38 protein-coding genes (2 of these 38 only partly in view) are annotated in these 57,671 nt (G+C 37.7%); 20 read left to right on the forward strand and 18 right to left on the reverse strand.

Annotated elements, in window-relative coordinates:
• The 5 genes from A3EM_RS0116515 to A3EM_RS0116540 form a co-directional block, all read right to left on the reverse strand.
• Positions 1-766: the start of a RagB/SusD family nutrient uptake outer membrane protein gene (locus A3EM_RS0116515; RefSeq protein ID WP_169513373.1), read on the reverse strand. 929 nt of this gene lie to the left of the window's left edge; 766 of the gene's 1,695 nt are visible here — the first part of the coding sequence; its start codon is at positions 764-766; its stop codon lies off the left edge, out of view.
• 22 nt (positions 767-788) lie between these two features.
• Positions 789-4,049, reverse strand: a complete 3,261-nt coding sequence (locus tag A3EM_RS0116520) for a SusC/RagA family TonB-linked outer membrane protein (protein WP_083925249.1) — start codon at positions 4,047-4,049, stop codon at positions 789-791.
• 195 nt (positions 4,050-4,244) lie between these two features.
• Positions 4,245-5,276: a FecR family protein gene (locus A3EM_RS0116525; RefSeq protein ID WP_020529341.1), complete on the reverse strand. Its 1,032-nt coding sequence runs from the start codon at positions 5,274-5,276 to the stop codon at positions 4,245-4,247.
• 70 nt (positions 5,277-5,346) lie between these two features.
• Positions 5,347-5,982 carry an RNA polymerase sigma factor gene (locus A3EM_RS42650; protein WP_020529342.1) on the reverse strand — a complete coding sequence of 212 codons (636 nt, stop codon included), beginning with the start codon at positions 5,980-5,982 and terminating at the stop codon, positions 5,347-5,349.
• 361 nt (positions 5,983-6,343) lie between these two features.
• Positions 6,344-7,297, reverse strand: a complete 954-nt coding sequence (locus A3EM_RS0116540) for a glycoside hydrolase family 43 protein (protein ID WP_020529344.1) — start codon at positions 7,295-7,297, stop codon at positions 6,344-6,346.
• Positions 7,298-7,773: 476 nt separating this feature from the next.
• Here A3EM_RS0116540 and A3EM_RS0116550 point away from each other — a divergent pair, with 476 nt between their 5' ends.
• The gene (locus A3EM_RS0116550; RefSeq protein WP_020529346.1) at positions 7,774-9,027 is read left to right on the forward strand and encodes a T9SS type A sorting domain-containing protein; all 1,254 of its coding nucleotides are present in this window, start codon (positions 7,774-7,776) and stop codon (positions 9,025-9,027) included.
• A 174-nt stretch (positions 9,028-9,201) separates the two neighbouring features.
• On the opposite strand, the gene A3EM_RS42655 is transcribed toward A3EM_RS0116550, so the two are convergent.
• Entirely contained in the window at positions 9,202-10,650 is a 1,449-nt protein-coding gene (locus A3EM_RS42655) for a sulfatase-like hydrolase/transferase (RefSeq protein ID WP_020529348.1), read from the reverse strand.
• A gap of 32 nt (positions 10,651-10,682) precedes the next feature.
• A complete protein-coding gene (locus A3EM_RS0116565; protein WP_020529349.1) occupies positions 10,683-11,168 on the reverse strand; it encodes a hypothetical protein in 486 nt (161 codons plus the stop codon).
• A gap of 252 nt (positions 11,169-11,420) precedes the next feature.
• Between A3EM_RS0116565 and A3EM_RS0116570 the strand changes: the two genes are divergently transcribed.
• The 4 genes from A3EM_RS0116570 to A3EM_RS0116585 all read left to right on the forward strand — a co-directional run bounded on the left by A3EM_RS0116570 (position 11,421) and on the right by A3EM_RS0116585 (position 16,614).
• A complete protein-coding gene (locus A3EM_RS0116570; RefSeq protein WP_020529350.1) occupies positions 11,421-12,056 on the forward strand; it encodes a hypothetical protein in 636 nt (211 codons plus the stop codon).
• Between the two features lie 136 nt (positions 12,057-12,192).
• Positions 12,193-14,532, forward strand: a complete 2,340-nt coding sequence (locus A3EM_RS0116575) for a tetratricopeptide repeat protein (protein ID WP_020529351.1) — start codon at positions 12,193-12,195, stop codon at positions 14,530-14,532.
• Between the two features lie 379 nt (positions 14,533-14,911).
• Complete coding sequence (locus A3EM_RS0116580; RefSeq protein ID WP_044238795.1) at positions 14,912-15,892, forward strand: NAD(P)-dependent alcohol dehydrogenase; 981 nt, start codon at positions 14,912-14,914, stop codon at positions 15,890-15,892.
• A 20-nt stretch (positions 15,893-15,912) separates the two neighbouring features.
• Complete coding sequence (locus tag A3EM_RS0116585) at positions 15,913-16,614, forward strand: DUF4386 domain-containing protein (RefSeq protein ID WP_020529353.1); 702 nt, start codon at positions 15,913-15,915, stop codon at positions 16,612-16,614.
• A gap of 141 nt (positions 16,615-16,755) precedes the next feature.
• Here A3EM_RS0116585 and A3EM_RS0116590 read toward each other — a convergent pair whose 3' ends face one another.
• The 8 genes from A3EM_RS0116590 to A3EM_RS0116635 all read right to left on the reverse strand — a co-directional run bounded on the left by A3EM_RS0116590 (position 16,756) and on the right by A3EM_RS0116635 (position 27,818).
• Positions 16,756-17,610, reverse strand: coding sequence for a phosphodiester glycosidase family protein (locus tag A3EM_RS0116590; RefSeq protein WP_020529354.1), 855 nt, complete (start codon positions 17,608-17,610; stop codon positions 16,756-16,758).
• A gap of 402 nt (positions 17,611-18,012) precedes the next feature.
• The gene (locus A3EM_RS0116600; RefSeq protein ID WP_020529356.1) at positions 18,013-18,204 is read right to left on the reverse strand and encodes a hypothetical protein; all 192 of its coding nucleotides are present in this window, start codon (positions 18,202-18,204) and stop codon (positions 18,013-18,015) included.
• On the reverse strand, positions 18,201-19,595 hold the full coding sequence (locus A3EM_RS0116605) for a radical SAM protein (RefSeq protein WP_020529357.1): 1,395 nt from the start codon (positions 19,593-19,595) through the stop codon (positions 18,201-18,203). Before A3EM_RS0116605 ends, A3EM_RS0116600 begins: the two co-directional genes overlap by 4 nt.
• Positions 19,585-20,328, reverse strand: a complete 744-nt coding sequence (locus tag A3EM_RS0116610; protein ID WP_020529358.1) for a prolipoprotein diacylglyceryl transferase — start codon at positions 20,326-20,328, stop codon at positions 19,585-19,587. The genes A3EM_RS0116605 and A3EM_RS0116610 overlap by 11 nt, the downstream gene beginning before the upstream one ends.
• 43 nt (positions 20,329-20,371) lie before the next feature.
• Complete coding sequence (locus A3EM_RS0116615) at positions 20,372-21,202, reverse strand: alpha/beta hydrolase (RefSeq protein ID WP_020529359.1); 831 nt, start codon at positions 21,200-21,202, stop codon at positions 20,372-20,374.
• A gap of 26 nt (positions 21,203-21,228) precedes the next feature.
• Entirely contained in the window at positions 21,229-24,924 is a 3,696-nt protein-coding gene (locus A3EM_RS42660) for a ThuA domain-containing protein (RefSeq protein ID WP_020529360.1), read from the reverse strand.
• Between the two features lie 169 nt (positions 24,925-25,093).
• Complete coding sequence (rocD, locus tag A3EM_RS0116625; protein ID WP_020529361.1) at positions 25,094-26,332, reverse strand: ornithine--oxo-acid transaminase; 1,239 nt, start codon at positions 26,330-26,332, stop codon at positions 25,094-25,096.
• 112 nt (positions 26,333-26,444) lie between these two features.
• Positions 26,445-27,818: a cystathionine beta-synthase gene (locus tag A3EM_RS0116635; RefSeq protein ID WP_026210349.1), complete on the reverse strand. Its 1,374-nt coding sequence runs from the start codon at positions 27,816-27,818 to the stop codon at positions 26,445-26,447.
• Positions 27,819-28,085: 267 nt separating this feature from the next.
• Between A3EM_RS0116635 and A3EM_RS45890 the strand changes: the two genes are divergently transcribed.
• Together A3EM_RS45890 and A3EM_RS0116645 are read left to right on the forward strand one after the other, a co-directional pair.
• Positions 28,086-28,547 carry a hypothetical protein gene (locus A3EM_RS45890; protein ID WP_020529364.1) on the forward strand — a complete coding sequence of 154 codons (462 nt, stop codon included), beginning with the start codon at positions 28,086-28,088 and terminating at the stop codon, positions 28,545-28,547.
• A gap of 65 nt (positions 28,548-28,612) precedes the next feature.
• Positions 28,613-29,020, forward strand: coding sequence for a DUF4332 domain-containing protein (locus tag A3EM_RS0116645; protein WP_020529365.1), 408 nt, complete (start codon positions 28,613-28,615; stop codon positions 29,018-29,020).
• Positions 29,021-29,144: 124 nt separating this feature from the next.
• On the opposite strand, the gene A3EM_RS0116650 is transcribed toward A3EM_RS0116645, so the two are convergent.
• Positions 29,145-31,988: a T9SS type A sorting domain-containing protein gene (locus tag A3EM_RS0116650; protein ID WP_020529366.1), complete on the reverse strand. Its 2,844-nt coding sequence runs from the start codon at positions 31,986-31,988 to the stop codon at positions 29,145-29,147.
• A 251-nt stretch (positions 31,989-32,239) separates the two neighbouring features.
• Between A3EM_RS0116650 and A3EM_RS0116655 the strand changes: the two genes are divergently transcribed.
• The 11 genes from A3EM_RS0116655 (at position 32,240) to A3EM_RS0116710 (ending at position 50,228) form a co-directional block, all read left to right on the forward strand.
• The gene (locus tag A3EM_RS0116655; protein ID WP_020529367.1) at positions 32,240-35,626 is read left to right on the forward strand and encodes a DUF7619 domain-containing protein; all 3,387 of its coding nucleotides are present in this window, start codon (positions 32,240-32,242) and stop codon (positions 35,624-35,626) included.
• A gap of 144 nt (positions 35,627-35,770) precedes the next feature.
• Positions 35,771-36,682 carry a gliding motility-associated ABC transporter ATP-binding subunit GldA gene (gldA, locus tag A3EM_RS0116660; protein ID WP_020529368.1) on the forward strand — a complete coding sequence of 304 codons (912 nt, stop codon included), beginning with the start codon at positions 35,771-35,773 and terminating at the stop codon, positions 36,680-36,682.
• Between the two features lie 300 nt (positions 36,683-36,982).
• The gene (locus tag A3EM_RS42670) at positions 36,983-37,690 is read left to right on the forward strand and encodes an RNA polymerase sigma factor (protein WP_157637928.1); all 708 of its coding nucleotides are present in this window, start codon (positions 36,983-36,985) and stop codon (positions 37,688-37,690) included.
• Positions 37,691-37,749: 59 nt separating this feature from the next.
• Positions 37,750-38,817, forward strand: coding sequence for a FecR family protein (locus A3EM_RS0116675; RefSeq protein ID WP_020529371.1), 1,068 nt, complete (start codon positions 37,750-37,752; stop codon positions 38,815-38,817).
• Between the two features lie 433 nt (positions 38,818-39,250).
• Positions 39,251-42,691 (forward strand): SusC/RagA family TonB-linked outer membrane protein, encoded by a 3,441-nt coding sequence (locus A3EM_RS0116680; RefSeq protein ID WP_157637929.1) that lies wholly within the window; start codon positions 39,251-39,253, stop codon positions 42,689-42,691.
• Positions 42,692-42,726: 35 nt separating this feature from the next.
• A complete protein-coding gene (locus A3EM_RS0116685; RefSeq protein ID WP_020529373.1) occupies positions 42,727-44,265 on the forward strand; it encodes a SusD/RagB family nutrient-binding outer membrane lipoprotein in 1,539 nt (512 codons plus the stop codon).
• A gap of 185 nt (positions 44,266-44,450) precedes the next feature.
• Entirely contained in the window at positions 44,451-45,224 is a 774-nt protein-coding gene (locus A3EM_RS0116690) for an HpcH/HpaI aldolase family protein (protein ID WP_020529374.1), read from the forward strand.
• Between the two features lie 65 nt (positions 45,225-45,289).
• Positions 45,290-46,738, forward strand: a complete 1,449-nt coding sequence (locus A3EM_RS0116695) for a GntP family permease (RefSeq protein ID WP_425402066.1) — start codon at positions 45,290-45,292, stop codon at positions 46,736-46,738.
• A 39-nt stretch (positions 46,739-46,777) separates the two neighbouring features.
• Complete coding sequence (locus tag A3EM_RS0116700) at positions 46,778-47,944, forward strand: mannonate dehydratase (protein WP_020529376.1); 1,167 nt, start codon at positions 46,778-46,780, stop codon at positions 47,942-47,944.
• A 61-nt stretch (positions 47,945-48,005) separates the two neighbouring features.
• A complete protein-coding gene (locus A3EM_RS0116705) occupies positions 48,006-48,881 on the forward strand; it encodes an NAD(P)-dependent oxidoreductase (protein WP_020529377.1) in 876 nt (291 codons plus the stop codon).
• A 54-nt stretch (positions 48,882-48,935) separates the two neighbouring features.
• Entirely contained in the window at positions 48,936-50,228 is a 1,293-nt protein-coding gene (locus tag A3EM_RS0116710) for an enolase C-terminal domain-like protein (RefSeq protein ID WP_020529378.1), read from the forward strand.
• A gap of 124 nt (positions 50,229-50,352) precedes the next feature.
• Here the strand turns inward: A3EM_RS0116710 and A3EM_RS0116715 are convergent, their stop codons facing one another.
• Complete coding sequence (locus tag A3EM_RS0116715) at positions 50,353-54,528, reverse strand: hybrid sensor histidine kinase/response regulator transcription factor (RefSeq protein WP_020529379.1); 4,176 nt, start codon at positions 54,526-54,528, stop codon at positions 50,353-50,355.
• A gap of 497 nt (positions 54,529-55,025) precedes the next feature.
• A complete protein-coding gene (locus tag A3EM_RS0116725; protein WP_020529381.1) occupies positions 55,026-55,502 on the reverse strand; it encodes a retropepsin-like aspartic protease in 477 nt (158 codons plus the stop codon).
• Positions 55,503-56,304: 802 nt separating this feature from the next.
• Here A3EM_RS0116725 and A3EM_RS0116745 point away from each other — a divergent pair.
• Both A3EM_RS0116745 and A3EM_RS47075 read left to right on the forward strand, forming a co-directional pair.
• A complete protein-coding gene (locus tag A3EM_RS0116745) occupies positions 56,305-57,189 on the forward strand; it encodes a glycerophosphodiester phosphodiesterase (protein WP_020529385.1) in 885 nt (294 codons plus the stop codon).
• Positions 57,190-57,234: 45 nt separating this feature from the next.
• On the forward strand, positions 57,235-57,671 hold the 5' portion of the coding sequence (locus A3EM_RS47075) for a LuxR C-terminal-related transcriptional regulator (protein ID WP_020529386.1). 346 nt of this gene lie beyond the right edge of the window; the window shows 437 of its 783 coding nt (coding positions 1-437); its start codon is at positions 57,235-57,237; its stop codon lies beyond the right edge, outside the window.

The raw sequence follows: 57,671 nt of genomic DNA on the forward strand, positions 1-57,671 counted from the left end.
ACACATTTAGAAAATCATCCAATAAAGCCCGATCTGAACTATTAATTATATCAATGGCCAAAGTAGCAGCCTGATTAAAGTCATCCGATTCGGCAAAGCTGGTATAAGCTCTCGTTAAATAAACCATGGAAAGCATATGTTGGGCAGCCCATTTGGTGGCTCTCCCAAATTCTGACTGAGATTCTGGTAACATGCTTATCGCATAATTGAGATCTTCAATAATGGCCGAATAAACTTCATTTTCAGGAGTACGGGTAGCCTCAGTCTCAACCCCAGTCGTTTCTTCCAAAGTAAGGGTTACAGGGCCAAAATACCGAACAAGTAAAAAATAATAGTGAGCCCTTAAAAAACGTACTTCTGCTATCATCGCATCTTTTTCTTCTTGTGGAAGATCTACTTCAGGTCCACGGGTAATTACCGCATTACATGCATTGATGGCCTGGTAAAATTTATTCCAGGGATCCCAGAAGGTATTGGATTCAGCATTTAATCCCGCCCGGTATTGATTGACATCATGAGCCCCTCCATGACCTCCATTGGTAAACTCATCAGTACCAAAAATGGAAATTTCGCAGCCATCTTCATCCCCATAATAATCACGTAGAGGTTTATAAGAAGCATTAACCCCAGCTATAAATCCTTCCGGAGTATTCAAATATTCAGCGGTAACACCAGAGATTATGGTTTCATCCAGTACGGATTCGCAACCAGTTGTACTTAAAAATAAAACCAGTACAACAAGATATATATGTTTTAAAAATTTCATTTTCATTTTGTCCTTTATTTTTTTAAAAATCTACATTAACACCCAGGGAGTACATTTTGGTACTTGGCTCAAACCCTTCAACCTCCCCATCGTACACTTCCGGATCCAGGTTGTTTTCAAGTCTCGACCATATTACCGGGGTATTAGCATTCAAATACACTCTCAACCGATTAATTCCAATTTTAGCTGTCAGGTCTTGTGGTAGCGTATATCCCAATTGAAGGTTTTTAATTTTAACAAAATTTCCTTTATAATATCCTCTGGAGGAAGCGTAAATTGGACTTTCTCTGCTGCCATCTGGTTTTGGATGATTATTAGTAGGATTGTCCTCAGTCCAAAAGTCGATATTCAAATTATTGTAACGACCTTGTAAAGTAGCATTACCCACTTCAAAATTATTATAGATGGTATGTCCCATTACACCCAACACAAGCCAGGAAAAATCAACCCCTTTGAATTCAAATCTACTTGACCATCCCAGGGTTACCGTTGGAATATTTGATCCTAAAATTACACGGTCATCCTGGTTAATTATCCCATCCTCATTTTGATCTTTTACCTTGATCTGTCCGGGTACCTGTTTATACACATCAGCTGCATCACTTTCTTCAGTTTGCCAAATTCCCAGCTTTTCATAGTCATACCAAACGGTTAATGGATGGCCGATGAACCATTGATTACCAATATCATCCACACCAGTGCCATATAAATCTATAATCTCTTCTTTGTTCCCAAAAAGATTAAGAGTGGTAGACCATAAAAAATCTTTTAAACCTGCATTTTGATAAGTTAAAGCAACCTCCCAACCTTTGTTTTTTGTTTCTCCAACATTTTCCAATACTGAATTAAAACCACTGGTTATGGGGATTTGTCTTTCCAATAATAAATCTGTGGTACTGGTTTGGTAATATTCCAAGCTACCCGATAAACGGTCTCCAAAAATTCCAAAATCAAGGCCTATATTAAATGTAGCAGAAGATTCCCATCTTAAATCGGGATTCGATATTGCCCCTGGAGAATATCCGTATGCTGAATTAGACCCAAATGAATAGGTTGTACGACTCAGGGATCCACGAGTTTGGTAAGGATCTATCCCGGTGTTTCCTACAATTCCATAGCTACTCCTTAGACGCAAATCATTAAATAATCCCTGATTGGCCATAAACCCTTCATCTTTAATACGCCACATTAGGGCTGCAGAAGGAAAGAATCCCCATTTGTTCCCTTCCGCCAGTCTGGATGATCCATCCCACCGACCGGTTAAAGTCAATAAATACCTGTTTTTGAGACCATAATTAACCCTTGCCATCACAGAGGTGATTCCCCACTCTCTCAAGTCGCTATCGTAGTTCTGGATAGCTTCAGCCGTGCCAATATTGTGGTATTTCTGGTGTTCATACGGGATGAGGTTGGCATCTACAATAGTCTCCTCAAAATTTGACTCCTGAATGGAATAAAGACCTGTAAATTTCAAATCATGGATATTACTAAACTTTTTGCTATAGGTCAGGATATTTTCAAAGGTATAGACATATTCACGTTCGTGTTCCTTATATACCCTGGCATCGCCTCCTTGGCGGGCAGAAGAGTTTGTCCCCTGAAATAGCCCTCTGCGATATTCTCTCAAATCAGTTCCAAAATTCATACGATAGTTGAGGCCTTTCACAAATTCGTACTCTCCAAAAATATTACTAAAAAGCCGAAGTGTTTTTCTGTTGTCTTCCACATTTTTAGGGTCAAAATCGGCTAAGGGATTCCATAATAATGGATCGGCACCCGGCCGATAGATCAATTCCCCATTGGCATCATAAGGTTCAGCAAGAGGCGAAATATTGAGCGCCCCTCCATACGGATTGGAAGGCAAATTCTGTATTTCATTGGAAATTTGTGTAGAGGTACCGATTTTCAGCTTTTTCGAAACTTGATGATCCAGATTTACCCTGAATGTATAGCGGTCGTAATTCTGAATGCTAAGCACTCCCTGCTCATTAAAGTAATTGGCTGAAACTGCAAATCCGGTTTTAGTACTTCCCCCAATCACACTAAGCTGGTGGTTTTGTTGATGACCATCATCAACTACTAGATCCAGCCAGTCTGTGGAAACCCCTCTGTCAATGGCCTCTAATTCAGCGGCAGTAAATGCCCGTCCACCCACTTCCTTCAATCGGGTATACTGGGGGCCGTTCATCATATCTGGTAAACCAATAACAGAAACCACCCCATAGTGGGCATTGTAAGATACCGTAGTATTCATTTCCCCCCCACGATTGGTAGTAACCAGGATCACACCGTTGGCACCCCGCGAACCGTAAATCGCTGTGGCAGAGGCATCTTTTAAAATTTCCATGGATTTAATGTCCTTGGGATTAATGGAATTTATATTGCCCTGAAAGGGAATTCCATCAACCACAAACAGAGGTTCGTTAGTCGCAGTGAGCGATCTTCTTCCCCTAATTCTGATGGTTACACCATCTCCCGGCCTGTTTCCATTGGATAAAGCCACAACCCCTGTCGCTCTTCCCTGGAGAGCTTGACCGGCATTGGTAACAGGTAATTCCTGAATATCTTTAGTGGAAACTGAAGAAATGGCACCAGTAATATCCCCCTTTCTGACAGTTCCATACCCAACCACTACTATTTCTTCTAATTGTTCAAGGTCCAAATCCAGAGACACATCAATAACTGTCTGGTTAATAATTTCCACCTCATGGGATTTATATCCTATGAAACTAAATTGTAAATGATCACCCTTGTTTACATTTAAGGAGAACTCACCATCAATATTGGTGTTCGTTCCTTTTGTTGTGCCTTTGATGAGTATACTCACCCCTGGCAATGGTTCACCATCTTCTGAAGATACCACCTTTCCGGAAACTATGTGCTGATTTGGTTGTACAATTTCAATTAATCCAGCGCTTTTCCGCTTACGTTTTTTGGTGACATTGATGTTTTGATTGATTCTTTTAAAAGCAAATTTTGTATTTTCAGAAACGTATCTTAGGATATCCCCTAAAGAACCGTTTGTAAAGGAAATACTTAGCGTGTTTTTTTCTATTTCAGCTTCCTGATAGGTAAACTTGAAATCAGTCTTTTCTTCAATCACTGCAAAAATTTCTTTAACTTCTGCGGATTTTAAATTGATAGAAAGATAAACCTCATCAAGGGTTTTTTGAGCATGGGACGGTTCTGCTAACAATATGCTGCATAATAATGCCTGCACAAATATTCCAAATAATGCATATTTTGACATACTGATAATTTGTGGTAATAAATTCCATTTCATATTTTTACATTGCTTTTAGTGAATAATAATTGATTCCTGATGGCGTGTAACTCTCTCTTTTGATGTGGGGGGGTCTCTACCAAAGTCCAAAGCCACATCAAAAGGCTAGTTACAATTAATTTTCTTGCATTTCTAGCTACTGTCTTCGCGTATCATTTTTTCGTTAGTTTATAATTACATGTTAAATTTATTCTCTTAATAAATGACCACCTTATTTTTGGTGATTCTATATTTGAACCCACCTGAATAGGATAAGCTTTCCAATACGTTTTTGATATTCTCTCTCTTGAAATTTCCTGAAATTCCTTTTTCAAAAACCACATTTCTTTTCACCACAAACTTTAACCCATACCATCGCTCCAGGACCTCAACCATCTCCTCAAACCCCACCTTATTGAAAAATATAATATCATCCTTCCATGCAAAATCGCCCTCTTCTATTTCCCTTTTAATAAATTCTCCTGATTCCTTCAAAAAAATCCCTTTCTCTCCTTCAATTAATGTAATCTTATGGGTTTCGCCTGCTTTTTCTGTATTAGAAACCTCCACAATTCCCTCTTCAACAGCTACTTCTATATAATTTTGATCCTGATAAGAGGAAATATTAAAGGAAGTACCCACTACTAAAGTTTCTACCTTTCCGGTTTTGATTATAAATGGTCGTCTTTTATTTTCGGTAACCTTAAAAAATGCTTCTCCTTCCAGACTAACCACCCGCTGAGTCCCTTCAAATCTCTCCGGGATCAAAAGTGTACTTGCAGAATTAACCTTCACTGAACTGCCATCCGCAAGTTTTAGGGTAATTTTCTGGCCATTTGGGACATTCTTTTCAATAAGACTTCTAACCGCAAGATTATCACTAATAATCTCGTTTGCTGGCTTGTAATTGAAGTATAATATTAAAGTTGAAAGTAACAATATGGAAACTGCTGCGGCATACTTTACCCAGGTTTGAGAAAACATAGAAACGCCTCTGGATTTGGCATTTTTCACTTTGTTATAATCTCTTTTATTTTCTCCCTCTACTCCTTTTTTTATAGTATCCCAAACCCTGTCTTTAACTTCGTTATGCCGATAATGATTTTTCCTCCAATAACCCGAAATGGTATTATAAATCTGTGAATTTTTCTCAGACAAATTTTTCCAGTCCTCTAATTCAATTAATTCTTCAGGATTTAACTCTTTTCCGGAAAGGTATTTTGATATGATATTTTCTATTCGATTCATTGAATTTTTTAGGCTTTCAATTATATAGACTACCTAAAAATCCAAATCCTCACCTCAGGTTTAAAATAATTTAAAATTTTTGGAGCATTACGGTCATGAGGATAAAAGAAGCTAATTTTATAATTTTTACTTTCCCCTTTTTATCCTTGTTTTTCTCAAGATAATCATCCAAAACCTCTATCAATAGTTTAGTGGCTCTTGCTACATTTTTTTCAACGCCACTCACGGAAATATCTAAAATACGGGCCACTTCTTTATAAGACAGTTGATCTTGTCGAATCAAATGAAAAGATTGTCTGGTTTTAATGGGGAGAGATTCTATGGCTTCATCCAAAATTTTATATAGTTCGGTAAGCAATACTTCATATTCCGGTGTGTAATTTTCAACTGCAAAATCCAAATTACTGAACTCATCTATAGAATCAGTATTTCTATTCCTTAAGGATAACCTGATTTTGGTTAGCGATTGATGCTTAATGGAAGTATATAAATAGGCTTTGATATTTTTGATCTCCAAAAGTTGAATTCTATTTTGCCAAATTTTAATAAAAACGTCCGAAACAATTTCTTCTGCGACTACAGATTCTTTGACATAAGAAAGTGCAAATTGAAATAATTCATCAAAATAAAAATCATAAAAAAAATGAAATGCTTTTGAATCATTTTTTTTCGAAATCTGGAAAATTAAATCTTGGGAAATCTTCATATTTACACAATTAGGAAATTAAATATACTAAAAAGGGAGATATAATCTAAATCATTGGGAAATTTTGTAGGAAAGCGGTTTGCACTCTCTAGTATTACAAAAATTGTAAACTACTCTAATAAAAAGCAAAAAGCCCCCCTTGTTCCTTTCCTCTTTTTAAAACAGATTCTTTCCTGAATTCAGCACAATTCAACAAACCCGAAGGTGCAACCAGAGAAAGGTGGGGTTCATAGCAAATAGCCACTTCAAAATGCTTCTGGGTGCTGTAGCTACCTAACTTTTAATTGTTTACCTTGTAGATTTTCCTAATACCCTCCCTTTAAAGTCCAGTTAAAAAATTCAACCTGTTTCTGGAAATGCCTTATTTATCTCCAAGTTGCTTCAGTAGTTTTTTATACTCCTTCTTTTTCACCTTAAATACAGTGCCATGCCGGGTGCCTTCCGGAAAGTGAATTTTTTCAGTGATTTCTTCCCAGTTTTTTAAATCCGATGAAGTGATAGCTCCCATTCTGTGTTTGGTATACTTATCGAAATACACCACCCAATTACCCCCAACTTTTGTAACTGTTGGACCTTCTACCCAGTCCGGACTGATAGCTGTAGAAGCTTCAGAATAATTTTGATTAAAATATCGGCTGGTGGCTATTCGAATGTTCTTTTCTGGTTTAGGGGATAAAGTCTCATTCTTCAAAAACATAATATAGTTAGAGCCTTCTTTAACAATGGTAGCATCAATTACATTGAATCCCTTTTCATACAAAAGTGCTGCTTTCGTAAATTCCTTAAAATCTTTGGTGAGGGTATAATACATTCTGTGGTTGTATTTGGTATCTCCCAGCGAGTCCGTTTCAGGAAATCTACCGGGAATGGTAGTAGCCCAATATATCATGTATTGCGCAGACGCTTCATCATAAAAAAGTTCAGGAGCCCAACAATTTCTGGCTCCGGATTCATGCTCCATTACCGGGATATATTGCTGTTCGGACCAGTTAATTAAATCCTCAGAGTTAGCATAACCAATTCCTTTTTCATTCCAGCTGACAGTCCATACCATATGGAATTTTCCATCCGCTCCACGAATAATACACGGATCACGCATTAATTTATCTCCACCAACCAAAGGGGTTAATAACGATTCATTATGATTAAGGGCTTTCCAATTATAGCCATCTTCACTAGCTGCCAGATGTAATCCATCTTCGCCATTTCCCTTAAAAAAAGAAAACAAAAAGATTTCCTTTTCCTGGCCATATGCGCAAAAACCAGATGTAATTAATAAGATAAGGAGTAGGTAGTTTTTTATTCTTTTTTGCATTTCAGTCTCTTCATAGTTTTTTAAAACTCCAATTTAACCCGGGAAAATTATTCACCCAAAATGAAGGCTCAATTTTAAATAAAGGTAAAATCTTTATTCCCTTTCTGAACATAATCTCAATTTCCCTATATTTTTTCCTCTGATTTGAGTGTGGGATCAATCACAATGATAACAGAGTTTAAACAAGATTTAACAAATGTAACTAAACCTTATTTATCATTAGAAAAATCCTAGAAATTTTAAAATTCATCACATTTTAATGCTTAAACTTTCCATAATTCTGAATTCTTACTCCAGCTCAGGCCCTGTACAAAAAGGATGAAAAGCTCAATTATTCCAGAAAATTTGATTGAAAAACCGCCATATTAAGAAAGTATTAACGCTTATTGAATCACATTAACTAAATCCATAGGCCGGAAAATATATAAATAAAATCACACTTTCCGTTAAATCCTTACATCAGAAATAAAACCGCTATGAAAAAAAGAATACTATCCAGAATAATTATTAGCCTGTCTTTATTTTGTGGAGTTGCCTTCAACCTCTTTGGGCAATTTACTTCCTCTCAAACTGGTGATTGGGAAGATTGCGAAACCTGGGGCTTTGGAGGAGGATGTACATCAACCATTGGAGTCACTTTTCCAGACTCCTTGGATAATGTAACTATTTCTGCAGGACATACAGTTACAATTAATACACATTACTCTACCAAGCCAAAGGATTATGGAGTCAGTACCAATGTAAATGGAAATAACAGTAACACCTATTTACATACTGGAAATATTACTGTAAATGGAAGCTTAACTACAGATAATTTAGCCGCAATGATTACCGGAACAGTAATCGTTTCAGGGGATTTAAATATTGATGGAGATTTTTTTACTACCGGGATCTTAAACATTGAATCATCGGCTACCAATTTTTCTGTATCGGATGATTTTATACTTTCCGGATCAAGTGAAACCAATATTGATATGGATGCCGAGACAGCAGATGATATTTACCTGGATGGCCCGAACTCACTACTTTGCGGGTCGGATACTTTAGATTTACAGAATGGGAATAGTTCAAAAATTCAGGAATTTAACGGAGCAGACAGAGATAACCAGATTTGTTCGACCATTGTTATAACGGGATGTGACATTTGTCCTTTTTCCGGTTCAGGAATATTTGTGCTCCCTATAGAATTGCTGTACTTCAAAGGATTTAAGAATAAGGATAATATTGAAATTGAGTGGGCTACTACCCAGGAAATTAATAATGATTATTTTACTATAGAAAGGTCTTTTGATGGAAAAAACTGGGAGACTTTAAATATGGTAGCAGGAAAAGGGAATAGCCACGAATTAGTAAAATACAATGTAATTGATGCAAATCCGGGCAGTCCTTTAAACTATTACAGACTAAAACACACTGATTTGGATGGGGGAACATTTTTCTCAGAAATCATATGTGTACATTTTAACCAAAGTATTTTATCCACCCTTTTGGTATATCCCAACCCTACCAATGGTGAAATTAATTTAACTGGCTTACCCTCAGCGGAAAATGTTTTATCGATTCAATTAACAAAACTTTCCGGAGAAGTAGTATTCGCCACAAATCCCAATCAATTATCTGGTAGCATCTTTAAATTAGATTTAAATAATTTTAATTTGAGAAAAGGAATCTACCTCATTAACATCATTACCAAACAGGAAATATTAAAAGAGAAAATTATATATGAATAATCCAATAAATAAACAGGAAGCACAGGTATTGGCAGAAAACTTCACCTTTTTTGTCAATACCTGTTTTTTCTTCAGATAAACCTTTTGATATCCCTTATTTTCCAGGATTTTAATATCAATCTCCAAGTAATTTTTAGTCACCGGAAATAATCTCCCTCCTCCATAGAAACAACATTAATTATCCTGGGAAACTCTTTTATACTTCACCCAATCCGTTTTCACCTTCAGTGTACCTTCGGGCTCAGGAAGTTTGTCCCAGTGATATCCTTTGCTTTGGATTTCCTTTAGCTTTTCGTTTACTACCTGTTTGTAAAAAGCTGAATTTGGGTGGGATGAAATGATATTTTGATCTTGTCCCTGATCATTGGCTAGATCATATAATTCATAATCAAGTAATTCCATTTCCTTAATATATGCCATATCAGGTTTGGAAAAGCGATGAGCTTTTGGAATAGTATCCTGATCTTTACCAAGCACCATTACCTGATCCATTCTTACAGCAATTTCCGGGGAGGTTCTGTAAAAATACCAAAATAAGGGATTCTCCCGCTCGAACGCTTTTCCATTCAGCAAACCTAAAATACTTGTGCCGTCCAGCTCTCCATCTTCAAAAGGTGAGATTTGTAAAATATCGCAAAGAGTGGGCATTATATCCACAAAGCCAGCGGCTTCACTAATCAAACCTTTAGCCGAAAAGCCCGACCAGTGAAAAATTCCGGGAACCCGTATTCCGCCATCATAAACATAACTTTTTACCGCTCTCAAGTCTCCATTAGAGGCTTGCCTGTAAGAACCATTATCAGAACTAAATATCACGATGGTATTTTCAAGCAACTGGTGATCAGTAAGATAGCTTATTACCCTACCCACAGCCAAATCCAGATTTTCAATATTTGCCAGGTATTCTGCATCTTTTTGAGGGAAATCCCCATATTTTTCTACCAATTCCGGAGGTGAAGCAACTTTCGCATGTGGTTCATGAAAGGCCAGGTACATAAAAAAAGGATCTTCGTCTTTTCGATAATTTTCAAACCAACTTACAGCCTCATCGGCTAATATCTGACAGGAATACCCTTGCTGTTCAGGAAGCCTTTCCCCATTGCGTACAAAATTTACCGGATTGAGATGAGAGGGTTGTGCATTATTTTCAGTTCCTAAAGAATAATCAAAACCCTGATCTATAGGTTGCGGATGATTTAATAAAGTATCCTGAGGCAAACATCCCAAATGCCATTTTCCAATATGAGCTGTGCGATATCCCTGATTTTTCAACACTTCAGCTATGGTAACTTCCTCATCTCTTAAATGAATAGGATGGCCTGGCGGACGGTAATTGTACATCCCTACAATTGCAGGACTTTTCCCCGTAAGCAAACCCGTTCTGGAAGGAGAACAATTTGGAGCAGCTGCATAAAAATCAGTAAATTGAATACCATTTTTTGCCAGTTTATTGAGGTTAGGGGTGTTGGAAAAACCTTCGTAACATCCCAAATCACCATATCCCATATCATCAGCCACTATTAATAAAATATTGGGTTTTACTTTAACCTGTTCGGCAGTCTCCCTTGCACAACTTATTAAAAGAGAGGCCAGCAGTAAAAAGGCATAAAAATTTAAGTGCATTAGCAGTTCGATTGAGTTTAGTAATTTCAAGTTTAAGTTTGGTAATTCACGGACTCCACAGAGCCATCTTTAAAAGTAATGGAAATAGTCGCATTTCTATCAGGAGGGTCGATGGAAACAGAAGTACCATCAGGTAAATCTATTCTAAAATCAAGCACTTCTTTGGCTTTCTGTTTAGGCCTCATTTTGGAGACCATCCACTTTACAAATTCTGTAGCAGATTCTTCAATTACTTTTTCGGCAAATTTTTCTGCAATAAATTTAATCCCGGGAACAATGACATAATTAAAAGTAGCTGAACCCGCAATTCCAAGCAAAATTTCCACATATTCATATGGACTAGTATCATCAGTAGTGCCCCAATCCGAAACTTTTACATTATTTTCGTTATCCAAAACTTCATGTAAAGCCTTTTTCCTTTTCAGGTGCAATGCCAGTTCTTTTTCGCCATCATTACCGGTTGGAACCAGGTCCGTATCAAACCTTCTGTAAACGCCAATTCGAAATGTATTTTCCATTGTTTTAATTCAGGTAAATTATCTTAAAGCTAAAACAAATATTCAAGATGTGAAAGCAGGCAAGTGGTTAGCCGGAAATAACAATCTTATAATTTGTCACCTAGAGTAGAACTTTGGTACTTATTGTAGGATTTTAGTAGACCCGAGATTAATCCAAAAGAAAAAAGCTATCACTATCAAAGGTACTTACCTATAATAATATTTGTAAAAACAAGATATTACCCTTATCTTATTTCAAAAAAAAAAGAAAGCATGAAATCACCATTCATTTTTATTCTAAGCCTTTGGTTAACAATTTCTTGTAAAGATGGTAATCAAGCGCCTGTTCATACTTCCTTCGATCTTAAATTTGAAGCAGATACTTTAATGATTCGTTTGCTCTCTACAGATTTTACAGATTGTAATAAGCTGAATTCAGAATTGGAGCAGGTGTATCAAAGAGATCAATATTATAGGGGTAAATTGCATTCCGGGTTAAAATTAACTGCACAACAAAAGGATTTTTACAGAAAAAAAATGAGTAAAAATGATCCTTATAATGAAAAAATAATTTCCTATATCCTACAGGAAGTAGGATGGAATAATAGCTGTAATTTAAGTAAAAAATCTCATGAAGCGATTTGGCTAGTAATCGATCACAGCTCTAACCTGAAGTTTAAGGCATTCAGTCTTCCATTTATACATTCTGCCTTTAAAGATCAACTTATTTCCCCGGAAATTTATGCCTTTCTGATTGATGAAATTTATGTGCGTATTGGAAGAAAACAGCAATATGGAATGCATCCGGTTAATTATCCGGATGGTAGAAAAATTTATCCTGAAAGAATAAGCCTGAGTATTGAGGAAATAAATCATAACCGAAGCTCCATTGGGCTTTCAAAATTGTAAATCTAAATTCTCCTTCCATAGTTCTCCCCTTTCCATAATTTCACTATTTTTAACCATCATTCATTTTCCTCTATTTTTTTAGAGGGATTGATGGTTTTATTTTTGAAAAAAAGAAACGCTTTGTTGCCTAAAAGCTATGGAAGATAAAAAAACGCGTCAACTTGCAGCTGTAATGTTTACCGATATTGTGGGATATACGGCCATTATGCAGCAGGATGAATCCAGAGCTCTAAGGGTGCGGAAAAAACACCGGTCAGTCTTCCAAAAACAACATGAATTACACCATGGAAAAATCATTCAGTATTATGGAGATGGTACTTTAAGTGTATTTAAAAGTGCCATTGAAGCTACAAATTGCGCCATTGCCATTCAGCAGTTATTGCAGGCCGATGATATTAATGGTATTCCCTTGCGAATAGGACTACACCTAGGAGACATTATTTACAGCGAAACTGAAGTTTATGGGGACGGGGTAAATGTTGCTTCACGAATTGAAAGTATGGGTATTTCTGGCTCCATACTTATTTCAGGAAAAGTAAACGAAGAACTAAAAAATCAGCCTTCAATTACTACCATTGCTCTGGGAAATTTCGAATTCAAAAATGTATCTGCCCCAATAGAAGTTTTCGCCATTAGCAATGATGGCATAAAAATCCCCAAAAATTCCCAGCTAAAAGGGAAGCAGCAACAAAGTGGAAAAACCATTGCCGTTTTGCCCTTTGCCAATATGAGTGCCAGTCAGGAAAATGAATTTTTCTGTGACGGCATTACCGAAGAAATTATCAATGCACTGGCAAAAATTAAGCAACTGAAAGTTACTTCTCGTACCTCCTCTTTCTTTTTTAAAAACAAGAATTTTCCCATTACCCAGATTGGCAAGGAACTGAATGTATCCACCATTTTGGAAGGAAGTGTGCGAATTGCAGGAAAGATGATCAGGATTACCGCCCAATTGATTCAGGCGGAAGATGATTTCCACTTCTGGTCGGAAACATGGGACAGGAAACTGGAAAATATTTTTGAAATTCAGGATGAAATAAGCCTTGCCATTGCCGATAAACTTCGGGAACAATTCGGCCATTTTGAGATTCAGAACCATCTGGTTGAAAAACAGACGGAAAATTTTGACGCATACGAATTATCCCTAAAAGCCAAATTTCATTTTAATAAATGGAATGCTGAAGATGTACAAATCGCCATTCCACTTTATGAAAAAGCGCTGGAACTAGACCCCAACCATACCGCCTCATTGGTAGGCGCTGCCGATTGTTACAGTTTTATGGCTACTACTGGTTTTTTACCTCTTGAAGAAGCCTGGAGCAAATCCTATGACCTTACCAACAGGGCTTTGAATATAAATCCGGAATTACCCGGTGGATTGTATCAGTTGGCTAATTATTCCTTTTTTATTTTATGTGATTATGCCGCCGCTTTAAAACTGACTTTACAAGTTTTGGAATTAAAATCCAATTATGTGGATGCCCGTCAGTTTCTTTCATTTTTATACATTATTGCAGGGAAAAAGGACGCAGCAGAAAAACAGCTGGAAATTGCGCTGGGTATTGACCCTCTATCCCCAGAGACCCTATTTTTTAATGCCTATTTTCATTACATGACAGAAGATTATGAAAAATCCCTGGAACTTTTGGATAAATGTCTGGCTCAGAATGAAAAAAATATTCCTGCACATTCCATAAAATGTTATTGTTTATTAAAGCTTGGTCAATACGATGAAGCACTTCATTATTATGAAAAAGTGCCTGAGGAAATCGTTGTTCAGGGAGATAAATTAGGAATAACGGCATTGGCTTATGCTTTTAAAAAAGACGCAGCAAATACAAAAAAATACCTTGAAATATTATTGCAAAAAGCAGCAAAGCCAGAAGGCTTTAGGGAACAATCCTTTTTATTTCTAATGTATGGGATTACCAGCAATTTTGACAAGGCTTTTGAATGGATTAAAGAGGCTTTGGAAAATAAGGCTTCCTTTCTTCTTTTTCATTTTGCAGACCCGATGGTCGATCCCATAAAAAATGATCCGAGGTATCAACACTTCCAGGGTCTGATTTTTGGTGAAAACTTCCCCAGGGAAAAAAAAGGAACCAAAAAACCTTTACTGGATAAGAGAACCACTCATGAATATTCCGAACGGTTAATTTCACATATCAAAGAGCATGAACCCTACCTTGATCCTAATTTGTCATTACGAAGTTTAGCACGGCAAATTAATCTCCATCCAAACCAACTCTCATGGTTGCTCAATGAAAGCCTGGGTAAAAACTTTAGTGAATTTATTAATTATTATCGGGTGGAAAAATTTAAGGCATTGTCTCAGGACCCGGAAAAAAACCACATCACACTGATTGGACTGGCCTACGAAAGCGGTTTCAATTCCAAAACTGTTTTCAATACCTATTTCAAAAAAGAAACCGGGCTAACTCCTAAACAATATCTAAAGCTTCAAGAGAAAAAATAATCTGTTTTTTAATTCAATATTCATTATCCTTGTTTATAACATGGATGGGTAAAATAGGCGATTGTAATGCCAGCCTTGCAGAAAATCACAAAATTTCCTTTATGGTGATTCTAAAATTCAGATAAAGTTAAGTCTCTGTAGAGTCTGCATTTTCGCAAACCTGCGTCTTTGAAGCTTGATTGACGCAAAGTCTCTGAGGAAGACCTTGCTGAGACAAATACGGCTCAACTTTTAAAACCTTTCCCTTTCTTCCTATTCGTCCATTCTCAATTTGTTCGGATTTATAATCGCGAACGCTTTACCCCTTTGTCCCTCCTACCTTTGAATCATATTAGTATCACAACCAAAGGAAAATATGACAAACTATAAAGGTTTAAAAATGAAATCAGTTTTTTGCTCAAAATATGGTTCCCCTCATGTTCTTCAGCTCAGAGAAGTAAATAAACCAGTTCCCAAGCCCAATGAAATCCTGGTTAAAGTGCATGCTGCTTCGGTCACTGCTGCAGATACAATGATCCGGAAAGGAAGTCCATATTTTGGCAGGTTATTCCTTGGATTAATGAAACCCAAAAACCCAGTACCAGGAACAGGATTTTCCGGGGTGGTAGAATCACTGGGAGAGGATGTTAAACAATTTCTGGAAGGAGATGAAGTATTTGGAGAGATAGTTTTAAGTGTAGGTACAAATGCAGAATACGTATGTATACCCGAAGATGGACTTGTGGCCAGGAAACCTAAAAACATATCCCACAAGGAAGCCGCACCAGTCTGTGATGGGGCTTTAACTTCGATTAATTTTCTAAAAGAACTGGCTAAAATTGAAAAAGGTCAACATGTATTGATCATTGGCGCCTCTGGAAGTTTGGGAACTGCTGCTGTACAATTGGCTAAACATTTTGGAGCAAAAGTTACCGGAGTTTGCAGCACTTCTAATAAGGCTTTAGTGAAGGCACTGGGCGCAGATCAGGTAATTGATTACACCAAAGAAGATTATACAAAATCCAATCAGCAATACGATATTGTTTACGATACAGTAGGAAAAAGTTCATTTCCGAATTGTAAAAACATACTGAACAACGATGGTATTTATATTTCACCGGTACTCAACCTTCAATTGCTTTTCCAAATGCTGGTCAGCCCCAAAAAGGGCAAAAAAGCAAAGTTTGATGCCACAGGATTAAAATCAATTCCGGAATTAAAAATCATGTTATCAGAACTGCAGAAGCTTTTGGAAAACGGAAAACTAACTACGGTAATTGACAAATCATATTCTTTAGAGGAAATTGTTTCGGCCCATGAATATGTGGACACCGGCCGTAAAAAAGGCAACATCGTACTTGATATCCATTCCCAAAATTAACCAACCTTAAATCCATAAAAATGAATTTTTCCACAATTCCCAAGCAGATGGACTCCAGAATTGCCGGAGTTCTCTATTTGCTAATTGCGATATTTAGCGGCTTTAGTATGGGATATCTTCCTAATCTCATTATCGCTACCGGAGATGCAGTAACTACTGCACAAAATCTACAGACCTATTCCGGAATTTTCAGAGTGGGTTTTGCAGCCGATATTCTGGTGATTTTACTGGAAATCATGCTTACCGTCATCCTTTATTTCATATTAAAAAAAGTTCACCCAAAAATAGCCCTTATGGCACTTTTAAGCAGGTTTGCTATGGCTGTAATTATGGGTGTCAATTTGCTTAATTACCTCATTCCAATGGCTCTATTAGACAACCCGACCTATTTAGAGGTTTTTCATTCAGATCAATTGCAGGCTCTGGCTTTGTTATTTTTGGAAGCTCATCAATTTGTAGTTTTAATCTGGGGTTTATTTTTTGGAATTCACTTGGCTCTCCTTGGATTTTTGGTTTTTAAATCCGGGTTTTACCCCAAAATTTTAGGTATTTTATTAATCATCGGAAGCTTCGGATATACCACTGAAAGCATAGGAAAATTCACCTTGCCCGGAAACGAAATTTTTGAAATGCTAGCCATGGTATTGTTAGGATTTGCCGTTATCGGAGAATTGTCATTTGCCTTCTGGTTGTTGATAAAGGGGGCGAAGCAAGCGGTATGAATAATACCTTTCCCTATTCGACTGTTGTAAAGTCGAATCATTATCGCAGGATTTGTAAATCCGATTACAAAAGTCGGATTATAAATCCTGCGATAGAACTTCGGGATTGCAAATCCCGATAAGCCTGCCAAATTTTAAATTTTACCTCACCACCAAAATATTCGCCACACTTCTTTCCCCCTGGTGGTCGAATTTTTTATTGTCTGAAGGTTTATTCACTACTCCTGAAGATGCTGAGGAAACCCACATGGTGGTAGAGCCTCCACCATCCAGATTGATGGCTTCTTTACATCCCAATGAATTTAAAAGGGCAGTTAATTCAGGCAATGACATTCCTGCGGCTTCTTCAGCCCGACCATCCACTGTAATCAGCAAAACTTTATGCTTGTTGACAATACCCAGACAAGTTCTGGGATGTCTGTTATTTGAAAAGGCATTTTCCGGAAGAATAGCATTTTCCCCATTTTCCATCAACAAACACCCTGTTACCAATACATCATCCATTTTGGGATTGGAAGTATAGGACTCGTAATTTCCGATTTTACTCACATCCACCTTTCCATTTTTCATGATGAATAATGCACCATTTAAAATTTCAGATTTTTTCCATTTGGTAGAATCAGTGGACGGTAATTTTCCATCAATTTTCAGGTAACCTACTGCACCACCGTTTTTGATATCGAAAAACCCTGCATTTATTGCAGCCAATGCATTTGACTTTGAGGCCAATTCGCTTGTCGGTTGGTTTTTAGTAGGGTCATATACCACGGTCAATTCCCTTTTATTAAGGTTTATTTCTAAAATATTAATATTTTGCGGAGCATTAAAAACGGTAGTATGAGCCTGTTTCCAGACAAGTCCGTTGGCTACGGTTTTAGTATTCCAGGAAACAGCATCTAATGATATTTCCTGCGCCAAAAGCACGTTTGAAGCTAATAATAGGAAAAGAAATGGAAGTGTAATTTTAAATTTTAATGAAGTTGTTTGTAATTGCATACTTTGAATTTTTATGAGTGTTGTTATTGAAATTCAAAGGTAATGAAATTGGGAAATGAATAGAGCTTATCACTTACCTTACTTTATATAAATGCTATGCGACTTTTGCAAAGTCGAATCACCATCATAGGATTTGCAATCCGAATTAAAAATCCTACGATAGAACTTCGGGATTTGCAATCCCGAAGAGCAAACCAGAAAAGTCAATTAAAAAAACTATAACAAGCTCCTGACCCTATTAACAAGTACACTGTTCCCCAAATTAAATACACTTTTACTCCTTTCTCTTTATTTAGAAACCTGTCCCAACTTAAATATAGTAAAATCAGCCCTGGACTATAAAAAATCAAAATGCCTATAAGTATTAATTCATATGCCATAATCCCAAATAAATCCAATTCTCTACAACGAAAAACAAATCCCTATGCCAACCAAAAAATATAAAGCACCTAAAATAAAATAGACTTTTGCATCTTTTTTCTTCTTCACCAACCTTCTCCAACCGATGAGGAGTAATATAATTCCCGGACTGTACATCACTACCAGGGCAAAAATTATCATTGGCAGCAGCCCGTCCATTTCAAGTAGTATCATAGATTTTCCTCCTGTAATTTTTTTAAATATTCCTTTTTATCGTCCCGGTAAAACAAATTCATGGTTTCAAATGGAATGATTTTATTGTCTTTGTTCACAATATGCACACAGGATTTTTTAATTGCCCTTACATCAAAATTATAGGCATCCACAAATTGCATGATGATTATCCTGAATAAATTCTCATAACCTAAGGTAGGGGCTTTTACAAAAGGCAGGCAACACAAAATCTGATGCAGATTTTTGCTGGCCACTTCCACTGAATTTCCTGTACTAAATAAATCCAGCATTTTCCCATGCAAAGCCTCATCCTGTTCATAAACTATTGTATTTTTTCCATTATCCAGTAAATCTGCAGGGTTTACGTATCTGGTTAAAGGCACCACCTTTCCTCCCAATTTTAACGCATAACCCATCACAAGAGCGTCCGGATTACAGGGTACAGGGATCAGGTCATCTTCATTAAAAATATCGGTTTGTTCCAGTATTTTCCTACGGACTTCTGTAAGCGTAATTCTGTCTGTCTGGCTATTAAAATTATCCAGTCTTCCGGCAATTTGGGTAGGTTGCAGTGTAACTCCACGAACACATTTCTGTTTTAATGCAAAGTCAATGGTTTGCCCAATTTCATCGTCATTCAGATGTTTTTGCAGGGTAACTACCAGCGTGGTAGATAAATTTAATTTATTTAAATGCGCCAAAGCTTTTTCTCTAATTCCAAGTAAGTTCGCTCCACGCATGGTTTCCAAAACATCTTTTTTAAAGGAATCAAATTGCAAATAGATTTCAAAATCAGGGGAATAGGCAGCAAGTTTTTTTGCATATTCAAAATCCCGGGCAATCTTTATCCCATTGGTATTGAGCATGATATGCTTTATGGGTAAAGACTTCGCATAGTCTAAAATTTCAAAAAGCTGTGGATGTAAGGTGGGTTCTCCCCCACTGATTTGTACCACATCGGGCTCTTTCTCATTTTCAACCACTACATCCAGCATTTGCTTTACTTCCTCTAAAGTTCTGTGCCGGCCGTAGGATGGAGATGAACCTGCATAACAGGTTGGGCAGGTCAGGTTGCATCGGTCTGTGATTTCCACCACTGTGAGGCAGGAATGTTGTTCGTGATCCGGGCAAAGCCCACAATCGTAAGGACAGCCATAATCCGTTTTGGTATTGAACTTATAAGGCGTTTCCGAAGGTTTGTTGTAGTTTCTGATGTTTTTATAATATTCCAAATCATCGGCAATCAACACTTTTGAAGTACCGTGTTCTTTACAGCGTTTCAGCATGAAAACATTCCCATCTTCAAATACGATTTTGGCATCAATCCTTTTGAGGCATTCCGGGCATAGGCTTAAGGTATAATCGTAATAAGTATATTTTCTAGTAGGCATGCCTAAGGAATTTAAATACTGTTTTTCTGTAATATAGGAAACATATTATACAAAGCCATTGGATACTACTCAATCCCAATATAAAAAATACATTTGGTTTTAGGAACTCAATAAGAAATCGAAATCCAAAATAAAAAAGCATGAAAACCTGGAATAAATAGCCATTTTCCAATTTCTTCAGTTTTTTTAATTTCAAACACATTAAGAATAAAAACACTAAAAATATAAGCTCATATAATGCCACAGGATGCCTTAACAAACCATCACCCAAATCCATTCCCATAAAAAAGGCCGTTGGTTTTCCATAAGTAAACTCATTTGTGCCCGAAAGAAAACAACCAATTCTCCCAATAAAAATCCCTAATATTATTGGAAGTGTAAATAGATCTCCTGAAGACTGTTTTTCCCCAATAATAGATTTGGCAATTTCCACCCCCAGTAAACCACCAAACAAGCCCCCCATTATCGTTTTCACATTAAGCAATTGCATCAGGTTTTCAGGGGAATAAGAAAAGACCGGGTTTTCCAGAAAACCCATCAACCTGGAGCCAACCAATGCCCCCAAAGCTGCTCCCAATATAATAGATAACCTATTTCCAGAAGAAATTTTATCCTTTTCCCTGCCTCTCAGAAAAACATAATACCTAAATGCAATGAAAAATGCCAGATACTCCAGAATAAGGTGAAGATTAATATTTATCCCGGCAAATTCCGGTTCGAAAGGGATTTTCAATTTGAAAAATGGCTTTGATCAAAAAATTAGAAAAATCGAACAACTATTCTTCCAACCTAGCAGTCCAGCGGATGCCTTCCAGAAAACTTGGCATAAATAAAGAATTATGGGTTTCCTCTTCAAACTTTCGATATTTCAATTCAAAACATTGATGCTTTTTTAATTCTTCTATAAAACATTCAATTTTACCAGAGTGAAATTCGGGAACAGGTTGGTAACTTACAAATATTTTAACTTTATCCTGCTTTGGAACACCATTTTTAATTTTCTCGATCACCTCCCCATCACTAAACCAGATAGAAGGATCATATATATGAATAGTAGAAAAAGGATGATTCATGGATAATATATAACCTCCAAAATATCCTCCATAGGAATGACCAATGAGGGTATTTTCTCCATTAGTATTGTAATTTTTTTCGACATCAGGAATTAGTTCTGTGTTAAGGTATTCATAAAAAGCTAAACCACCACCAGAGTTTTTATTATTGTACCAAGTCGAATCCACCTTTTCTCCATCATATTCCATTCGGGAATGGCTAAAAGTTAGATCAATACCTCGTTTTAACTCCCAATCTATATGAGGAATGCCCACAATAATATGTCCTTTAATTTTCTTATTTCCGGCAAGGTCAAATTCAATATTCCTCACCAGGTTAAAGCGCCACTCTGCATCGAGCAGGTAAATTACAGGATACTGAACTGTGTCAGAATAATGCATGGGCAGACTTACCCAATACTCCCGACTTTCATTTAAGGAATTAGATTTAATCGTGTGTTTTTTGAACATAAATACGCAGGAATCTACCTGAGCGAATAAGGAAATTGAGGGGAAAATTAATCCGAAAAAAATAAAAAAAATGCTTTTTTGCATGGTTTAGTTTACAGGTGTTTAAAAAGTTAGAACTTCACCAACTTCACACGAAAGTCTTCTATTTCCAGCAAATATATTCCCGGAATTAATTTCTGGGTGGATATCTTTTCCTTTACTTTACCAGCGTCTAACCGGATTCCAGCTAAATTTCGAATTATATAGTTTTTGTTTTGAAGGGCCTGGTCTAAATATAGAAAATCTGAGACAGGATTGGGATAAATTTGATATTCCGGCAAAACTTCATCCTCAACTCCACTAATGACTCCATCGAAATTATTAATCAAATAGTTGGTATGAATCACATTTTTGGTCTGTGATCCTTCCCATTGTAATTTGATAGCGGCTTCACCTGAAGTATGCGTATATTCCACTACAAGGTTATAAGCCTGGTTTTGGGCAAAATTGTATTTTCCCGAAGTAGCATCCTTATCAATTACAAGTGTATTATCAATCCAGACACTAGCTTCCCCATTAGCCTGTTCCAGGAAAATGGTATACTCCTGTGCTTCTTGGGCCATCACCTGCCCAGTCCATCGTACACTAAAATTATCTTTAGGTATTGCAGATATTGGGCTTTTAAATTCCCAGTCCCAGGAAATCATGGGTTCTTTTCTCTGAACAGAATCTCCTGTAAAATCAGGATTGCTATAATAAGTAGCCATTAACCCTTTTCCTGCATCAGGGTCAGAAGTGGCAATTCCCTTTCCATGAAACTCAAACCAGTTTACATTACCCAACCCAACTGGGTTAGTATTATTTTTAAAAATGAAAAAAACCTCATGTGTGCCTACAGTTTTCTGGACTGGGAGGTTAAAATAATCGTAATCCTGCCATCCCCCGGTTGGAGAAAGTTTACCTGAAGCGATTACCGGTCCATCCACACTATCAATCCGCACCTCAAGATTGCATGAATTAGTTTCAGAGCCGTACCTTACTGTTAAAAAATCAATGCCCTTAAAATTCATTGGAGTAAATTTGAGATAGGAATTGTGATTAATAAATCCAATATTTTGTCCACCTCCTAAAAAATCCATGGATGCTTCCGGTTTCAAATCGAATAACTCTTGTGCATGCTCTGCCTGTTTTAGTTTGGGTTGCAGTACATGTACATCCTCCACTTTTATAGGTTCATTCACGGTCCCACCATTGTCCTCATAAGCAGCTTTGAGCACATAAAAAACATTATCCGAACCATCACCGTGGCTTTGCGTGACAAAATTTCCCTCACACCCGGGCTCGGCTCCTGTTCCATGAGCATGATCATCATGTCCTATAGAAGGTTCAACTATAATTTCTTCACAGTTTACTTCTTCATCCCCGTCAATTGCAGTAACCTTGTATAAAATTGTATCCCCATCAGCATAAAAACCTCCGTTTAACGGATATTCAATAGAAATTTCCGGAGCGGTATTGCCTACAGTAATAGTCACCTGTGCCTTTGAGAATAAACTGTCCTGGTCAAAGACGGTCAATGTAGCGATATAAACCCCTTCCTTTTCAAAAACATAAGTGGCGTTTGCAGTATTCGCATCTTCATTTTCATCCCCATCAAAGTCCCAGGAATAAGTCAACTGATCTCCTTCATCGGGATCAGAAGATTCATCCCCTTTAAAATCGACAGATAAGGGCGCAAATCCATTGTCGATTGACACAGATATTTTCGCTTGAGGGGCACTTTTTGGATTCTCTCCTTTAAAAGATATTTTTAAAATACGCGCATCGGGGTTGGCATCAGTGAAACCTGTTCCCCACTCTACCAGATACATTGCACCTTCAGGGCCAAAATGCATATCAATAGGACTATTTAGCTCCAGATCTGGCAAAAATTTATTAATCTGTAATATATTTCCGGACCCATCAAACCTTACTTCCCTGATCCAGTTTCTTGCCCATTCCATAATAAATAAACTATTATCATAATATTGGGGAAAGCCCTGCCCCTTATTGGTATTTCGATCAAAATAATAATAGTCTCCGGCTGCGGCAGTCCGTCCCCCTTCTGATTCAAACTCTGGTCTTTCATTGAAAAAACCATAGGGATAGTGTAACCAGGCAGGGATGGCTGGAGGAAGTGCAGTTGCACCAGTATTATTGGGGGAATTATTAATCGGAGTATTAGGATCAAAGTAATTACCAGAGGAGGAAGAACTAAAATCGTAATCTTTATAAGCCTTGTTATCAGCTATAAAATATGGCCAGCCAAAATTCCCACCAACACTGGTTTTATTAAATTCATCATAACCCTTTGGCCCACGATTGGTATTGTCATTTTTGGCATCTGGCCCAACATCACCCCAAACCAACTCCTTTTTTGTTTTATTCACCGCCATCCTAAATGGATTACGGACACCCATCACGTAAATTTCCGATTTACCCTGGGCCTTATCGGCAAACAAATTACCCTGGGGTATGGTATAAGTTCCATCGGCTTCTGGATGAATCCGCAAAATCTTCCCCCTTAAATCATTGGTATTGCCGGAAGTTCCCTGCGCATCGTAGGCACTCCTCCCAGCCCTCTCATCAATTGGGGCAAATCCATCAGATTCAAATGGGTTTACATTATCACCAGTGGAAATATACAAATTCCCTTCTCCATCAAATTCCAGATCGCCCCCGGAATGACAGCAAAGCTCCCGCTGAACGGGGATAGTCAATATAACCTGCTCTGAAGATAAGTCCAGTTCCTTATCTTTTAACTTAAACCGGGAAATATTTTGGACGGAAAAACCCTCGGGAGAATAGAAAAAATAAATCCAGTTATTGGTTTCAAAGTCCGGATCCAATACCACTCCTAAAAGTCCATCCTCCTGATCACTAACCACATCTATAGTTCCTGCTACATTAATTATTCCTGAATTAATATCCCTTATTTTTACCTTGCCTGCCCTTTCAATATACAATACACTTAAATCCGGTAAAACAGCTACCTGCATTGGGCTAACCGGATTGTTATCCAACACAGTGATTTCAAAACGGTCATCAATTCCTGCTTCAAAATCGCCTTTTATATCTCCACTGGCATATAAAATTCCCCCTAATAAATGATCTAAAAATTCCTTTTCTGTAAAACTTTCCTTGGTATGTCCCCCTCCGGTATACCATGCCCTTCCCCCATCAAAAGGATGACACCAGGAGATGGGATGATCATAACCCATATTTCCTCCTGAATAGGTGGATTCATCCAATGTGGCCAACACATGGACCTTCCCTCTGGGATTCCCTTTGAAATTATACCACTCATCTTTCCGCTGCCAATACTCTGGTAAATTTTTGGTGGAAGGGTGAATTTTATCCGCTACTTCTATGGTGGCTGTTTGGATGGAAGGATGACTATCGAAGTATGCCCCTACCAGTTCACCGTACCAGGGCCAGTTGTATTCTGTATCTGAGGCCGCATGAATACCCACATATCCTCCTCCATTCTGAATATATTTTTCGAAAGCTTCCTGTTGAGAGGAATTGAGCACATCCCCTGTAGTACTAAGGAAAATTACCGCATCATAATTTATTAGATTATCAAAGGTGAATTTTGACGCATCTTCAGTAGCTTCTACGATAAAATTATTTTCTGAGCCTAATTTTTGGATTGCTGCTATTCCATCTTCTATGGAATTGTGCCTGTATCCGGCAGTTTTGGAAAAAATTAAAACCTTAAAGCTATGAGCTTCCAGATAAAATGAAAGGCAACAAAAAAGCAGACAAAAAAATACCTTGAATTTCAATAGAATAAGAATTTAATTTTAAAAAAGCAGGAAAGTAGGTCGATAGGTCTAAACGTAATCAAAAATACTCGGGTTGGGGATAAAATTCAAGTTTTGCAGCCTTTAACAAGACTATGGAAATAAAAAAGCCCCGGCAATTGCCGGGGCTTCATTTAATTTTGAGATTCAATTACTTTTTAAACGCCAAAATAGTTTTCTCAATAATATCACAGCATTCATGCAGTTCTTTTTCGGTAATGACCAATGGTGGGGCAAACCGAATGATATTCCCATGAGTAGGTTTGGCTAACAAGCCATTTTCCTTCAAAGCCACACAAATATCCCAGGCGGTGCTGCTTTCTTCTGAATCATTAATTACAATGGCATTTAACAACCCTTTTCCCCTTACCAGTTTTACCAATTCGCATTTTTGAATCAAATCATTCATTCTGTCTCGGAAAACCTCCCCCAATTTCAGTGCATTTTCAGTCATTTTCTCATCCTTCAACACTTGAAGAGCTACCATGGCCACTTTGCTGGCTAATGGATTCCCTCCATAAGTGGAGCCATGTTGCCCGGGTTTAATTGTCATCATAATTTCATCTCTTGCCAACACAGCTGATACAGGCAACACACCACCCGACAAAGCTTTTCCCAAAATCAGGATATCAGGTTTTACTCCTTCATAATCGCAAGCCAGCAATTTTCCAGTTCTGCCAATTCCGGTTTGGACCTCATCAGCAATGAACAATACATTGTGCTTTTTACATAACTCATAGGCCCCTTTCAGATAGCCTTCATCCGGTACTTTTACTCCCGCTTCTCCCTGAATTGGCTCCACCATAAATCCGGCAACATTGGAGTTCTGAAGTGCTTTTTCCAATGCTTCCAGGCTGTTGTAAGGAATTAATTGAAAACCAGGCATGAATGGTCCATATTCCCCATAACTCTCCGGGTCGTCTGAAGAGGATACTGCTGCCAGTGTTCTTCCCCAGAAATTTCCATTGGCAAATAAAATAGTAGCCTTGTTTTCTTCAACTCCTTTAACCTGATACGCCCATTTTCGGCAGAGTTTGATAGCCGTTTCTCCACCTTCTACGCCAGTGTTCATGGGAAGGACTTTATCATAGCCAAAATAATCTGTAATATATTTTTCATATCCCCCCAGGATATCATTATAAAATGCCCTTGAGGTTAAAGTCAGTTTTGAGGCCTGATCAACCAGTGCTTCCACTATTTTTGGATGGCAATGCCCCTGATTAACCGCAGAATAAGCTGAAAGGAAGTCATAATATTCCTTGCCTTCCACATCCCATACTTTTACCCCTTTCCCTTTGGAAATTACAACTGGAATCGGATGATAATTATGGGCGCCATATTTGTCTTCCAAATGCATGGCTTCAGCAGAACTTGTAATTTTTGTGGTCATAATTGTGCTAATTTATGTTTGTTTATTTATTGGTTTTGGTTTTCTAAAAAAAGAAAAAGCCAGCTGAAATTTAATAAAAATCTTTCAACTGGCTTATCATTATTAGTGAAATTTAATTAGTCATTGCTACTAACAAATCGTGTTGGGTGATGATGTGTACATTATTGGATTCATCTCTTACCATTAGTGCAGGGCAGTTTTTGTTTATCAGTGAGGAAAGCACATCCACCGTATTATCCATACCTACAAATGTGAATGGGTCGTCCATGATTTCCTTTACCGATTGATTTTTCAATTCCGGGCTCTCAATTAATTTAGCCAGGATTTTTGAATCAGTAAGACTGCCTACAATATGGTTCGGACCCTCACTTACCGGGATTTGGGAAATCCCCTCCTTATTCATTAAGGAAATTGCCTCACCAACTTTTTGATTTACATCCACAGTCAGTAATTGATTTCCATTTTTTCTGGCAATAATATCTTTGGCAGTGGCAAATTCCCTTTCTTCCAAAAATCCATGATCCTTCATCCAGTTGTCATTATAGATTTTCGCCAGATATCTGGTACCGTGGTCAGGAAGGATTATCACCATCACATCATCTTCTTTAAGATTTTCTCTGGCATACTCCAATGCTCCAAAAACAGCGGACCCACATGACCAGCCAACAAAAAGGCCTTCTTCTTTGGCTAGTCTTCTGGTCATGATAGCCGAATCTTTATCAGTAACTTTTATAAAGGTGTCGATCAGATCAAAGTTTACGTTTTTAGGCAAAATATCTTCCCCAATTCCTTCAGTCAAATAAGGATAAACTTCATTTTCATCAAAAACTCCTGTTTCCTTAAACTTCTTAAAAACAGAACCGTAGGTATCCAGCCCTACAGAAATAATATCAGGATTTTGTTCTTTTAAATATTTGGATGTTCCACACATAGATCCTCCTGTTCCCACACCTGCTGCATAGTGGGTGATTTTACCTTCAGTTTGCTGCCAGATTTCCGGACCTGTGGTTTCGTAATGGGCTGCAGTATTCGATAAATTATCGTATTGATTCGGATAAAAAGAATTAGGAATCTCCTTGTTCAATTTCCTGGCTACAGAATAATACGATCTTGGATCTTCAGGGGGAACATTGGTAGGGCAAACAATTACCTCAGCCCCAACAGCCCTGAGAATATCAATTTTTTCCTGCGACTGTTTATCAGACACGGTGAAAATACATTTATATCCTTTTGAAATTGCGGTTAAGGCAAGACCCATTCCGGTATTTCCCGATGTTCCTTCTATAATGGTTCCTCCAGGCTTTAGAATACCGGCTTTTTCCGCATCTTCAATCATTTTCACCGCCATCCGATCTTTCATGGAATGTCCGGGATTGAAGTACTCTACCTTTACCAAAATGGTTCCTTTTATCCCTTTGTTTACCTTATTAAGTTTAATCAAGGGTGTATTTCCTATGGTTTCAATGATTGAGTTATAGTATTGCATAGTGATATCTTTTGGTTTTTCCTTTTAGGTTTTATGCTTAGGTACAAAGTTACAAATAACTAATGTGAAAGGTTCAAAAACTAAAATGAAGATTTCAAGGCTTCTGGTATTTCTCCGATTCTCCATTCATTTTCCAAAGAGCAAAACCTTTAATTCATGGCGCAAATCTTTTGATTCAAATAAAATTGATTATCGGTGTGGGTATTACCGGTAATTTAGTATCGTAATCAATCAACAATACTTTTTTCTCATCTCATATCTATAAAAATGATAGACGCAATTTTTTCATCACTCAAAGGGGAATTTTCAAATAGATTGTTAACTCAGTTTAATATCCCACAGGATAAAGTAGACGATACGGCAGTATTGGCTAAAGATAGCATTACCAATGAAATCCAAAATCAGGTAAGTCAGGGAAATATTTCAGGTCTTACAGATTTGTTCTCCGGCCAAAATCTGCTTTCCTCACCCATTGTAAAAAATATGATCCAGCAATATGGAACATCCATGGTCACTAAATTGGGATTTTCCAATGAAATGGCTTCAGGTATTAGCCAGTTTGCGATTCCTTTTATCATCCAAAAATTTACCGATTCTAATAAAGGAAAAAGTTTTGATCAGGAAACCATTAGCAAATTATTTGGTGATACCATGCAAAAAGGTCTTACTGACCAATTGAAAGACGGGATAGGCAAAAACTTAGGAAGCCTGGGCGGACTTTTTAATTGATAACTAATGATTTGATCATTCCAAAACAAAATTATTTTTTAAACACTATTTAAACCCAAATTAACATGTCAAAGAAGATAACTGATATTGAAGGTATAGGTCCTGCATTCGCAGAAAAATTGTCAAAAGCACAAATCAGATCTGTAGAAAAACTATTAGAAAAAGGGGCTACAAAAAGTGGCAGAAAACAAATTGCAGAATTAAGCGGTGTGGATGAGTCAAAAGTGCTTGATTGGGTAAATATGGCTGATTTATTCAGAGTAAAAGGAGTAGCATCTCAATTTGCGGAATTACTGAAGGCCAGTGGAGTGGATACTGTGAAAGAATTAAAAATGAGAAATCCGGAAAATCTGCACAATAAAATGGTGGAGGTGAATAAATCAAAGCATCTTACCAGAGTAGTACCTGGAGTAGCTCAACTGGACTATTTTATTAATCAGGCCAAAACCCTGGATCCAAGAATTACTTATTAAACATACAAGATATTTTCATAAAGTTTGATTGTACTTTAAGCATAATTAAAATAGCGTTTCAATTTACTAAGAAGGGTTAGTATTCTAACCCTTCTTTTTGATTTTAAAAATTTAAATTATTCCATTACTCTTTCATCAGACGAAGCGTTTCAATATCGCCTGCTACCCCAATTACATTTAGGAAATAAATTCCTTTTTGAAGTAATTGATCACTTACTTCCAGTTGGATAAACCGTTCTTTATAGTCTGCCCCAAAATTCTGGAAGAAAACTTCTTTTCCTGTGGCATTGAACAATTTTACCCCAGCTGGTTGAGAAAAATCTTTATCAAGGGATATATTTATTTCCTGAATAAATGGATTAGGAAAAACTGAAACTGAAGCACTTTTTCTCAGGTTATTTCCTGTAAGAATTGATGTAAATAAGCTTTCACTGGTACAATTGGCTTTGTCCCTTACCAATTTCACATAATTGTCTGATAAATCCCAGCATTCGTCTGTTAAGCTATCAACCTCTCCTACATTATCTCCAACTTTTACAGTGACATTGCCTGTATAGGAAAGCCCCCAGATTAAACAAATTCCCTCTCCTGCTCCTTCTACATTTACCTCATTTCCGGGAGGTAAGCCCAATACATTCAGGTTTTCATCTGTAACTACATAGGCATAATTCGAATTCGATTCTGTTTCATGCATTGCCATGATCACATCATCAATCCCATCTCCGGGACAGGTGTAAACTACTGTATCTCCTGCTGTGGTGGAAACTGTTCCGCCATCGGGCATATCTCTGATTAACTTCACATAATTGTCTGATAAATCCCAGCACTCATCAGTTAAACCTTCAACCGCTCCTACATTATCCCCAACTTTTACAGTAACATTGCCTGTATAGGAAAGTCCCCAAATCAGGCAAATTCCTGGGCCTGCACCTTCTACATTTACTTCATTGCCGGGAGGTAAGCCCAATACATTCAGGTTTTCATCTGTGACTACGTAGGCATAATTCGAATTAGATTCTGTTTCATGCATTGCCATGATCACATCATCAATTCCATCTCCGGGACAGGTGTAAACTACTGTGTCTCCTGCTGTGGTGGAAACTGTTCCCCCATCTGGCATATCTCTGATTAACTTCACATAATTGTCTGATAAATCCCAGCACTCATCAGTTAAGCCTTCAACCTCTCCTACATTATCTCCAACTTTTATAGTGATATTGCCTGTATAAGAAAGCCCCCAAATCAGGCAAATTCCTGGGCCTGCGCCTTCTACATTTACTTCATTGCCGGGAGGTAAGCCCAATACATTCAGGTTTTCATCTGTCACTACATAGGCATAATTGGAATTGGATTCTGTTTCATGCATTGCCATGATCACATCATCAATCCCATCTCCGGGACAGGTGTAAACTACTGTATCTCCGGCCGTGGTGGAAACTGTTCCGCCATCTGGCATATCTCTGATTAACTTCACATAATTGTCTGATAAATCCCAGCATTCGTCTGTTAAATCTTCAACCTCTCCTACATTATCCCCAACTTTTACAGTGACATTGCCTGTATAGGAAAGCCCCCAAATCAGGCAAGTTCCTGGGCCTGCTCCTTCTACATTTACTTCATTTCCGGGAGGTAAGCCCAATACATTCAGGTTTTCATCTGTGACTACGTAAGCATAATTGGAATTCGATGCTGTTTCATGCATTGCCATGATCACATCATCAATTCCATCTCCGGGACAGGTGTAAACTACTGTGTCTCCTGCTGTGGTGGAAACCGTTCCCCCATCGGGCATATCTCTGATTAACTTCACATAATTGTCTGATAAATCCCAGCACTCATCGGTTAAGCCTTCAACCTCTCCTACATTATCTCCAACTTTTATAGTGACATTGCCTGTATAGGAAAGCCCCCAGATTAAACAAATTCCCTCTCCTGCTCCTTCTACATTTACCTCATTTCCGGGAGGTAAGCCCAATACATTCAGGTTTTCATCTGTGACTACGTAGGCATAATTGGAAGGTGAATCAGAAGAATTCATCACCATAATAATATCATCCACACCATCTCCGGGACAGGTGTAAACAGTTGTTTCTCCGGCTAAGGTGGAAACTTCAGCTCCATCCACATCACAATCAGTCACTTCAAATGTTACTGAAATTGACATCCCATTCATACCTTGCCCATTTGCTTTCGTATATGGAGTTGCAGTGACGGTATGCATACCAAATGGAGGAGTAAAACCATTATAATCACCATCAGTATCTCCGACCAGAGCATATGGATAAAAATTTTCAGTACGAAACTTTTCCTGATCATTTAATCCAAATACCACACTTCCAATATCTTTACCCTCAAATTCGGCTTTGATATTCAGGTTTTCTGTGGGTAAACCTTTAAGGTTTATTTTATCCCCATTTTTTAATGGTTGAATGGCTTCATCTGTATCTGCATTAATTAAGGTAAACCCAATCATTTTTCCAGATACTACTTTAAATGAAATTGTCATAGATTTTCCTGTATCTCCTTTGCCTGCGCTTTCTGAAAAAGGAGTAGCAGTCACGGTGTGCATCCCAACTGGAGGGGTAAATGGATGATAATCTCCTTCATTGTCACCTGCAAGGGCAAACGGCACCACATTCTCAATTCTAAAAGGATCAGTTTCGTTTAGTTGGAAAACCACACTTCCAGGTACTTCTCCATCAATTTCTGCCCGAATATTCAAGTATTTTGTGGGTAACATGGATAACACGAGTTCATCCCCATCCATCAGGGGCATAAGGTCTTCATTAGTTTCTGCATTCACGAGTGTAAACCCGATAATTGAGGTAGTTTGAGCAAAGACAGGTGAAAAGAAAAAAGCCATAATTAGAGTCATAAAAGCAGACCCTATCCATCGCTTTTCTTTCGGCTTTTTGGAGTTTTCCCAATAAGGAAATTTTAATTGGGATTGGAGGTATTTTAGCTTCATGTTAAAAATATTTATGATTAAAAAAATGCGGTAGAATTACCAATTATGAAGGTATGGGTGAGGTATCACAAAATTATCACGGAAGGTTAACGAAAGGGTATTGATATAGGGGACTTAACTTTTTTAAAAAAAAGTTTAATATTTAATATGCCCTTTCCAACCCTTTGCAATTTTCCGGTTACCTATAATTACAAATCACCTACAAACTACTATTTAATTAAAATAAAAATTTAAATAACCGCCTTTTTACAATGGAAAACACCAGCACTTTCAATCATAAGTGTATATTAATCTCTATTGCCTTTATGGTAATTTCTCTTCAGGAATTATATGCCACACACATCCGAGGAGGATATTTAACAGGAGTTAGAACTTCGAGTTCAAGCCTTACCTACAAGTTTACCGTTACCCTATTCAGAGATACCGAAGGAGTACCTGCACAGCCAGGAACTTTTGAGTTTGGATATGCGAACGCCAATCCAGCAGTCGTTGATCCTATATCGGTAGGGTTTATAGATGACGATACAGAAATCATTATTTACCAGATAGAGCATACCTTCCCCAGCGCAGGAACATTTAAGGTAACATATTTTGAACAAAACAGGAATCCTGGAGTGAAAAATATTTCTGCATCCGGTAACACTGCATTTTTTCTGGAATCCAATTTCAGGATTAGCCCTTTATTTGGGTTAAATAGTTCTCCGGTTTTCTTACTCCCTCCAGCTTTTAGGGCGAATACAGGCAAAAAGTATATATATAATCATGCTGCTTATGATATTGATGGAGATAGTTTATCCTTTAGATTAGTCCCTTGCAAACAAGGTAAAAACACGGATGGAGTAGCCATTGATGTAAATGGATATTTATACCCAGATCATCCCTCTTTTGGAGGAACCAGAGAAGATGGAAGTTCTCCAGCCATTTTTGAAATCGACCCGGAAACTGGTGTAATTACCTGGGATGCTCCTGGAGAAATTGGGGAGTATAATTATGCTTTTTATGTAGATGAATGGCGGGATGGAGTACAAATCAGTTCTATCAATTATGATATGCAGGTAATTGTGGTAGATGAAGATTTTGACATCCCAAAACCTGAAATGGGTGTTGACATTCCCGGAGATCAGTGCCTCCAACCGGATGAGGCATTTTCTACCCAGATTATTATCAAAAATGCCAGTAGTTATCAATTACAAAATGAATTAATAGATGCAGGAAAAGTTACCGTAACAGATAGTTTCTTAATAGCAAAAGATACCATAAACTGGATAATTGATTTGAACTTTAAAAACCTGACGACCGATGAAATACGAGATCAGGCTTATGAATTTAAAATAGATGCCATTTTACATGCTGATACCATTACAAAAAAATGGAATGTTAAAGTATTGGGAGAAAAACCTTCCACACCAACAGCCCAATGGGATTTGGATCAAAAAAATATTAACCTGAGTTGGTCGGAATACCCAGATCAGACCGCTTCTAAAATGACGATTTGGAGAAAATCCCAAACACCACCTCCTGATGATTTAAATTGTTTTAGTATTGACTCTGTTGGGAGCGGATTCACTAAAGTTGGAGAAGTAAATATTTCTGATACCACTTTTATAGACTTTAATGATGGAGAAGAATGGAAACCATTCAATTATTACTACATTTTAGTTGCCCAATATGATGATGAAAATGGAGGGCAGAGCCAACCTTCTGATTATGCCAAGGCTGAAAATTTATATCCTGATGCAGAGCGATTTAAAATTGGGGGACAGGTTTTTTATGATGTTAATGAAAACGGGTTAAATGATGAAGGAGAATTGGGGGTCAGTGGAATAAAATTGCGGTTGCTTCCAGAAAATATTGTGACCATAAGTAATGATGATGGAAATTATCATTTTGATCTGCCAAAGGGAAATTACAGTATTCATTTAATCCCGGAAGATCATTGGGAACTATCCTCGGATGCTAGTGAATATAATATTAGTGTAGATGGACAAGATACTACAAATTACCAGTTTGGAATTTCCCCTACAGGCCAAAGAAGTGATTTGGAAATTCACCTCAACAATCCAAGAACAAGGTGTTCCTTTGAGGTTGATTATCATTTGAGCTACAAAAACAAGGGCACCCAAACGGAGGATGGAAAAATAATATTGGACTATGATAATAAATTAACTTTTAAAAGTAGTATCCCATCTCCATCATCGACTGAAAATGGGCAACTTAAATGGGATTTTTCGAATCTACAGCCATCAGGCAAAGAGGTAATCAAAATAACCTTTCAGGTGCCCGGGGTAGAAAATATTGGAGAAAAAATATTAAATAAGTTTGCCCTGCAAACACAGTTCTTTTCCATTTCAGATTCCACCTCTCAAACCATCACCTGTGCTTATGATCCCAACGATAAGCTGGTCACTCCGGCAGGGGTGAAATCTAAAAATTACACATTGAAAGATGAGGTTTTAGCATATACTGTACGATTTCAAAATACAGGAAATGATACCGCTTTTAATGTGGAAATCCGGGATGAATTGGATTCGGACCTGGATCTTAATTCCCTGGAAGTAATTAATCACAGTCATCCGGTGCGTACTTACATCAGTAAGTTTGGAGAAGCTATTTTTAAGTTTGATGATATTCATCTGCCAGACAGCAATGTGAACGAAAAAGCCAGCCATGGTTTCGTTACTTTTACCATCAAACCCAAACCAAATCTTCCCGATTTTACACAAGTGACCAATACTGCCCATATTTATTTCGATTTTAATCCGGCAATTGTCACCAACACTACTTTAAATACACTGGTGACTCATATTCCCCCAGAAGCACCTGATAGTTTAAAAGTTTCGGAAAAATCCGCAACAACAATTACCTTAAGCTGGCAAGACCTTTCTGAGGATGAATCAGGTTTTGCATTGGAAAGGGCGGAAAACCAGCAATTTGAGATGAGTACTACCATAAACTTAACCGCTGAAACTTCGTCTTATGTCGATACCGCTCTTACAAGCAATACCACTTACTATTACCGATTAAGGGCAAAAACAGAGGAGATTTATTCTGCTTACAGCAATACCCTGAAAGTGAAAACCGAAAAAATTCAGATTAGTGCACCAACAGATTTGCAAATTGTATTTGAGGATACCTACTTTCCTAAATTGACATGGAGGGATCATGCAGACAATGAATTCAGATATGCCATTGAACGAGCCTTATCAGCTAATTTCAGTCCTTCTGAATTGTTCTACACTTTTGCCAATGCTGAGGAATATGTGGATGAAACTGTGAGTATTGGGCAAAACTATTTCTACAGGGTAAAAGCCACAAATACAGAAGGTAGTTCGGATTTTAGCAATATTGTCAGCACCATCATTACTGGAATAAAACTGGAAGAAAAGGCAACTGCCATCAACATTTATCCCAATCCGGTTGGAAGGGAAATGGTACTCCATCTTTCCCAAAATTTGGGAAAAGGTTTGATAATCACTTTTTACAACAACATTGGAGAACTGATACTGACAAAAACGGTCCTAAACACTCATCCAAATCAGGATTTAAAATTAGACCTAGCTGATTTACCAAAAGGTTTTTATGTTATGCAACTGAATTTGGGGAATCAAATCATTTCCAGAAAGTTGATAAAGGAATAAGTCATGCAATTGGCTCACTTAAAAAAAACTGTTACTTTGGTATATTACTTTCGGGTAATTAAGCATTTTGTTTTTACAGGGTTGTTTACAACCCTGATTTTTTGATTACAAATAACATTTTTTCGGTTCAATTTTTTCCTTGTAATGAGCATTAAAGTCACCAATCTGGTAAAGCAATACGGCACACAAAAAGCAGTAAACAATATTTCCTTCGAAGCCAAAGAAGGGGAAATATTGGGATTTCTTGGTCCAAATGGAGCAGGGAAATCTACTACGATGAAAATTGCCACCTGCTACCTTCCTCCTACTGAAGGACAGATTGAAGTATGTGGCTACAAAGTTACTGAGAGCCCTATTGAGGTGCGAAAAAATGTGGGATACCTGCCAGAACACAATCCCCTTTATCTGGATATGTATGTGCAGGAATATCTTGGCTTTATTGCCTCTTTGCATAAGATTACTGGCAAAAATGCCAAGTCCAGAGTTTCGGACATGATTGAACTTGTGGGGTTGACCAGAGAACAAAACAAAAAAATCGGGGCATTGTCAAAAGGTTATCGCCAGCGGGTTGGTTTGGCTCAGGCGCTTGTGCACGATCCGAAAGTCTTAATTTTAGATGAACCCACCACAGGTTTGGACCCTAACCAGATTCTTGAGATCAGGAATGTGATAAAGTCTATCAGTAAGGAAAAAACGGTTGTTTTCAGTACCCACATTATGCAGGAAGTTCAGGCACTTTGTGACCGTGTTATTATTATTAACCTGGGGCAAATTGTGGCCGATAATAATGTGAACCAGCTAAAAACTGAAACACAAAATGAAACCAGAATTTCCCTTGAATTTGAATCTCCTGCTACCATCGAAATATTTAGTCAGCTGGAAGGAGTGGAAAAAGTGGAAAATCTGGCAGAAAATAAATTCATGATCATTACCAATAGTCAAAAGGACATTCGGGCGGATATTTTCAGGTTATCAGTAGAAAAAAACCTGGTTTTAATTGGAATGCATCAGGAAGAAGTTTCTTTGGAAAATGTATTCCAGCATTTGACACAATAACCATATTTCTTAACAAAATCTTTCACTTTACATAGTTATCACACCAAAAACCTACAATTACCAATTAAAATCCATAATATTTATAAGAACTAAAAGGTCATTCACAGAGCCTGGCATTGTCACCATCCTCCCATTTCAAAAAAAATATATTTTTTTCTATCAGAAATATATATAAATTGAAATAGGCCTCCTCTTATAAGAAATAGGGAAATGATTTTTTGGCTGTATTTAAAATTACTCATTCCCTGAATTAACAGGTAATGTACTTGTACATTACTCCATAACTACGGAAATATGAAAATGAAAAAGGCAGATGATTTAAACCTTCATCCTGAAACTAAACACCTCTCTGCCAGAGATGACTATAAATCCTATTTCAATAACCAACTTCAATCTAAAAAAGATCAGGAAGTTTGGGCATTGTTTCAAAAGGGAGATGAAGAAGCTTTTTTGTATATCTACAATCAATATTTCTACGAATTGATGGATTACGGTATCCAGTTTTCCAAGGATATTGATTTATTGAAGGATTGCATTCAGGATTTGTTCATTAATATGCGCAGGAAAAGAGAAAGTTTGGGGAAAATATCTTATTCAATTAAGGCATATCTCTTCAAATCTCTGAAAAGAAGTGTAATTAAAAAACTCACAAAAACTAAAAATACACCTTATAAAGACTATCTTAAAAAAGAAGAAGGTTTCGAAATCCAGCTATCCACCGAAACCGAAATGATTAACAGTCAGCTTAATGCAGAAGTAAAAACACAACTCAAAAACTCAATCAACAAGTTACCAAAAAAACAAAGAGAAGCTATCTTATATTACTACTACGAAGGGTTTACTTACGAGGAAATCACCTCAATAATGGAATTTTCAAGAATAGAATATGCCAGAATTACGGTGAGTAATGGAATAAAAAAGCTCAGAAGGGAAATGGTATTATTAAAAGCCAAATTATTCGATATAGTTGTTATGCTAATTGCTTACTCAGTTTTTTTTAATGCTTAGTGAATTCTTTCAGGGTATCAAAACCTGTAAGGACAGACTAAGGACAAGAGACAAATAAAATGTTAAAAAGGTCGAAATATAAAGATTATAATTTAGAGGCATTTTTAAATGACAGCTTCTTTGTAGAGTGGGTCATTAATAAGGATTCTAAAAACAATTTTTTTTGGGTAAAATGGATTTCCAATCATCCCGAAAAACTGGAGGTGGTATCTAAAGCCAAAGCGATTATTTCCTCGGTGGAATACAAGGTAAAATACCAACGAAATGAGAAGGATTTTATAGAAGTGCTGGAAAATATATTAGATAGCAATGAAAATCAGGGTATTAGAAAACTTCGCAAGGAGAATGGAAATAAAAGCTGGCTTAAATATGCTGCGGTAATCCTTCTTCTTTTAGCCAGTGGGATATTTTTTTGGAAAAACTTTCACCAGGATACTCAGACATCTTTTGCTGAAACGCCTGTAATTACCACCAAAAAAACCACCAGAGGGCAGAAAATGACCCTTATTCTTAATGATGGCACCGAAGTGAAACTTAATGCTGAAACTAAACTTACCTATGCCAAAGGGTTTTCACCCGAAAAAAGGGAAGTATTTCTGGAAGGAGAGGCTTTTTTTGATGTAAGTAAGGATACCTTAAGGCCTTTTATCATCCATTCCGGAAGTTTATCTACCAGGGTGTTGGGCACTTCTTTTAATGTGAAGGCTTACCCCAACCAGGAACAAATTACTGTTGCGGTAGTTTCGGGCAAGGTTCAGGTAGTCAAAAAGCAAAAAAGTGACAAGGCTCCTAAACCTACATATTTCAACCTTACGCCAAATGAGGCGCTGGTTTATGAAAAGTCGAATGAAGCATTTAAAAAGCAGAAGGTGAAAAATATCAATGCCTTTATTGCCTGGAAAAATAACCATATCATTTTTGAAAAGAGCAGCTTTCCGGAAATTGTAATGGTACTGGAGCGATTTTATGATGTGGATTTTGAATTAAAGAAAAAGGTAGTAATGGGAGAAAAAGGATTATTTACCGGAGAATACAATAACGAACCCTTAAAAAATATTCTGGAAAGCCTCAGCTATGCCGGTGATTTTAAATTTGAAATAAAAAAAAGTAAAGTGATAATTTATTGATAATAAACGAGAAAATACTTACTTTGTGTAAGGTATTCTCTCAAAATATCAAAACAATAATTCAATTGCCTCAACCAGCCACCCGGGTAATTTAATTTTGGAATAGCAAACCACAATTTTAGGATGCTGCTTCCCTATTCATTTTTGCCAGGCTCCATTGTCAGGGTAAATTCTCAATAAGGAAGTGTATTGGTCAGGGATTTTATTTTGAAATCACCATCCTGACCGATAACAAAGAATAGAATTTTAATTTTTAGCAAAAAAAATAGTCAGTTATTCTCAAATAACTGACTACTACGATATACGTCTTCATTGTTAATAGGAAACTTTGGCGAGTGACATTAACAACAAAGACTACATGGCTTTGATCAACAATTTTTCACCAAAACCATCTAAATATATGAATTTGAAAATAATACAACAAATTTTAAGGATGTCGAAGTATACAATTTTCGGTATAATACTCCAAAGTTGCTTATGCAGTATGCTGGTGGCCAATGATACTTTCGGGCAAAAGAAAAGTATCTATGAAATTTACCTTAACCTTGATGTAAAAGATGCCAATGTTAAGGAAATCTTTGAAATCATTGAAACAGAAACAGATTTCAAATTTGGCTATAATGTCAGTTCCTACCTCGAAGAGGAAAGATTTAATTTCAATTTGAAGAACAATTCTCTCGGAGAAGTACTAACCGTTATATCAAAAAACACAGACCTTTCATTTAAGCGGGTAAATCAATTGATAACGGTAAAAAGGAAGGGTATCTTTACGCGTTCTTTATCCGAATCCATTATTCCCGAAATTCCACAACAGTTTACTGTTTCCGGAAAGATCATTACAGAAGAAGATCAACAACCTCTACCCGGGGTAAGTATCCTGATAAAAGGAACTACCATAGGAACTACTACCAATGTAAACGGAGACTATTCTCTTCAGGTAAGCGAAGGAAATACCTTACAATTTAGCTATATAGGCTATGTTACCCAGGAAGTGGAAATCACCAATCAGTCCACTGTAAATATCTCTCTTGTAGCCGATGCCGAACAACTGAAAGAAGTAGTGGTAACGGCCTTAGGTATTGAAAAAGACCAGGCTACTCTGGGATATGCTACCTCCAAAGTAAAACCAGATGAGTTTAATGTAAATCGTACGCCAAATTTCATGGATGCCCTGCAGGGAAAAATTGCCGGTGTAAATATTTCCAATATGGGTTCAGGGCCGCAGGGAAGTAGTAAGATTCGTATAAGAGGAATTTCTTCATTTGGGGGAAATAACTCTCCACTGATTGTAGTAAATGGCGTTCCCATTGACAATAGCAATTATGGGGTAAGCAGTGATAAAGGAGAAGTAGGAAGCAATCGAAAGTCTGATAGTGGTGATGGATTGAGTAGTATCAATCCTGATGATATTACCAGCATGACTGTGCTGAAAGGTGCCGCAGCCTCAGCTTTATATGGCTCTCGGGCAAAGGATGGTGTAATTATGATTACCACCAAAAACAGAGCTGAAGGTAAAGGAATCCAGGTCCAATACAATACTAACTATATGAATGGTACCCCATTGGACTATACTGATTATCAATATGAATATGGGCAAGGTGAAGGTGGTGTAAGACCAAATGCTCCGGGTCCTACTTCTGGTGTATGGAGTTTTGGGGAAAAGTTTGAACCTGGGATGACTCAAATTCTATTTGATGGTGTAGAAGTGCCCTATGTACCTACTCCTGGCAAAATCAGGCACTACTACCAAAATGAGTCCACTTGGACAAATACCATTACAGTTTCTTCCGGTGGTGATAATGGAGGAGTAAGCCTTTCCGTGGCGAATATGGACAGCCGAGCAGTATTACCAGGTTCGGAGTTTAATAGAAAAACGGTAAACTTTGGTTTTACGCAAAAAACCAAAAAACTGACGGTATCTGGAAATATCAACTATTCCAATGAAAAAAGGAAAAATCCACCAAACATTGCCGAACAGGATTTTAGCCCTGTAGTACTTTATACCCTTTCTTCTTCCATGCCAATGGATTTATTGGAACAATATGCCTTTGATGAAAATGGGGATGAAATCAAGTATTCCAGATTTACCAACCGGACTAATCCATATTTTGCACTTTCCAGATTTGAAAACAATTTTAGAGACAGAATTTATGGAAATTTAACTGCCAAATATGATTTTACAGACTGGTTGTATTTGCAAGCCAGGGTTGGTCAGGACTTTTATTACAGAGATGTAGAATATAACCTGCCTACCGGTTCTCAAAGACAATCTGCTCCCCCTCCGGGTTTTGTAAATGGACAATATATTCAGGATCAGCGGAAATTCCGTGAGCTTAATGCCGACTTTTTAATTGGTTTTAATAAAACCTTTGGAAACTTTGGTATAGTGGCCAACGCAGGTGGTAACCACATGTACAGGAGGTTTGATATCAATACGATTTTAGGGGAAAACTTCTTTACCAGGGACCTTTATACTATAAGAAATGCCAGTAAGGTATCACCAAACTATTCAGTTTCGGAAAGAGAGGTAAATTCATTTTATGGATCTGCAGAGGTAGGTTACAAAGATTTCCTTTACATAAATGCTACCCTTAGAAATGACTGGTTCTCCACACTTTCCCCTGCCAACAGAAGTATCCTATACCCTTCAATTACAGGTAGCTGGGTATTCTCAGAGACTTTCGATTTACCAAGCTGGTTGTCATTTGGTAAATTCAGGTTAGCATATGCAGAAGTGGGAAGTGATACTGATGTGTCTCCTTATTCCAATAATTTATTTTATCAGATCAACGCACAACAATTCCTCAATCCTCAGGGAAATGCCCAACCAGTAGGAAGTATAAATGGTTCTACTGTGCCAAATGCTAACCTGAAACCGATGAGAGTAACGGAAAAAGAGATAGGCATTGAATTAATCATTGCGGATAATTTAAGATTTGAAGCATCTTATTATGACAAGCTTTCTTCTGATCAAATCCTTACCGCACAAATTTCAGATGCCTCAGGTTTTGAAAACCAATTGATAAATGTAGGGGAAAGCCAAAACAAAGGTGTAGAAATGTTTGCCTCTTTTTATCCAATAAGACAAGGTAGTTTTAACTGGAACCTTTCAGTTAATGCCACTTATAATACTTCTGAGGTGCTAAGTCTGGGAGAGGATGTGGATGATTCCTTTATTACTGTGGGTGATGCAGAATTTCATGGGGAACTCAGACAAGTAGTAGGTAAACCTATGGCTCAATTATACGGATGGGGTTATTTGAGAGATGAACAGGGAAGACAGGTTTTTGATCCTAATAGTGGACGTCCTATGCGTTCCGAGGAGCAGCTTAATTTTGGCAGTGCATTACCAGTTTGGTGGGGAGGAATCACTAACTCATTTGATTACAAGGGCATTCAGTTGTCATTTTTAATTGACTTTAAGTTAGGACATAATATGATTTCGGGTACACATACCAACGCCTACCGTCATGGCCTGGATAAAGCTACACTGGTTGGAAGAGATCAGGGCTTTATTGTAGGGGATGGTGTAAATCCCGATGGTTCGATAAATTCTACTCCTGCTGAAATTCAGCCTTATTATGAAACCATTAGATCTTTCCGAATGTCGGAACAGTCGGTTTTTAATGCCGGATATTGGAATTTAAGACAAATTACGCTGGGTTATGATTTCACAAGTCTTTTAAAATCCCAAAAGTATATAAAAGGATTAAGGCTTAACCTGGTGGCTTCAAACGTGGCTATTCTCAAAAAACATGTACCCCACATTCATCCAGAGCAGAACGGTATAATTAACGACAGAAATGTTGGATTGGAAGCAACAGGGTTACCTGTTACCAGAAATTTGGGTTTCAACTTAAATGTTAAATTCTAATAGCCTTAAAATATTTTTTATCAAACTAACAATAGATGAAAATGGAAAGATTTAATAAATATATTTTTTGTTTAATTGCCATCCTATTCTTTACCACTGCCTGTGATGAAGGATTTGATGAACTGAATACCGATCCTGTTCGGCAGACCTTAGTAGATCCAACCTTTCAGCTGAATCATGCCATCATCAACAGTGCCTACGGATATAATAACCTTACTTACGAAACCACCATTGTAAGGCAAATGATTACTCCTTTTATTGGTGTAGGTACCGGTGGAAACTTAAATCAGGATAATAGGTCTGCCACACAGGGAAACTGGCAGAATTTATACAGGAATGTTATAAAAAACATTGTCGATGGAATTGAGAATTCTAAAGAAAACCCAGACAGGGCAAACCTTATGAATTTATTGATAATCTGGAAAGCTCATGCCACAATGGTTCTTACCGATACTTACGGTGATGTGCCTTATTCCGAAGCAGGAATGGCTTATATTGACGGTACAGTTTTTCCAGCTTATGATACACAGGAGGCCATCTATACCTCAATGTTAAGCGAACTGGAACAGGCTATTGCCGCATTGAACCCTGCTACCAGGGGTGTACCACAGGAAATCATGTATGGAGGAGACCTTGACCGATGGAAAAGACTTGGTAATTCTTTAATGCTCAGAGCTGCTATGAGATTGGTAAAAGTGAATCCGGGATTAGCGGAGGAATATACTAAAAAAGCAATTGCAGGGGGAATTATGGAATCTAATCTGGATAATGCGGTAGTTCGTCATGATGCAAACTATAGAAATAATGTTGGAACTAACCTCAATGGAGGACAGGCCCCATTTTATTACCTGGATAAAGAATTTGTGGATTTTCTAAAGACTAATAATGATCCAAGATTAACTTCCATCGCTGTAAGATATGTTGGAGCCCAACAGGAAGGAGATCAGGTAGAGGAAAATGCAGACCGCACTTTTGATGCCCAAATCGGTATGCCTCAGGGTTATGACAACTCTTCCATCCCTCCTGTAGCTGAAGCTGATGGATTAAATAGTTTATATGACTATAGCCAATTGGATAGGAACAGACTTGGAAATCCTGAAGCACCTAGTTTTCTGGTGACCTACTCTCAAACAATGCTGTTATATGCTGAAGCAATAGTAAGAGGATGGGCAACTGGTGATCCTGGCGAAGCTTATGCTAAAGGAATTCAGGCAAATATGAGACAGTATGCGCAATGGCCGGGGGAAACCACCATTGAGGAAGCCGATATTGATGCTTACATTGCTGCCCATCCGCTTGAAACAGGCAGGGAGTTAGAACAAATCAATAATCAATATTGGGTATCTTCTCTGCTAATCGGTCCAGAAACCTGGGCAAATTTCAGAAGAAGTGGCTTCCCGGTTGTAGAACCGAATAAATATCCGGGCAGTGATTTAAAAACTGAGGATTTTATCAGAAGATTAACATATCCCGATTCAGAACTTACAGTAAACAAAGACAATGTTGATGCCGCTACCAGCAGACAGGGACCGGATATTCTGGATACCCGGGTTTGGTGGGATGTAAAACAATAATCAATAATTTTTAACCAAACCAGCCTGTTATTCCTGTCAGAAATTACAGGCTGGTTTTTTTTAAGCAAATTTTAAAATATCATTCTAACCAGTGAAAAATTTAGGTACAAATGCTTTCCTATTCTTGACACAGTTGGCATGCACCATCTTTCAAGCATTTGTTGCTAAATAACCATTTATAACTTATGAATAACAACAACTTAAAGCAAAGATTAAAAAACGGAGAATCACTTAATGGCTGTTGGTTAAACCTTGGTAGTCCACTTACTGCAGAAATTGTAGGTCAGGCCGGATTCGACTGGGTATTAATTGACCTGGAACATGGTTCGGGCACGGAAAAAGATGTACTCTATCAACTACAAGCTTTGGAAGCCAGCCCTACAGGGGCCATTATCAGGGTGGAAGGACATGCCCGGCAAAGAATCTCACGGGTTTTGGATTTTGGCGCCCAGGGAGTGATGTGCCCGCAAATTAAAACAGTGGAGGAAGCCAGAGCCGCTATCAGTGGAATTTACTATCCGCCTGACGGCATTCGGGGAGTAGCCAAAATGGTGAGAGCTACAGGATTTGGAAAAAATTTCGATGATTATAAAAAAGGAGCAAAGGAAAATATTTTAGGGATTATTCAGATTGAAACTGCCGAAGCACTTAACCATTTGGATGAAATTGCCGCTCTGGAAGGTGTAGATGTGCTATTTATTGGACCCGCTGATCTTTCCATGTCCCTGGGAATATTCGGCCAATTGGATCATCCCAAATTTAAGGAAGCTCTCAAAGCCATCGTAACCGCAGCGGAAAAAGCCGGCAAGGCTACCGGGATATTGTTATTCAACCCCGATGATTACACCACTTACCATAATATGGGAATAAGATTGATTGCCTGTGGTTCTGATGCAACTTTTGTGGCGAATGGAGCACAAAATATTGCCAATGCGCTCAAGTCGAAAAGGGATGGATAATTTAATTTCCTCCCTAAATTTTGATTGGCTACAGTGGCAATCCTAAACTAATTAACACTCACCTTATAAAATATCCACAAACATTGAGTTCATCTACTTTCACCACCGACCCGCTATTCATTCTATTAATTGGAATAATTACAGTTGTAGGCGGAATCATTGTCTTAAGACTACATGCTTTTTTGGCACTGTTACTTGCCGCATTCATTGTAGCCATTCTTACGCCTGCCACTGCCATTGAAACTTATGCCTTAAGCAAAGGTATTTCGGCTGATCTGGCCAATTGGCATGTAGGAAAGCGAATTGCCACTGAATTTGGAAATACTTGTGGGAAAATAGGTATTCTGATTGCCATGGCTTCTATCATTGGAAAATGTATGCTGGAAAGTGGAGCAGCGGAAAAAATAGTAAGGTCCACCCTCAAAATAACGGGAGAAAAACAGGCTCCGGTAACTTTTCTGGGTAGTAGTTTCTTTTTAGGGATTCCTGTTTTTTTTGATACTGTATTTTACCTGATGATTCCCCTTGCCAAAGCGATGGCAATGAGATTAGGGAAAAATTATTTACTGTTAGTTTTGGCTATCACCGCTGGAGCAGCGATGGCCAATTCTCTTGTCCCTCCCACTCCCGGTCCATTATTTTTAATTAGTGAAATGAATATTCCCATTGGGATGATGATGATGGGAGGATTCATTGTGGGATTATTTACCATTGCGGCAGGTTATACTTTTGCTTTGTGGGCCAATAAAAAATGGCCAGTTCCTTTGAGAGATTCCATTGATGCACCTTTAAAAAATATTGAATCCCTGGCTGCCAAAACTGATGAAAACCTTCCTCCTTTGTGGTTTTCTCTTATGCCTATTTTAATTCCACTGATATTAATAACCACCAAAGCAGCATTTGACACCTTTTTATCTCCTGATAGTAATTCAATAATTTTTGGTTTTATCCAGTTTTTTGGAGAAAAGAATACCGCACTGATTTCTGGTGCGCTTTCCGCACTGATCATGTTGGCCATACAGAAAAGTGGAGATAAATCTGCCCTGGTAGAATCGGTTCAGACAGCCCTGATGAGCGGAGGAATCATCATTTTAATCACCTCAGCCGGTGGAGCTTTTGGGGGAATGTTACAGCAAACAGGCATCAGTGCCAGAATTGGAGAGCTAACCAGTGGTTACCAAATGGCCTTAATTCCATTAGCTTTTCTGATTGCAGCTGTTGTAAGAACAGCCCAGGGTTCCGCCACAGTGGCCATGATTACCGCATCGGGTATTTTAGCAGGGATGTCCGGAACAATGGGTTTATCTTACCACCAGCTATACCTTGGTTTGGCCATTGCCTGCGGTTCAAAATTAATCCCCTGGATGAATGATAGTGGATTCTGGATTGTTTGTAAAATGAGCAATCTTACCGAACAGGAAGCTTTAAAAACATTCTCGCCTATGCTCACTATCATGGGTATTGCCGGTTTAATCATCATTTTGATTGCCGCACAAATATTTCCTCTAATTTAAATTGAATACTAATTGTAAGACTTTAAAAACAAATTGAAAATGAAAAAAAACAACAATATTAACCGATCTAAAAGAAGAAATTTCTTTAAAAAATTAACAGTAGGCTCTCTGGGAGCCATAGCTTATGGTTGCAAAACTCCTGCCCCCGAGGAAAAAGTAGAAATGGCTTCCATGACACCAAAAAAAGAAGTGAAAATGAAAGTGGGTTGCCAGCATGGGGGAACAGGAAAAGAAAACCTGGAATACCTTGCCCGGCATGGTGTTTTTAATATTGATGGCGGTTCTCCAAAATTTATAGAAGGAGTAGGCTGGGATTTAGAGGATTCTCTTGCCAAAAAAGAGGCCTGTGAAAAATACGGAATCAGCCTGGATGCCTATCATCTGCCTTTATCTTCGGCAGGAATTGACAGGGTTTCCACCCCTAATATCTTCTTAGGGAAAAGCCCGGAAAGGGACAGGGAAATTGAACTGATTCAGCAAATGATTGAAGTTGCAGCAAAAACGGATGTCAAATTATTGCTGTACAACACTATTATTCATCCGGTTTTAAGAACAGGAAGAACCATAGATCCCAAAAGGGGGAATGCTTCTTATAGCACCTGGAATTACGAAGAGGCCCTGAAAACTAAGGACCAGAAAACTATAGCTGGTGATGTTTCTCTGGATATGATGTACGAAAGAATTACTTATTTTTTAGACCGGGTTCTTCCTGTAGCTGAGGAATTTGGGGTAAGGTTGGGAAATCATATCGCTGACCCTCCTACTCCACTTGGCTACAGAGGAATTGACCGATGGAACAGCCCTGATGTATTTGCCGGAATTAAAAGGTTTGCCCAATTGTATGACAGTCCTTCTCATGGATTTAATTTATGTCTGGGTTCTGTAGCAGAGGGATTGAAAGACCCCAAAACCGAAATTCTGCCTATCATCAAATGGGTTGGGGAAAGGAACCAAATTTTTAATATTCATATGAGAAATATTAAAGGTGGCTGGAATAATTTCATGGAAGTTTATCCTGACAATGGAGATATGGATTTTGTGCAGGTGGTAAGGGCGCTTAGAGATGTTGGTTATTCGGGAATGGTCATGCCAGATCATACACCAAAGCACGAAGATCCGGCTGCTGGTTTACAGGGACATGCTTTTTCTTTTGGCTATAATATCGCCTTGATTCAGGCGGTGGCTTCAGAAGGGCAGACTGCTTAAAACCAGTTAATCAATGAAAAACTAATCAAATCATTTTTAACTAAAAAATATAACACTACTCATGGAAAAAATTGGATTCATAGGTTTGGGAATAATGGGAAAACCCATGGCTTTGAATTTGGTAAAAGCCGGATATAAGGTACAAATTCTGGAATCAAGTGGAGCGGCCAAATCACTCTTAGATGCCGGTGCTGAGGCTTTCCCCAACAATAAGGAACTGGCAGCAGCCAGTGATATTATCATTACTATTGTACTAGATTCTCCTGAAGTAGAGGCAGTGGTTTTTGGTGAAAATGGTGTTTTGGAGGGCATTAAGTCCGGCTCATTATTCATCGATATGTCCACCATTGCCCCATCTACCGCAAAGAATATTTATGGTAAATTAAAGGGAAAAGGTGTTGAGGCACTCGATGCTCCGGTTTCAGGTGGGCAAGTGGGGGCTGAAGGAGGAACTTTATCCATAATGGTCGGGGGTAACCAAAAAGCTTTTGATCGAGCCTTGCCATTATTTGAAATCATGGGAAAAAGTGCAGTATTAATTGGAGATGCCGGGGCCGGTCAAACTACCAAAGCTTGTAATCAAATGATTGTGGGCATGACCATTCAGGCCGTTGCAGAAGCTTTCGCCCTGGCCAAAAAAGCGGATGTAAACCTAGAAAAAATGAGAGAAGCATTGTTGGGAGGATTCGCCCAAAGTCGTATTCTGGATTTACACGGACAAAGAATTATTGATGATAACTTCAAACCAGGTTTCAAAACCAAACTGCACCGTAAAGATATGAACATTGCCCTTCAGGCAGGAAAGGAATTTTCTGTTCCACTTCAGGGTACTGCTCAGGTGGCAGCCAATATGGATGCTTTACTGGGAATGGGCAAGGGAGAACTGGACCACAGTGCATTATATGTATTATTGGCCAAACTTTCAGGGATAGATTAAATTTAATCCAAATTTACCAATAACCTTTATTTCAATTAAATAAACTACCAGAAATTGAAGATATCAGACCTTATCATTACACAGATTGCCATTACAGATCCGCCCTTATTGAATGCGGCAGGACTTCATGCGCCTTATGCCCTGAGGATAATTGTAGAAGTGGTTACTGAGGAGGGAATAATCGGACTAAGTGAAATCCCGGGCAGTGAAAAAATCTTTCAGTCCCTGGAAAAAGCCAAGCCGTTTTTAATTGGGCAGGATGTTTTTCATCATCATGCCATCAAGCAGCTATTACAGGAAAATTTTGGGGATAATGATACAGACCAAAGAGGCGTAGCTCCCTGGGACCAACGGCTACTTGTACATCTTTTTAGTGCTATTGAAGTGGCTTGTCTGGATATAATAGGGAAAAAACTAAACCGGCCTGTGTTCGATCTTTTGGGAGGAAAATCAAGAGATAAAGTTCCTTTTGCGGCTTATTTATTTTACAAATACAAGGGAGCTGGTGGGAAACTGGAGTTTGAAACAGACCCAAAGGCTTCAGGGTGGGCAAAAGCCAGGCAGGAAGAAGCTCTTACCCCTGAGCAGATTGTGGCTCAGGCCAAAGCTATGTGTGAAGCATTTGGTTTTCAGTCCATCAAATTAAAAGGAGGTGCCCTTCCACCTGATGTGGAATGTGACAGTATGTTCGCCTTAAGAGATGCCTTTGGACCGGATGTTCCTTTGAGACTCGATCCAAATGCAATCTGGTCACTGGAAACAGGCATAAAATATGGGAAGAAAATGGAAGGAATTCTGGAATACTATGAAGATCCGGTGAGAGGGCAGGAAAATATGGCTGCTTTAAGCAAGGAGGTTAATATTCCCCTGGCTACAAATATGTGCACCACTTCATTTGATGATATTCCTAAAAGTATTGCATTAGGTTCTGAACAGATTATCCTCTCAGATCACCATTTCTGGGGAGGGCTGAGGGCTTCTATGGAATTGAATAAAATCTGTCAGGTTTTTGGCAGAGGATTTTCCATGCATTCCAACAGCCATTTGGGAATTTCCATGGCAGCAATGGCTCATTTGGGGGCTGCTGTTCCCTATTTGGATAATGCACTGGACACACATTACCCCTGGCAGTCAGAAGAGGATGAAGTGATAAAAGGAGGAAAAATTCCCATTGTGGATGGATACGTTACACCTCCGGCAGGGCCTGGGCTCGGGGTGGAGCTGGACAGGGAGAAATTAAAAAAGCTCCACCAAAACTATTTGGATTGTGGACTGAAAGAAAGGAATGATGAAATAGAAATGCAAAAGGTAGTTCCCGACTGGAAGTTTCAACTACAACGATGGTAGTTTTTTTGAAACAAAGTAGAAATAGACGGAGACATGATGGAAAAAGCTTGTGATCCGTCTATTTTCTTTTAACAATTTTCCGTGTATTTCTACCTGTTTTTAAGCAATCCTGATTATTGGTATTTTAACTTTTCCCTACCATAAATTCTGAAGGAGAGACGCCAAATTCTTTTTTAAAGCACTCTGCAAAATAAGACGGACTGTTGAAACCCGCTTCAAAAGCGATCTCGGAAATATTTCCGTAATTTTGCTCAATAAGTTGCTTGGCAAACTGCAACCTGTAGGACCGTATAAATTCAATAACCGACTTGTGGGTTATCGCCTTTATTTTTCTGTGGATTTGCGACCTGCTCATCCCAAATTCCTTAATGAAGGCCTCAGCATTAAAATTTGGATCAGATTTATGGGATTCTACTATTTCTATGGCTTTTTGTAAAAACTTCTCTTCCACAGAATTTACAGAAACCTTTTCGGTATAAATTACCTGTTCCTGTTCCACCTTTTCCTCAACACGTTTTTTCAATTCCAGCAGATTTTTAATTTTCAATTCCAATTCTACCAGATCGAATGGTTTGGTGATAAAATCATCTGCCCCGTTTTTAAGGCTTTCCATCTTGCTCCTTTCACCTGTTTTGGCAGTGAGCAGAATGACCGGAATATGATCAGTTTTATCATCGCCTTTTATCTGATGGCAAAGTTCCTGGCCATCTATTTCCGGCATCATCAAATCTGTAATAATCAGGTCCGGATGTTTTTTTCTGGCTAATACCAAACCAGCCATGCCATTTCTGGCTTCCAATATCTGATACTTTTCTTTCAGAGCATTCTTTAAAAAAGTCCTCATATCGGCATTGTCATCCACAATCAAAAGCTTGGGTAAGGCCGAAGACTTTTTATTTTTCACTACATCGTCATCAAAACCAATCTCTGTATCTTCAAGAATATTGGCAAAATTACTTACACAATAATTCTGGTGTTTAAACTGGACTAATTCAGCGGAGCTATAGTGCTCTTTTCCCACCGGCAATAAAATTGAAAATGTAGTACCCTCCCCTTCTTTACTTTTTACCCTTATCTTTCCTTTATGTAATTCTACCAATTCTTTCGTAAGGGCAAGACCTATTCCCGAACCTTCATTTTTCCGGTATTCACCTTGTTTTTCAGCCTGATAAAATCTATCGAAAATATGTGGGATAGCTTTCTCCGGAATACCAATCCCGGAGTCCTGAATGATAAATTCAACAAACAAATTATCATTTTTCTGCCAATTTTCCCTTAGCACATAATTATTCCAGTCAATATTTTTTGTATTAACTTCAAAGCGAATACTTCCTTCCCTGCCCGTAAACTTCAGGGCATTGCTCAAAAGATTGGTCAGCACTTTTTCCACTTTGTCCCCGTCAAAATAAGCCTGAAAAGAAAGGGTATCTGCATGAAAGCTGAAGTTTAAATTTTTCAGTTTGGCGGTGTTTTCAAAAGTATCCACCAAAGGTCTGATAAAGGAAATTAAATTACCCTTCCCAATACTCAATTGCATATTTCCCGATTCCAGCTTGGAAATGTCGAGCAACTGGTTGATCAGATTAAGCAGTTTTTGTGCATTTCGGGTCATTATATTGTATTGCAAATTCACATCTCCCTTAAATGTACCTGATTTCAGACTTCTAAGTGGCCCAAGAATTAAAGATAAAGGCGTCCGGAATTCGTGTGAAACCTGCGTGAAAAATTTTGATTTCAACTCACTAAGTTCCTGCAATTTGTGGGTTTCAATATCTTTGAGCCTGAATTGATTTTTAAGCCTTTCCTTATAGATAATTTGCCTTCTGGCAATCACCAGAATGGTTACCGAAAGTAAAAAATATCCCAAATAAGCCCACCAGGTTTTCCACGGAGGCGGAAGTATGGTAATTTTAATCGAAGTACCTGCTTCATTCCAGATATTATCATTATTGCAGGCTTTCACCCGGAATACATATTCACCAGGAGCCAGGTTGGTATAGGAAACAAACCTTCTTGTGCCTGACTCAATCCAGTTTTCATCCAGGTTCTCCATTTTATATTCATACCTGCTTTTTTGAGTGGGTGTAAAGTTCAGTGCGGCAAATTCAAAACTAAATACATTCTGGCAATGTAATAAAGTAATTTCATTAGTTTCCGAAATATGCTTTTTCAATGGAGAATTTTCTCCACCAATTTCCACAGGTTTGTTGAACAGTTGGAAATCAGTTACCACGACTTTGGGAATTTTAGGGTTCACTTTTATTTCCTCAGGTTTAAAAACCGTAAATCCGTTTATTCCCCCAAAATACATTTTCCCGGATTTTCCTTTAAAATAAGAACCCTGAATAAACTGGTTACTTTGCAGGCCATCACCGGAATCGAAGTTTCTAAACTGCCTGGTAAGTGGATTGAAACATGATAAACCTTTATTGGTACTCAACCACAATTTTCCCGAATAATCTTCCAAAATACCATAAACCACATTATTAGGCAATCCATCTTCAATAGAGAAGGAGTTGAGTATTTTGGTCTTGCGGTTGTATTTTTTTAATCCACTACTTGTACCCAGCCATAAATTGTTACTGGCATCTTCATAAATTACCCATACATCGTTTACGATTGAAGAAATTTCTGATGAATCACTAACCATATCAACATCAAGCACCAGACCATTTGCTTTATCGAAAGTTTTCAGGCCATCTCCTAGAGTCCCTACCCACAAGTTATTTTGCCTGTCTTCATAAATGGAAATAATATGATTTCCATTGCCGGGTAAAGAATCCTGGCAGCCCTCAAAAGAAATAAAAGCATCATTTTTTCTATCGTAAAGGCTCAACCCTCTTCCAAACGTCCCTATCCATAAGTTTTTTTCTGAATCTTCGAAAATACTCCAAATGTGTTCGCTGGAAATATTCCCTTTTTGTTCTCCAGACCCGGGCAGGTACCTGATAAACTTTTCGCTCCCCTTTTCTTTTTTATTTAAACCGCCATCCCAGGTGGCCGCCCAAAGATTTCCTTCAAAATCTTCAAGTAAATCCAACACCTTATTGCTACTTAAACTTTTTGTATCAAAAGGATCATGTTTAAAGTGTTCAAAACTGTTTTCCTTTTTCTGAAATAAATTTATTCCTCCCCCGTCTGTAGCAATCCAAATATCCCCATTTTCTCTTTCGTAAAAGCCATTTACCGCACCGTTATTCAAGCTGTTTTTGTTGGGGAAACCGGGGCGATAATGTTTAAAATATTGTCGGGAGGGATTGGCATAACACAAACCACCCCAGGCCAGAGCTCCCACCCAAATATTACCATCTCTGTCTTCAAACAGACATTTTAGGGCATTACTCTGAAGGCTGTAAGGGTTATTCACTTCATGCCCAAACCGTGTGAAAGCATGATGTTTTTTATCAAATAAATTGAGCCCTCCTCCATCGGTAGCCACCCATACTTTTTGATTACTATCCTCAATGATCGCCCTGATTGAATTATGGGAAAGGCTGTTTTGCTCCTCTGGCTGGTATCTTAAACTCAAAACACTTTTTTCATACAAATTATAAATAATGATCCCATTTTTTTCGGTACCCAGCCAAATATTCCCCTGGGAATCCTCCGTAATAGTATTTACCAGAGTTTTAGCTAAACCATTGTTTATATTTAATGTATTTTGTAAAGTACCATTTTTTGAATTTAGAATAAATACTCCCTTGTCGGTACCTATCCAGAGCTGCTCATGGCTATCCCGAAGGAGCGAATAAATATTTCGTGCTGTATCCAGGTCGGCATTTTGTCCAGCAAGTTGACTAAAATTTATTCGTTGAAAGGTTTGAGAAACCGAATCAAATTTATTTAGGCCTTCCTCAGTTCCCACCCAAATATGACCTTCCCCGTCCTCTTCTATGCTGGTTATATAATTTCCATTTAGGCTGTAAGGGTTACCTTCATCTACATTATATCTGCTGAAATTATTCTGGTACCGATTAAATAAATTCAATCCATCACGGGTACCCACCCATAGATTTCCTTTACTGTCTTCAAATAAAGTCGTTACCACAATATCAGAAAGGCTTGTGGAATCAGCCGGATCAGATTTAAAAACCGAAAATTTATGACCATCATATTTGTTTAGTCCCTCCCAGGTTCCAAACCACATAAAGCCTTTATTGTCTTGTAAGATACAGTTTATGTTATTCTGAGAAAGTCCATTTTCAATAGAAAGACGATTGAATTTAAGGTAAGGCTTTGGGTTTGGGGTCCACCAAAAGCTGGATAAGGTTAGTACCAGAAAAATAGAATATACTTTCATTTAAAAAAAATTATTTTTGGCTAGTGCAACAAGCATGAAACCGGTGAGGTGTTACAGCAAATTAACAAACTGATTATTCTCACCAAACTTATTTCATTTAATTTAATGTTTGTGGCACTAGTTCTGTTTTGGTAAATACTGTGGTTACCACCCTCCCTCCATACCTTGTCACATTCTGGTATAAAAAACCGGGCAAAATTAATCCTTTCTTCAGCAAGAAGGAACATAGGCTATTTTTACCCCAAAAAGGGCTATACTTTGTTAATCTATTTGATCCTTGGCAGTTTTCAGGATGATTTAAATCACCCATTAATAGGTATACATTGTTAAAGTTAGTATTTTGCCTCATCAAAAAATAGGAAAAAACGGACAAGGCCTGTTTGGGAAAGATGTATTTTGTAAAGTTTCTCATCTGCTGGTTATTATAATTTACCTGTACTATTACATGAATTCATCAAATTTAATTAAAGAATCTGAAGGAATTTTATATAAAAGAATTATCTGGAAAGTCCCAGAAGTTCCTGCTCGTAGTCTATCTCAAATCCATACTTTTTCAGCAGATCCGAGCCTATAATGCCAGAAATTTTCAGTCCGGTGTTTCTTGCCACAGATTCGGTTATGTTGGTAAGATCAATAGCATAAATATTTCCGGTAAGAGGAATTTTATTTATCCTTACATCCAAATCTCTTACCTCCCACAACCTGGCAGCTCTTCCGCTAAATCCAACTATACTTTTTTGAGAATCGGGAAAGGCAAGTTTATAAGCATACTTTTTAGCATCCTTCGAGTGAAGCATACTGACATCAGCCCCTGTATCTATCAGGAAAAAGGCATTTTGCCCATTAATTTTTCCCTTCACCACCGGCTTGGCTTTTAAACTTGAAATTTTCATGTATACTTTTTCTTCCTTGTTTTTATTACTGGTAAAAAACACCAACGAGCTTAGTAAAATTAAAAGAACGGACTTTTTCATGATCAAAAAATGATTTAGGTTTCGTAAACATTTTAATTTTGATAGTAAAGGATAATGTGAACTAAGAAACGGTATGTTTTATTGGTAAAAAAGCGGTAAGTGCCTTGCCAATTTCCTTAAAATTAATTGGCTGTTCACAAGATTTTCTCTTATCTCTAATTAAAAAATAATGAATGAATCTGTCCTCCAAATTCATTGCTTTTGAACTAAGAAAATAAGGCAAAAAATCGCGAATAATTTCGCACCTCCCAATAAGGATTGTTGTATTTGATAATAGACCTGGATATTAAATGATATTCATTTTAACTCAGCAAGGGCAAAAGCATAGACTACTCCTGTACAGCTCATCCTGGTTTGAGTTGTTTTTGTGGTAAATTAGTTGAGAAAGGTAATTATACAGTACCAAAGATAGGATTTAGATTCCCAAAAAGCTATAACAAATTGCCCAAAAGTTGGGATAAATGTTCCAAATCCTGTTATTTTTTCATTATGTTGCCAATATACTTGGTGTAATGAAGGATTTAATTTATTTTTCATATACCTTACCACAAAGCACAAAAAACTGATATTGGTTGTGAATTTAGATTTTACCAGAAGCAAAAAAATGTTTAATTGATCATTTGGATGGACGAATACTGTCAAACAGAAAAATCATAAACCTGAATCTTTTTTAGAATTGCAATCAGCACATGGAAAAATGAAGTTTCGGAGGAATTTTTAAGCCTGAAAATTCCGGAATTTTACTAATTTTTTTAATTTTCATCTCCATGGTTAAACTAAATTCCTGGCACTTTTTAAACAAATGAAGAAATTTGTATTTTTTACTATTCTTATCATTATTTCAGTAATTCTGATTGCCCTGAGAGGCTTTTTTTTAAATTCATTTTACGAAGTTCCCGAAATCACTGCTTTGAAAAACAAAAAAATAACCATAATAGCCCATAGAGGGGCCTCTGGCCATGCCCCTGAAAATACCCTTGCTGCATTTTCCAAAGCATTGGAAATGGAGTCGGATGTGATAGAACTGGATATCCACCTTTCAAAAGATGGTGAGGTAGTAGTAATACATGATGCCACTGTAGACCGGACTACCGATGGTTTCGGTCTGGTGAACGAACTTACACTTCCGGCACTCAAAAAATTTGATGCCGGAAAATGGTATGGTGAAGATTTTACTGGGGAAAAAATCCCGACACTGAAGGAATCTCTTCAATTGATAAATGGAAAAGCAAAAGCTTTAATTGAAATCAAAACCGGATCAGACGGATATATTTATACCAATATTGAAAAGAAAACCATAGAAATAGTAAAAGAACTTGATGCAATGGATTGGTGTATTATTCAATCCTTTGAGCCTTATTATTTACAAACAGCCAGAAAGTATAGTGAAGAAATTGAAATTCAAAGACTACTGTTTTCTGATTTTAGCCCATTTCCTTTTTTCTCTGACACCAGCCTGAAAGCAGGGGATTTTGTTGAACATGAAGTAAGGTACACCGCTATCAACCCCCACTTCATGTCTCTGACAAAAGGAAAAGTGGCCACCCTTCATGAAAGAGGATTTAAAACCTTTCCCTATACGGTGAATAAAGCAGACGAAATGAAAAAACTAATGGCTATGGGAGTAGATGGAATTATTACCAATTACCCAGATGTACTCAAAAGTATTTTGGATGATATTCCCTAATGCATCATTTTTAAAAAGAGAAAGTTCTACTTTTTAAGCAAAAAAATGGATGAAGAAAAAAAGAAGGCAATCGACAAATTAAAAATGTTATGGCGTGAGAAAACTCCTCTCACCAACATGGTAGAAGGTTATCCTGAAGAGGCTATTCTTCATCAAATTGCCAGCTTTTTTGCTCCGGGAAGCTACTATTATTACATTTTCAACTTTTCTACCCTGCAAATTGAATATGTTCATCCGAATGTGGAAAGTGTATTGGGCTTAAAACCAATAGAGTTTACTGTAGAAAAGATTCTTTCTCTTTATCACCCGGAAGACCTGGAGATGATGCATAAAAAAGAAAAACTGGCTATCGATTTTCTATTCAATTATCTTCCTCCTGGTGACATTATAAAGTATAAATGTGTCTATCTAAACAGAATCAGGAAAACTGATAATACCTATACTACTATTTTGCATCAGGCAAAAGCCATTTCTCTCGATGA

Source organism: Flexithrix dorotheae DSM 6795 (genome assembly GCF_000379765.1).
Classification (GTDB): domain Bacteria; phylum Bacteroidota; class Bacteroidia; order Cytophagales; family Flammeovirgaceae; genus Flexithrix; species Flexithrix dorotheae.

What these genes read in the sequence shown, in the direction of transcription:
- A3EM_RS0116520 (WP_083925249.1), bottom strand. Translation starts at nt 4,049, where the DNA reads ATGAAATGGAATTTATTACCACAAATTATCAGTATGTCAAAATATGCA.
- A3EM_RS0116525 (WP_020529341.1), bottom strand. Translation starts at nt 5,276, where the DNA reads ATGAATCGAATAGAAAATATCATATCAAAATACCTTTCCGGAAAAGAG.
- A3EM_RS42650 (WP_020529342.1), bottom strand. Translation starts at nt 5,982, where the DNA reads ATGAAGATTTCCCAAGATTTAATTTTCCAGATTTCGAAAAAAAATGAT.
- A3EM_RS0116540 (WP_020529344.1), bottom strand. Translation starts at nt 7,297, where the DNA reads ATGCAAAAAAGAATAAAAAACTACCTACTCCTTATCTTATTAATTACA.
- A3EM_RS0116550 (WP_020529346.1), top strand. Translation starts at nt 7,774, where the DNA reads ATGAAAAAAAGAATACTATCCAGAATAATTATTAGCCTGTCTTTATTT.
- A3EM_RS42655 (WP_020529348.1), bottom strand. Translation starts at nt 10,650, where the DNA reads ATGCACTTAAATTTTTATGCCTTTTTACTGCTGGCCTCTCTTTTAATA.
- A3EM_RS0116565 (WP_020529349.1), bottom strand. Translation starts at nt 11,168, where the DNA reads ATGGAAAATACATTTCGAATTGGCGTTTACAGAAGGTTTGATACGGAC.
- A3EM_RS0116570 (WP_020529350.1), top strand. Translation starts at nt 11,421, where the DNA reads ATGAAATCACCATTCATTTTTATTCTAAGCCTTTGGTTAACAATTTCT.
- A3EM_RS0116575 (WP_020529351.1), top strand. Translation starts at nt 12,193, where the DNA reads ATGGAAGATAAAAAAACGCGTCAACTTGCAGCTGTAATGTTTACCGAT.
- A3EM_RS0116580 (WP_044238795.1), top strand. Translation starts at nt 14,912, where the DNA reads ATGAAATCAGTTTTTTGCTCAAAATATGGTTCCCCTCATGTTCTTCAG.
- A3EM_RS0116585 (WP_020529353.1), top strand. Translation starts at nt 15,913, where the DNA reads ATGAATTTTTCCACAATTCCCAAGCAGATGGACTCCAGAATTGCCGGA.
- A3EM_RS0116590 (WP_020529354.1), bottom strand. Translation starts at nt 17,610, where the DNA reads ATGCAATTACAAACAACTTCATTAAAATTTAAAATTACACTTCCATTT.
- A3EM_RS0116600 (WP_020529356.1), bottom strand. Translation starts at nt 18,204, where the DNA reads ATGATACTACTTGAAATGGACGGGCTGCTGCCAATGATAATTTTTGCC.
- A3EM_RS0116605 (WP_020529357.1), bottom strand. Translation starts at nt 19,595, where the DNA reads ATGCCTACTAGAAAATATACTTATTACGATTATACCTTAAGCCTATGC.
- A3EM_RS0116615 (WP_020529359.1), bottom strand. Translation starts at nt 21,202, where the DNA reads ATGCAAAAAAGCATTTTTTTTATTTTTTTCGGATTAATTTTCCCCTCA.
- rocD (WP_020529361.1), bottom strand. Translation starts at nt 26,332, where the DNA reads ATGACCACAAAAATTACAAGTTCTGCTGAAGCCATGCATTTGGAAGAC.
- A3EM_RS0116635 (WP_026210349.1), bottom strand. Translation starts at nt 27,818, where the DNA reads ATGCAATACTATAACTCAATCATTGAAACCATAGGAAATACACCCTTG.
- A3EM_RS45890 (WP_020529364.1), top strand. Translation starts at nt 28,086, where the DNA reads ATGATAGACGCAATTTTTTCATCACTCAAAGGGGAATTTTCAAATAGA.
- A3EM_RS0116645 (WP_020529365.1), top strand. Translation starts at nt 28,613, where the DNA reads ATGTCAAAGAAGATAACTGATATTGAAGGTATAGGTCCTGCATTCGCA.
- A3EM_RS0116650 (WP_020529366.1), bottom strand. Translation starts at nt 31,988, where the DNA reads ATGAAGCTAAAATACCTCCAATCCCAATTAAAATTTCCTTATTGGGAA.
- A3EM_RS0116655 (WP_020529367.1), top strand. Translation starts at nt 32,240, where the DNA reads ATGGAAAACACCAGCACTTTCAATCATAAGTGTATATTAATCTCTATT.
- gldA (WP_020529368.1), top strand. Translation starts at nt 35,771, where the DNA reads ATGAGCATTAAAGTCACCAATCTGGTAAAGCAATACGGCACACAAAAA.
- A3EM_RS42670 (WP_157637928.1), top strand. Translation starts at nt 36,983, where the DNA reads ATGAAAAAGGCAGATGATTTAAACCTTCATCCTGAAACTAAACACCTC.
- A3EM_RS0116675 (WP_020529371.1), top strand. Translation starts at nt 37,750, where the DNA reads ATGTTAAAAAGGTCGAAATATAAAGATTATAATTTAGAGGCATTTTTA.
- A3EM_RS0116680 (WP_157637929.1), top strand. Translation starts at nt 39,251, where the DNA reads ATGTCGAAGTATACAATTTTCGGTATAATACTCCAAAGTTGCTTATGC.
- A3EM_RS0116685 (WP_020529373.1), top strand. Translation starts at nt 42,727, where the DNA reads ATGAAAATGGAAAGATTTAATAAATATATTTTTTGTTTAATTGCCATC.
- A3EM_RS0116690 (WP_020529374.1), top strand. Translation starts at nt 44,451, where the DNA reads ATGAATAACAACAACTTAAAGCAAAGATTAAAAAACGGAGAATCACTT.
- A3EM_RS0116700 (WP_020529376.1), top strand. Translation starts at nt 46,778, where the DNA reads ATGAAAAAAAACAACAATATTAACCGATCTAAAAGAAGAAATTTCTTT.
- A3EM_RS0116705 (WP_020529377.1), top strand. Translation starts at nt 48,006, where the DNA reads ATGGAAAAAATTGGATTCATAGGTTTGGGAATAATGGGAAAACCCATG.
- A3EM_RS0116715 (WP_020529379.1), bottom strand. Translation starts at nt 54,528, where the DNA reads ATGAAAGTATATTCTATTTTTCTGGTACTAACCTTATCCAGCTTTTGG.
- A3EM_RS0116725 (WP_020529381.1), bottom strand. Translation starts at nt 55,502, where the DNA reads ATGAAAAAGTCCGTTCTTTTAATTTTACTAAGCTCGTTGGTGTTTTTT.
- A3EM_RS0116745 (WP_020529385.1), top strand. Translation starts at nt 56,305, where the DNA reads ATGAAGAAATTTGTATTTTTTACTATTCTTATCATTATTTCAGTAATT.